Annotated in this window: 31 protein-coding genes (1 of these 31 only partly in view); 16 read left to right on the plus strand and 15 right to left on the minus strand. The window is 33.3% G+C overall.

What is annotated here, in order from left to right:
• The 3 genes from LUU93_RS18070 to LUU93_RS18080 all read left to right on the plus strand — a co-directional run.
• On the plus strand, nt 1-128 hold the final stretch of the coding sequence (locus LUU93_RS18070; protein WP_232682559.1) for a hypothetical protein. The gene continues 502 nt to the left of window position 1, outside the view; only the last 128 of its 630 coding nucleotides appear in the window; its start codon lies beyond the left edge, outside the window; the stop codon is at nt 126-128.
• A gap of 165 nt (nt 129-293) precedes the next feature.
• Nucleotides 294-815: a peroxiredoxin family protein gene (locus LUU93_RS18075; protein WP_232682560.1), complete on the plus strand. Its 522-nt coding sequence runs from the start codon at nt 294-296 to the stop codon at nt 813-815.
• On the plus strand, nt 815-3,001 hold the full coding sequence (locus LUU93_RS18080) for a peptidase domain-containing ABC transporter (RefSeq protein ID WP_232682561.1): 2,187 nt from the start codon (nt 815-817) through the stop codon (nt 2,999-3,001). Before LUU93_RS18075 ends, LUU93_RS18080 begins: the two co-directional genes overlap by 1 nt.
• A 355-nt stretch (nt 3,002-3,356) precedes the next feature.
• Here LUU93_RS18080 and LUU93_RS18085 read toward each other — a convergent pair whose 3' ends face one another.
• From LUU93_RS18085 to LUU93_RS18095, 3 genes are all read right to left on the minus strand, one after another.
• A complete protein-coding gene (locus tag LUU93_RS18085) occupies nt 3,357-5,756 on the minus strand; it encodes a TonB-dependent receptor domain-containing protein (RefSeq protein ID WP_232682562.1) in 2,400 nt (799 codons plus the stop codon).
• Nucleotides 5,757-5,871: 115 nt separating this feature from the next.
• Nucleotides 5,872-6,921, minus strand: a complete 1,050-nt coding sequence (locus LUU93_RS18090) for a helix-turn-helix domain-containing protein (protein WP_232682563.1) — start codon at nt 6,919-6,921, stop codon at nt 5,872-5,874.
• 2 nt (nt 6,922-6,923) lie between these two features.
• The gene (locus LUU93_RS18095) at nt 6,924-7,985 is read right to left on the minus strand and encodes a helix-turn-helix domain-containing protein (RefSeq protein ID WP_232682564.1); all 1,062 of its coding nucleotides are present in this window, start codon (nt 7,983-7,985) and stop codon (nt 6,924-6,926) included.
• Between the two features lie 196 nt (nt 7,986-8,181).
• Between LUU93_RS18095 and LUU93_RS18100 the strand changes: the two genes are divergently transcribed.
• The 3 genes from LUU93_RS18100 (at nt 8,182) to LUU93_RS18110 (ending at nt 13,676) form a co-directional block, all read left to right on the plus strand.
• Entirely contained in the window at nt 8,182-11,613 is a 3,432-nt protein-coding gene (locus LUU93_RS18100; RefSeq protein ID WP_232682565.1) for a DUF8818 domain-containing protein, read from the plus strand.
• Nucleotides 11,614-11,677: 64 nt separating this feature from the next.
• Complete coding sequence (locus tag LUU93_RS18105) at nt 11,678-12,304, plus strand: hypothetical protein (RefSeq protein WP_232682566.1); 627 nt, start codon at nt 11,678-11,680, stop codon at nt 12,302-12,304.
• A gap of 295 nt (nt 12,305-12,599) precedes the next feature.
• The gene (locus tag LUU93_RS18110; protein ID WP_232682567.1) at nt 12,600-13,676 is read left to right on the plus strand and encodes a glycosyltransferase; all 1,077 of its coding nucleotides are present in this window, start codon (nt 12,600-12,602) and stop codon (nt 13,674-13,676) included.
• A gap of 132 nt (nt 13,677-13,808) precedes the next feature.
• Here LUU93_RS18110 and LUU93_RS18115 read toward each other — a convergent pair whose 3' ends face one another.
• From LUU93_RS18115 to LUU93_RS18125, 3 genes are all read right to left on the minus strand, one after another.
• A complete protein-coding gene (locus LUU93_RS18115) occupies nt 13,809-15,104 on the minus strand; it encodes a porin (protein ID WP_232682568.1) in 1,296 nt (431 codons plus the stop codon).
• Nucleotides 15,105-15,266: 162 nt separating this feature from the next.
• A complete protein-coding gene (locus tag LUU93_RS18120; protein ID WP_232682569.1) occupies nt 15,267-16,352 on the minus strand; it encodes a sensor histidine kinase in 1,086 nt (361 codons plus the stop codon).
• Between the two features lie 189 nt (nt 16,353-16,541).
• Nucleotides 16,542-17,225, minus strand: coding sequence for a response regulator transcription factor (locus tag LUU93_RS18125; protein ID WP_012022635.1), 684 nt, complete (start codon nt 17,223-17,225; stop codon nt 16,542-16,544).
• Nucleotides 17,226-17,458: 233 nt separating this feature from the next.
• Here LUU93_RS18125 and LUU93_RS18130 point away from each other — a divergent pair, with 233 nt between their 5' ends.
• The 4 genes from LUU93_RS18130 (at nt 17,459) to LUU93_RS18145 (ending at nt 23,229) form a co-directional block, all read left to right on the plus strand.
• Nucleotides 17,459-20,260 carry a TonB-dependent receptor gene (locus LUU93_RS18130; RefSeq protein WP_232682570.1) on the plus strand — a complete coding sequence of 934 codons (2,802 nt, stop codon included), beginning with the start codon at nt 17,459-17,461 and terminating at the stop codon, nt 20,258-20,260.
• Nucleotides 20,261-20,455: 195 nt separating this feature from the next.
• Nucleotides 20,456-21,643: a beta-helix domain-containing protein gene (locus tag LUU93_RS18135; protein ID WP_232682571.1), complete on the plus strand. Its 1,188-nt coding sequence runs from the start codon at nt 20,456-20,458 to the stop codon at nt 21,641-21,643.
• Nucleotides 21,644-21,749: 106 nt separating this feature from the next.
• Nucleotides 21,750-22,088 carry a T9SS type A sorting domain-containing protein gene (locus LUU93_RS18140; RefSeq protein WP_232682572.1) on the plus strand — a complete coding sequence of 113 codons (339 nt, stop codon included), beginning with the start codon at nt 21,750-21,752 and terminating at the stop codon, nt 22,086-22,088.
• A 160-nt stretch (nt 22,089-22,248) separates the two neighbouring features.
• Entirely contained in the window at nt 22,249-23,229 is a 981-nt protein-coding gene (locus LUU93_RS18145) for a LuxE/PaaK family acyltransferase (RefSeq protein WP_232682573.1), read from the plus strand.
• A gap of 371 nt (nt 23,230-23,600) precedes the next feature.
• Here LUU93_RS18145 and tyrS read toward each other — a convergent pair whose 3' ends face one another.
• Nucleotides 23,601-24,896 carry a tyrosine--tRNA ligase gene (gene tyrS / locus LUU93_RS18150; RefSeq protein WP_232682574.1) on the minus strand — a complete coding sequence of 432 codons (1,296 nt, stop codon included), beginning with the start codon at nt 24,894-24,896 and terminating at the stop codon, nt 23,601-23,603.
• Between the two features lie 153 nt (nt 24,897-25,049).
• On the opposite strand from tyrS, the gene LUU93_RS18155 reads away from it, so the two are divergent.
• Entirely contained in the window at nt 25,050-26,051 is a 1,002-nt protein-coding gene (locus tag LUU93_RS18155) for an NAD-dependent epimerase/dehydratase family protein (protein WP_232682575.1), read from the plus strand.
• Nucleotides 26,052-26,062: 11 nt separating this feature from the next.
• On the opposite strand, the gene LUU93_RS18160 is transcribed toward LUU93_RS18155, so the two are convergent.
• From LUU93_RS18160 to LUU93_RS18170, 3 genes are read right to left on the minus strand one after another with little or no spacing between them, the layout of a single operon-like run.
• Nucleotides 26,063-26,539 carry a DUF4296 domain-containing protein gene (locus tag LUU93_RS18160; RefSeq protein WP_232682576.1) on the minus strand — a complete coding sequence of 159 codons (477 nt, stop codon included), beginning with the start codon at nt 26,537-26,539 and terminating at the stop codon, nt 26,063-26,065.
• Nucleotides 26,540-26,548: 9 nt separating this feature from the next.
• Nucleotides 26,549-27,889: a dihydroorotase gene (locus LUU93_RS18165; RefSeq protein ID WP_232682577.1), complete on the minus strand. Its 1,341-nt coding sequence runs from the start codon at nt 27,887-27,889 to the stop codon at nt 26,549-26,551.
• Between the two features lie 9 nt (nt 27,890-27,898).
• Entirely contained in the window at nt 27,899-28,624 is a 726-nt protein-coding gene (locus LUU93_RS18170) for a polyprenol monophosphomannose synthase (protein ID WP_232682578.1), read from the minus strand.
• 107 nt (nt 28,625-28,731) lie between these two features.
• Here LUU93_RS18170 and LUU93_RS18175 point away from each other — a divergent pair, with 107 nt between their 5' ends.
• The 3 genes from LUU93_RS18175 to LUU93_RS18185 all read left to right on the plus strand — a co-directional run bounded on the left by LUU93_RS18175 (nt 28,732) and on the right by LUU93_RS18185 (nt 30,919).
• Nucleotides 28,732-29,400, plus strand: a complete 669-nt coding sequence (locus LUU93_RS18175; protein WP_232682579.1) for a DUF4271 domain-containing protein — start codon at nt 28,732-28,734, stop codon at nt 29,398-29,400.
• 14 nt (nt 29,401-29,414) lie between these two features.
• Nucleotides 29,415-30,164: a uroporphyrinogen-III synthase gene (locus tag LUU93_RS18180; protein WP_071635369.1), complete on the plus strand. Its 750-nt coding sequence runs from the start codon at nt 29,415-29,417 to the stop codon at nt 30,162-30,164.
• Nucleotides 30,165-30,448: 284 nt separating this feature from the next.
• A complete protein-coding gene (locus tag LUU93_RS18185) occupies nt 30,449-30,919 on the plus strand; it encodes an Lrp/AsnC family transcriptional regulator (protein ID WP_035681816.1) in 471 nt (156 codons plus the stop codon).
• 213 nt (nt 30,920-31,132) lie between these two features.
• Here the strand turns inward: LUU93_RS18185 and LUU93_RS18190 are convergent, their stop codons facing one another.
• From LUU93_RS18190 to leuS, 5 genes are all read right to left on the minus strand, one after another.
• A complete protein-coding gene (locus LUU93_RS18190; RefSeq protein ID WP_232682580.1) occupies nt 31,133-31,819 on the minus strand; it encodes a zinc metallopeptidase in 687 nt (228 codons plus the stop codon).
• 146 nt (nt 31,820-31,965) lie between these two features.
• A complete protein-coding gene (locus LUU93_RS18195; protein ID WP_232682581.1) occupies nt 31,966-32,559 on the minus strand; it encodes a hypothetical protein in 594 nt (197 codons plus the stop codon).
• Nucleotides 32,546-33,019, minus strand: coding sequence for an RNA polymerase sigma factor (locus LUU93_RS18200; protein WP_232682582.1), 474 nt, complete (start codon nt 33,017-33,019; stop codon nt 32,546-32,548). Before LUU93_RS18200 ends, LUU93_RS18195 begins: the two co-directional genes overlap by 14 nt.
• 1 nt (nt 33,020) lies before the next feature.
• Nucleotides 33,021-33,869: an alpha/beta fold hydrolase gene (locus LUU93_RS18205; RefSeq protein ID WP_232682583.1), complete on the minus strand. Its 849-nt coding sequence runs from the start codon at nt 33,867-33,869 to the stop codon at nt 33,021-33,023.
• A gap of 489 nt (nt 33,870-34,358) precedes the next feature.
• Nucleotides 34,359-37,235 (minus strand): leucine--tRNA ligase, encoded by a 2,877-nt coding sequence (gene leuS, locus LUU93_RS18210; RefSeq protein ID WP_232682584.1) that lies wholly within the window; start codon nt 37,233-37,235, stop codon nt 34,359-34,361.
• 278 nt (nt 37,236-37,513) lie between these two features.
• Between leuS and LUU93_RS18215 the strand changes: the two genes are divergently transcribed.
• Nucleotides 37,514-37,861, plus strand: a complete 348-nt coding sequence (locus tag LUU93_RS18215; protein ID WP_232682585.1) for a winged helix-turn-helix domain-containing protein — start codon at nt 37,514-37,516, stop codon at nt 37,859-37,861.
• Between the two features lie 233 nt (nt 37,862-38,094).
• On the plus strand, nt 38,095-40,656 hold the full coding sequence (locus LUU93_RS18220; protein WP_232682586.1) for a TonB-dependent receptor: 2,562 nt from the start codon (nt 38,095-38,097) through the stop codon (nt 40,654-40,656).
• Nucleotides 40,657-41,183: the final 527 nt, after the last annotated feature.

A 41,183-nucleotide genomic window follows, 5' to 3' on the forward strand; every position in this document is an offset into this window, starting at 1 on the left:
GTTATGAGATAGGTAAACTAACCAATACAAATGCAGATTATGGATTAAAAATCGTTGCGCTAAGTTATATACCAAGTCTCTTATTGTGGGTAACCACAGTAATGTTTTTTACACTTAATTATCCCTAAAATGTCATTACTCAGAAAAATTTTCCTTTTAATATGCACCCTTTTTATTATTATAAATATCGTTAGGTATTTTTTTTATAGTGCAGAATTTATTCAAACTTTAATTTCAATTTTGTCAGGGACTTGTTTCATAATTTCCTTACTACTAAAGAGAGAACAAAAACAATGAGAAAGCCAATAAAAATAATTCTTGCGCTATTATTTATTAGTGTTTTGCTTTTTTTAGGTTACAGGATTGTCAATAAAATAACTTATAAAAATGAAATAAAAAAGCATATAAAAACGATTCCTAATTTTTTATATCAAAATATAAAAGGAGGAGTTTTCACCAATCAAAATTTAATGACAGAAACTCCAGCTATTTTTATTTATTTCAATACAGAGTGTGAATATTGCAGCGAGGAAGCACAAATGATACATGAAAACATAAAGAAGTTTGAAAATATTCAAATCATCTTTATTTCATTTGAGAACATCAAGCAAATTAAAAAATTTGCCCAAAATCATCAACTAATTAATTATGATAATATTTATTTTCTATATGATAGCAAAAATACTTTCGCTTCTACATTTGATATAAATTCACTACCCAGCCTAGTACTGTACAACAAAAATAAAAATCTAGTTGAAAAAATAAAAGGGCAGACAAAACCAGAAATCTTGATTAAAAAATTGAATGCTGAATAATGAATTTAAAACACATCCAAAAAACTCATACATTACAACTCGATCAATCAGATTGTGGTGCAGCCAGTTTATTATCAATTATAAAGTTTTATAAAGGCAGTGACTCTGTAGAAAAAATTAGAGAATTAAGTGGTACAACGAAGCAGGGAACTACAATGCTAGGTTTGTATCAGGCAGCAAACCAATTAGGTTTCACGGCTGATGGCTGCAAAGCCGATATGCAAGCCCTGATTGACCATAAGCAACCCTTAATTTTACATACTATAATCAACCAATTGCAACATTATATTGTTTGTTATAGTTACAATGAAAAAGAAGGATTCTTAATTGGAGATCCGGGAAAAGGAATTTACAATTTATCCGAGCAAGAATTAGAAAAAATATGGATTTCAAAGACCTGTTTGACGCTAATACCAAATACCAATTTTATAACTCAAAAAGTAAAGCAAAATGATCAGAAGAAATGGTTCTTAGATATATTAAAAGACGACTATAAATTAATTGCAATTTCTATTCTGCTTGGTATTTTAGTTACCGGATTAGGGCTGGCAATGGCATTGTTTTCTCAAAAACTAATTGATGATATTCTCCCGTCAAACAATATAAAAAAATTAATTTCTGGCATTATCTTATTAGCTATTTTGCTCTTTGCACGAGTTGGAATATCTGTTTTAAGGCAATATTTTACATTACAACAATCGAAAGATTTTAATAATCGCATCAATAATATTTTTTTCTCTTCATTATTACAGCTGCCAAAGCCTTTTTTTGATACACGTCAAACAGGTGAACTTGTATCCAGATTAAATGATACTCAGCGTATACAAAATGTGATAAAAACACTTTCTAATTCTTTAATAATAGATGTCTTGTCTATAATCATTTCATTAATTTTCCTGTTTACATATTCCTGGAAACTGGGTATAATTTTAATTATAAGCCTGCCCATATATTTTTATATTATTTATCGAAACAACGAGAAAATCATAAATTCGCAAAAGGATATAATGCAGAGCTATGCTTATAATGAAAGTAATTTCATTAATAGTATTCAAGGAGTTTCAACTATAAAAAATGACAATAAACAAAGCATCTTCAACAAGTTAAACCGAAATATTTTTGCCAATTATCAGGAAAAAATAGTTAATCTCGGAAAAATCAACATTACTCTTTCCTGGCAATCTGGTTTGGCTAATGTAGTATTCGTTATTGGTATTTTAATTTACACCTCTATACAAGTATTTAATAAAGAAATTAAAATTGGTGAATTGATGGCAATTTTAGGAATCACAGGTTCATTACTTCCTTCAATAGCAAATTTGGCTTTGATTTCAATTCCAATAAATGAGGCTAAAATTGCATTTAATAGAATGTATGAATTTGCATCAATTGAAAAAGAACATGAAAATGGTCTTCAAATTTTTGAAATTGAGAAAATCTCGATTCAAAACCTTTCTTTTAGGTTTGCAGGGAGAAGTGAACTTTTTCATGATGTAAATATTACAGTTGAAAAGGGAAAACTTACTGCCATTGTTGGAGAAAGTGGAAGTGGAAAAAGCACATTAGGGCAGATTTTGCAACGTTTTTATTCATTTGAAAATGGAAATATAATTGTAAATAATAAACACGAACTTCATAAAATTGGACTTAAAAACTATAGAGATTTATTAAGTGTAATTCCTCAGGAAATTACAATTTTTAATGGAAACGTAATTGACAATATTCTACTTGGAGAAAGTGAAACTGCTGAAAACATTTTAACCTTTACTACTGAATATGGTTTTGATATTTATTTCAATCAACTACCACAAGGATTAATGACCATTCTTGGAGAAGAGGGAGTCAATTTAAGCGGGGGACAAAAGCAGCTTATTGCTTTTGCTCGGGCATTATATAAAAAACCACAATTTTTAATTCTGGATGAAGCAACTTCTGCAATGGATCGAAATACTGAGAATTTTACAATGACGTTACTTCAAAAAATAAAACAGGATTGTGCTGTTTTATTTATTTCGCATCGCTTAAATAAACTCAAAAATATAGCCGATAGCATTTATATTTTAGAAAATAAAACGATAACGGAATCCGGGAATCATGAGAAATTAATGGAAACAAACAATTTTTACAGTAAGTACTGGAATGAACAAGACGATTCTATTGAAACAAATCTGCTGAGAAACTATTAAATTTAACATCAATGAAAAAACTAAATTTAAAATTAATTATTCCGTTTTAATATTTTTGCACATTGATACTAATCTCTAATAATGAAAAATTCATTCAGTTTGATGAAATTTGAATTCAATTGGTACTTGTTTTGATTTTTATATTGAATATTATACTAGTGTATTTGTTATTAAAAAACAAATCTTGATTTAAAATTTTTACCTCACCCTATTATTCTCTAACAATCAAAGTCACAAAAAGCATTAACTTTAGATTGTCGAGCTTCTTTCGTTCCTTCGACTTCGCTCAGGATGACAAATAGATATGTATAAAAATAAAATCTGTGTAAATCAGTTTAATCTGCGTGCAATTTATTTACCTCGCCCTATTATTCTCTGACTGCTCAATTTCAGATTTTTTATAAGTTGTTTTTTTTGAATTCCCGAAACTGTACGTCGCAATTAGCTTAAAATAATTTGAAGTATACGTTCGGTGATAATATATTTGAGTTTGCCCGACTTCATAATCGCCCGAAACCATGAACTTGTGAAAGATATCGTTTGCCGTAAAATTTAGTTTTAAGGCATCTTTAAAAAAATTTCTTTCGATTCCTAAAGTTACTGTTGAGCGGGAATTATCACTTCGCAAGCCATAACTTTTGTTTCCTAAATACCAGGCAAGTAATTGTACTTTAAAAAGATCCGGAATTGTAAATGTATTATTCGAATACAAATAGATCTGCGGCTTAACCGGTCCCATAGCGTATTCATAAAAATTGTCTATTGCTTTCGTTAAATTCATACTTACGGTATTGGTAGAATTCCACCATTTGACATTGAATGACCTTGAAAGCGAAGTAAAAAAGGTATGCTCTTTTTCTAAATTTAATGATCTCAAAATATAGCTGTTTGGAGTATCACCGCGCAAAGCTGCTGCCGAAATCGGGTCTATTTTATAAGTATAGCCCATTTTAAAATCAAACTTTTTATACATTGTTCCAATTTCAAAAGCGTGGACTTTTTCGGGAAGCAAATTAGGGTTTCCTTCAATTGTCGTAAACGGATCCTGATAAATAACATACGGATTCAATGCCTGATATCTTGGCCGTGTTATTCTGGAAACATATGAAAAATGTCCTTTCCAGTCTTCAGAAAAATCAAAATTTAAAAGCAGGTTTGGAAAAAAATTCCCGTAACTTTTTTCAAATTTCTGAATTCCGTTTGCATTTGTATACAAATCATAATTTGTTCTTTCTGTCCTTGCTCCTATCGAAAAATTGACTTTTTCGCCTAATGTACTTCCAAAAGTAAAATAAGCCGCGGCAATTTTTTCGTTGTATTTAAAATCGCTCGAAAGCTCGTCATCCAGTTCAAAATTCACATCATCAGCATTGGCAATTAAAAAATCTGTTCCTGATTTTATGGTTGCATAACTATATTTTGCACCCATTTCGAGTTTGGTGTTTTCCTTTATTTTCTTCGAATAATCGGCTTGTGCGGCTGCAATGTTTATGGTGCTTCCCACATTGTTTTTAAGATATTTTTGAATATTATTTTCATCAACCAGACTATTTTCTTCGATAAAATCTCTTACCGTTCCGTTGTAATTTGAATATTGCGTTCCTATAAACAACGACGAACCTTTTGGGTCTGTTATCAAATTATAATTCAGGTTTACAAACTGATTCAGCAGCACATCATTTTTAGCAATATCTGTGGCATAAAAATTACTTCCTGAATTATTATCGATTGAATTTCTGCTTTCTACAACTCCGCCTAAATCTTCAATATTGCCGCTGTAAGCTAATGAAACATAACTTTTTGGAGAAAAGGTATACTGCAGTCCAAATCCAAAATTAGAGTAATTATTATATTCCCTTCTCCAGTCTGTTGTTAAAACTGATCTCATATATTCATCAGGATTCGGGCGCGTTCTCGTGGTGTACAACAATTCACGGCCTTTGCCTAATTGCAGGCCATAATTGGTTATAAAGGAGAATCTCCCTTTTGAATAATTAAAATCAAAAAGTGTATTGGTACTTGTTCCGGCAAATTTAGAAACTGTTATGTGCTGACTTGCTGATCCCATTATGCCGCTTTCAATATTTTGTTTGGTAATAATATTGACAACTGCTTTTCCTTCGGCATCGTATTTTGAAGACGGATTTGAAATCACTTCAATTTTTGCAATCTGCGAAACCGGAATTGCGGCAAAACGTTCATAATTAATCAAGATTCCGTTTAGGTAAATTATTGCTTCACCTTTTCCCAGAACGCTGATTTGTCCTTCGGCAACTACCACATTTGGAACACGGCCTAATAATTCATTGACAGAACTGCTTGTTGCGAGAACCGTTCCCGTAACATTAACATCGATAGTTCCGTTTGCACCATATTTTAATAATGACGGCTGGCTTTTTACTACTATTTCGTTTAATTGATTGTTATTTTCTGAAACTATAATTGAACCCAAATCTATGTTTGCTGCACCAGAATAATTTAAGCGTATAAACTTATCTGCAAATTCTGCCGAAGTAAGTTTTAGAATAATTTCTTTTTGATTGATATCTGATAATTGAAAAACTCCGTCTAAAAAATCCTGCTGTTTGATAATTACAGAATCCCGAACAGACAGAACAGAGACGTTCCCCATCATCAATTCGTTATTTCGATTGGCAACTTTGCCTGAAATTTTTTGAATGGTCTGCGCATTTGACAAGACAGCATTAAAAAAGAAAAAATAGATATAAATGAAAACCAGAATTAGAAACCTCATAAAATTTAGGGATTAGGATTTGACTTTTTGCAGAGACAAAAGTCAGCTCTAAACCATGAAACGAGGTAACCGAAAGCGAAATCAGGAGTACGAATTTATAAATTGATACTCCGTTTTATGGCTGTAATGTCTGAATCTGGTAATTTAAGGGTGTGGTTCCGGTATGTTTTTTAAAGGCAGCAAAGAATGTAGATTTAGAATTAAAACCTACATCATAACCAACAGATTCTAAAGTTAGTTTATCATTTGATGTGATAATTTCGCAGGCATTATTGATTCTGAATTCGTTTACGAAACTGGTAAAATTCTTTCCTAAATTATTGTTTAAAAACTGCGACAATTGATAGCTTGGGATATTTATTTCCTGAGATAAATCTTTTAAACTCAAATTCGGATTTTTGTATAATGTTTTTTCGTTCATTACTTTTTCCAGTTTTTGAGACAAAATCACCACTTCTTCTTCGCTTAGTTTTTTGTCTTTTTGAATGTTGAGCAGGAATAAATCATCGGTTCTTGTTCGGTATAAAAGAACCAAAATGATCAGGTATAAAATAAAAGTAAAGGCGAACGCACCCGTAATACAGGAAACAAACGGAACTCTCACAAATCCTAAAAAGTAGGATATAAATACTAAAGCAATTCCCAGAAAAATTGTTCCAAACCATCTTTCTGACGGAAGTGTGTTTTGGTAATTCTGAATTATTTTCTCCAATAATAACCTGATTTCAAAACCTGAAAGAAAAATATAAGTAAACCATTGAAGAAAAATAAAAGCCACAAAATAATCATTCCATAAAACGGGATAATTTTGGTATGGAAATACAAAACCAATTATCAAAATAGTCAAAATCCAAATGGCTAAATGCGATTTCCATTTTAGTGGAATGGTATTTTGAATTCCTGATTTTAAAGTACAATATAAAAGCGGCCCGATTAATAAACCAGCCGAAAGACCAATTTGTAAATAGGTTTTGTGAAGATTGTTATTGAAATATACAAAAACGGTAACGGCAATTCTGGTACTTAATGCAAATAAAAGTGCACCAAGAAACAGATTTGAAAGGTATTTTTTCTTGGTAAAAAACAAAAAATACAGACTTAGAATAAATCCGTTGAAAGCGCCCAAAGCGCCAAAAAAGAATAATATTTCTTTACCTAAACTCATATCTAAGTTTGTAATGCCTGAAGCTGATAATTAAGCGGCGTTGTTCCGGTATGTTTTTTAAAAGCAGCAAAGAATGTAGATTTTGAATTAAATCCTACATCGTAACCAACAGATTCTAAAGTTAATTTATCGCTTGAAGTGATAATTCTGCAGGCTTCGTTTATTCTGAATTCGTTTACGAAACTGGTAAAATTCTTTCCGAGATTATTATTTAAAAACTGCGATAATTGATGACTCGAAATATTAATTTCTTTGGCTAAATCCTGCAGGTTTAAATTTGGGTTTTTATACAAACTTTTATCATTCATTATATTTTCGAGTTTTTCTGAAATAATTGCAGCCTCTGCCTGCTCTATTTTTTTACCCGAAATTTTCTGGGCGTTCAGTAAAAACAAATCGTCGGTTCTTTTTCTGTATAAAAGAATCGAAATTATCAGATATAAAATAAAAGAAAAGACAACTGCTCCGCCTATATATGTTGCCGCCGAAGCGCCCATAATGGCTAAAAAGTAAAAAAGAAACAATAAAAAATTACCCAGAAAAAGCATTCCAAACCACATTTCTGATGGACTTGTTTTTTCTTTTCTGTTCAAAATTTTCTTTAAAACACCACTAATCGTAAAGGCTGAAAAAATGATATAAACAAACCATTGAAAGTAAATGATTTTTATAAAATAGCCCCTCCAAATTTCCGGATAATATTCGTACGGATATAAAATTCCAACGGCCGCGATTATGGTTCCCCAAAACAGGAGCATGATTTTCCATGATTTTGACATTACATTGATTTCTTCAACTGCTGATTTTAGAAAATAATATAAACATGGCCCGATGAAAAAGCAGGCAGTAAGTCCAAACTGCAAATACATTTTTGGAAGTTCAGGATGAAAATATACAAAGACAGATTTGCCAATCCTGATGCTTAATGCGAACAAAAGTGCACCAAGGAAATAATTGGTCAGGTATTTTTTCTTAGTAAAGAAGAAAAAATAAATTCCCAAAATTACTCCGTTGAAAGCTCCCAAAGCACTAAAAAAGAATAAAAGTTCTTTGCTAGTATCCATAATTAAAGTTCATTATATCCTCAACAAAGCTAAAAAAAAGATTGATGTATGATATAAATTATACTTCAAATTATAATTAAATATGGTATTTAAAATAAAAAAAACAGCTTAAAATCAACTGGTTTCCCAATAAATAAAAGCCTCATAATTTCTTGATTATAAATACTACTTTTGAATTTTTAGAGTTAAAATGTTTATGTTGAAAAAATTACTGTTTTTTACGGTGCTGTTTTGGTATTCCGGGCTTATGGCACAGGATACAGAATCGCTGTATAAAACAAAAAAAGTAATTGCGGTAAAAGATACTATACATCTTGAAAATTTTAGCATAAACTCCAGTTTCTTTGAAATTTTAAACAGTAAAAATGAGCCAATTGATTCGATTTTTTATAAAATTGATTTTCAAAAAGGAACGCTTCTTTTAAACGAAAAATTCACTTCTGTTTCTGATACTTTAATTGTCAATTATCTCAATTATCCTGATTTTCTAACTAAGGAATATGGTCTTTATAAAGACAGTCAGGTTGTAAGCAATGATGTTGGAACTGAAAAGTTATACAAAATTGATAATGCCAATGCTAAAAAAGTTACGCCTTTTGATGGTTTAAACACTTCCGGAAGTATTACTCGCGGCGTTACGATTGGAAATAATCAAAGTACGGTTTTAAACTCCAATCTTGATTTACAGATTACAGGGAAAATCTCAGATAAAGTGAGTTTGCGGGCTTCACTTCAGGATAATAATATTCCGCTTCAGGATGGCGGTTATTCGCAAAAATTGGATCAGTTTGATAATATTTTTATGGAACTTTTTACGGATGACTGGAACATTCGCGCTGGAGATGTTTTTTTGGAGAATCGGAAAACACAATTCCTGAGTTTCAATAAAAAAGTTCAGGGACTTTCTGCCAGTTTTGATTTTGATACAGAAAAAAGTAAAACCAATGTTTTTGCTTCGGTTTCGTTTGTAAAAGGGCAATATGCCAAAAGTACGTTTACAGGTCAGGAAGGAAATCAGGGGCCTTATAAATTAAAAGGTCAAAATGGTGAATTGTATGTTTTGGTCATTTCCGGTTCTGAACGTGTTTATGTAAATGGTATTTTACTTAAACGGGGCGAAAACAATGATTATGTTATTGATTATAATGCTGGGGAAATTGTTTTTACTTCGCTTTTTCCTATTACTTCTGAAATGAGGATTAATGTTGAATATCAATATTCTGAACGAAATTATAACCGATTAGTTACCTACGCCGGAGCAACAACTGAAAACAAAAGCTGGAGTTTTGGCGGTTATTTGTATTCTGAAAATGATTTAAAAAATCAGCCTTTACAACAAAATTTATCAACAGAACAAGTTCAGATTTTGAGCCAGGCAGGAGATGATCCAAGTTTAATGACGGCTCCCTCTGCTTATGAAGATAAATATGCCGACAATAAAATATTGTATAAAAAAACGATTGTAAACGGGGTTGAAGTTTATGAATATTCCAATAATTCTGCCGATGTTTTGTACAATGTAAAGTTTAGTCTTGTTGGCAATAATCTTGGGAATTATATTATTCAGAATACGAATTCGGTTGAAAGAATTTACGAATATGTTTCGCCTGTTGGTGGTATTCCGCAGGGTAATTACGAACCTATTGTTCAGCTTGTTGCACCTATGAAAATTCAGGTTGCGACTTTTTTAGGAAAATACAATCCTGACGAAAAAACGCTGGTAGATTTTGAAATCGCGATGAGTAATAACGATAAAAATTTATTCTCGGGAATTGATGATTCTGACAACGAAGGAGTTGCTTTTAAGACGAATATTAAAAAACGTCTTTTTACCAGAGACTGGACTCTGGACGGTTTTGCGAATTATCAATTTGTGCAGAAAGATTTTAGATCAGTCGAACGTTTATATAATATTGAGTTTAACCGTGACTGGAATTTAAATTCAACACTTTTAGGCAATCAGAGCTTATTGGTTACGGGCGTTAATTTTGATTTATTTGCGAAAAAAGAAACTTCAAATATTGGTTTGTTTACGTATCAATTTGAGAAATTAGATTTTACCGAAAGCTATTCGGGAGCGCGCCATACTACAACGGCTTTGTTTAAATTGAAGAAATGGACTATTCAAAATCAGGGCAGTTTTTTAAATTCTGATGCAGCGGCTTCGACTTCAAAATTTATACGTAACCAAACGAGAACAAAATATCATTTTGGCAAAAACTGGATTGGCGGAAGTTTACAGATTGAAGACAATCAGGAAAAAGATAAAGCTGCAAATCAGTTTTCGGCTTTAAGCCAAAGGTTTTCTGAATATGGTGTTTTTGTCGGGCGCGGAGACAGCACAAAGGTTTTTATTGAACTGGGGTATTTACAGCGTAGAAATGATAGTTTGCAAAATGGGCTTTTACAGCACGTAAACAACTCACAGACTTACTTTTTAAAATCAAAATTAATTCAGAATAAAACGACTGATTTAGCTGTTTATGCCAGTTACCGAAATCTTGATTTTACGGATTCTAGCAGAAAAAATGAGCCTTCGTTAAATTCAAGAATTTTGTACAACGATCGGTTTTTTAATCAGTTCATGCAGATAGGAACGGCTTATGAAACAAGCTCGGGAACTATTGCGCAACAGGAATTTACTTATGTTGAAGTTCCTACGGGGCAGGGCGTTTATACCTGGAATGATTATAACGGAAATGGAATTCAGGAATTAGAAGAGTTTGAAGTTGCTGCTTTTCCGGATCAGGCAAAATATATTCGAATTTTTCTTCCAAACCAGATTTACATTAAAACCAATCAAAATAAGTTTTCGCAATCGATTATTTTAAATCCGCTGCAATGGCAGAACGAAAAAGGTTTCAAGAAACTGATTTCTTATTTTTATAATCAGACTTCATTTATTATGGATCGTAAAGTGCGAAGCAGCGGCGATCGTTTAGAGCTGAATCCATTTTATTCTTCAGATGAAAATATTCTGGGTTTAAATTCAAGTTTCAGGAATAGTTTGTTTTATAATCGCGGTAAGCAAAAACATTCTATTACGTATTCTTACCTTATTAATAATGGTAAAAATTTACTTTCTGTAGGTTCTCAAAATGTCAAAAACAGTTCGCATCAATTACAGTATACACATTTATACCAAAAAAGCTGGCTGTTTAATTTCTTTACCAAAACGATAAAAACTAATTTAATTTCGGAGGATTTTGTCGAAAAGAATTATGATCTAAAAGGATATCAGCTGTCACCAAAAATCAGTTATTTATTTTCGAAAAATACAAGTTTAGATTTCTTTTATGAATTTCAAAATAAAGAAAACAAAATTGGAAACTTGGAAACTTTAGTTCAAAACCGGCTTGGTACTTCATTTTCTTTTGCCGGCGAAAAAAAGGTAACGATAAATGGTGAGTTTTCTTTTTATGAAAATAAATTTACGGGAAATGAATTTTCTTCTGTTGGTTTTCAAATGCTGGAGGGACTGCAGGCGGGACAGAATTTAGTCTGGAAATTGCTTTTGCAGAAAAATATTACTTCATTTTTAGATGTTAATTTAAACTACCAGGGCCGTAAAAGTGAAACTGGAAATACAGTACACACAGGAAATGTTCAGCTTCGTGCTTATTTTTAGCACTTTAAGAAAAAACATAAGAATTAATTGTTTAATTTTAAATGAAATTTAAACTCTAAACCACATGAAAAAATTATTATTAATTTGTTTTATAGTAGTTTTATCTACTAATTTCTACGCACAGGAAACTACAGCAAAAGACGCGAAAGCCAAAACAGAAGCTACGGCAAAAAAAACAAAATCTGCCGCCGATAAAGCAAAAGCTGATGCGAAAAAAGAATCTGCAAAAGCTAAAAAAGAAGCATCAAAAACTGCTGATGCATCGACAAAAGCTAAAAAAGATGCAGCAAGCGAAACTAAAAAAACTGCAGATAAAGAAGCCGCAAAAGCTAAAAAAGATGCGACAAGCAAAACTAAAAAAGCCGCAGACAAAGAAACCGCTAAAACTAAAAAAGAAACTGCAAGCGTAAAAAGTGACGCAGCTAAAAAAACTGCCGATAAAGCAGAAAGCACAAAAGCTGACGCCAAAAAAATAAAAGCAGACGCTGACGCTGCAGGTAAAACTGCTAAAAAAGATGCCTCTTCTGTTAAAAAATCAGCCACAAAAACTGTAAAAGAAACCAATGAAAAAGCTCCAAGAACACCAGATAAAGTTACAGGAGAGTATAATGGTAAAAAAGTGTATACCGGGCCAAAAGGCGGAAAATATTATATTAACAAAAACGGAAACAAAACTTATATTCAGGATTAAGAAAAGATACTAAGATGCTGGGTTGCTAAGTTTCTAAGATACTGATACAAGACTTTGAAGCCGAACTTACGTTCGGCTTTTTTATTTGCTGAGAAAAAACTTAGAACCTTAGTATCTCAGTACCTTAGCAACTTAACATATAAGTAACTTTATTTTTTGAATTGGCTGTTTTCTTTTTCTTTTTAACGCAAAACAAAGCCTGAGAGCGTCTATAGAGTTAATAATTTAGTAATATGTGCGAAATAACATAAAAAACATATTTCTCTATCTTCGTTTTTTAAAAGCGTTAAAAACTATGAGCATTGATTATTCTGCTAACAAAACTATATTAGTTGCTCCGTTAAACTGGGGACTAGGGCATGCCACAAGATGTATCCCAATAATAAAGGCGCTTCAAGAAAATAATTTTATTCCGATTATTGCGTCTGACGGTGTTGCGCTGGCTTTATTACGAAAAGAATTTCCGTACATTCAAACACTCGAACTGCCTTCTTATCATATTGAATATGCTAAGAATGGTAAAAACTTTAAATGGAAGCTGATTAAAAATCTTCCGAAAATGATTACGGCCATTTTAGACGAAAAGAAAATGGTAAACAGCTGGATTAAAAAACATGGTATTGACGGAATTATTTCTGATAATCGATTGGGTGTTTTCAGCAAAAAGGTCCCTTCTGTTTTTATGACGCATCAATTGAATGTGATGACGGGAAACACGACTTGGTTTACCAGTAAATGCCATCAGTATTTTATAAAAAAATATACTGAATGCTGGGTTCCGGATTCTAATGAAAAGGTAAATCTTACCGGAGATTTGGGACATCTTAAAACAAATGAACTGAATCTGCGATATATTGGTCCTTTGAGCAGAATGAAGAAAAAGGAAACACCAAAGATTTATGACTTGATGATTATTTTATCAGGGCCTGAACCTCAGCGTACTTTTCTAGACGAGAAACTGCAAAAAGAGGCTGCGAAATTTAATGGAAAGGTTGTTTTTGTACAAGGAATTGTTGAGAAAACCCAGGAAAAATGGGAAGCAGGAAATGTTACCTATTACAATTTCATGAACTCAAAACAGTTAGAGCAGACTTTTAACGAAAGTGAGTTTGTGCTTTGCCGTTCTGGTTATACAACCGTTATGGATTTGGCTAAATTAGGGATGAAAGCTTTTTTTATTCCTACGCCGGGACAGTATGAACAGGAGTATCTGGCTATAAAACTTCAGGAAGAAAATCTTGTACCGTATGCAATGCAAGACGACTTTACTATTGAAGATTTATCAAAAGTAAAGTCGTTTAAAGGTTTGTCTCAATTTAAAAATGAAATAGACTGGGACTTATTATTTAGTGTTTTTGAAGATCATTTATAAAAAATAAAAAATCCGTGTCAATCTGCGTTTTCACGATAATGAATCTGTATAATCTGTGTCGAAAATTAGACACAGATTATACTGATTTGCTTTCGCAAAGTCGCTGATTGACACGGATTTTATCTTTATTTTTTAGAAGTTAAACTGTGCTTGCAGTCGCAATAAATTTCCTTGTTGTCTGTTTATTGGAAGCGCACTGTCTTCAAAAGTTCTGTCGGCGATTACGTATTCTGCCGTTAGTTCAAAAGCTTTAATTGGCTGCCACTCGACACCAAACTCGTAGTCTCTTACGACATAACTTCTGGCATCTTTTTCATATTTTTTTCCTCCGTCATAATATTGAAATTTGGCAAAAGGATAAATACGCTGTTTTTTGAGATCCCATTTATAATTCAGCAAAACGTAACCTCCATTTAAATCTGTTTCATCAACATGGTTGGTTAATGTATTATAACGCGGGCCTCTTCCTATATTATATTCTGTCTGGATTCCAAATGGTCTTGGGTATAAAACAAAAGTTGCTCCAAGTCTTTGGTCTTTTACATATTGAGGATCATCAACTTGTACTCCAGAAGAAATTTCTCCGGTAAAAGCCCATTTTCCTGTATAAGCCTGAATTCCCGGTTCGATAATCTGACTTCCTATTACAAATGGATATGTTACCCTGGCTACAATATTTAAGTCTCTGTTCCCATCTATTTTATTGGCAATCTGTCCATTATAAACTCCAAAAGCAAATACACCGTAATCTCCGGAACCTTTGAATCCGTCTTTAACCAGCATTTCAAAACGTTCTCTTATTTCGGCTGGTGCCCAGTAAAAGAACATACCTAAATCACGCTCATTTGCTATTGAACTGTTTATTGCATCGGCACGATCCAAAGTTAAACGCTGTGAACTTGACTGCATGTTTTCAAATCCGTACGGAATTTTACTTTGTCCAATACGTACACGATATTCTTTTTTCTTATCAAAAGAAAGATCAAAATACAAGTCTCGAATCTGCACGAAATTTTGAATTCCCGTAACTGGCGAGCTTGCAAAATCCGGCTGGAAATAAAAATATACATTTGGATGAACCTGCCCTGAAAACACTAAACGTGCACGGCGAATAAAAAGTCCATTGTTTGATTTTGCGTCTGGAGCGGTTGAAGTTGTTCCCCAGGATTTATCACATTGATCACAAGAAACTTTGTCGTTTGTAGAAAAAAGACCATTATACCTAATTTGAGCATAACCTCTTAAAGAGATTCTGTCGTACCAGTGTTCCTCAACTCCTCCTCCTGATTTAGTCTCTGGAAGTTTTGCCTTGTTGATAGAATCTAAAATACGAATTACTTCATTTTTTACTTCTTGTTTATTTATTTCTTGAGCATTTGAAGCCCAAGTAATCAGCATTAAAACGGCTAATATTTTTCTTTTTATCATTACTTCTCTAATTCCCTTAATTTCAGGATGCAAAGATGACCCACCTATGTTAAGAAATCATTAACAAGATGTTACTATAATAAAAATTTAATGTTATCGACTAAATCTGTATGTTGATTTATTGTTAAACACCTTATTTTAAAGCTTTCAGCAAAAACGAACTTACAATTTTTTAACGTCGGCTTTTTGTACTTTAAATGCTTTCTCGAGCGTAAAAGAAAATTCTGACCCAATTCCGAACTCACTTTCTACGTATACTTTCTCTTTATGCGCTTCAATAATATGCTTTACTATCGCCAAACCTAAACCAGAACCGCCTTCAGATCGGGTTCCGCTTTTGTCAACTCGGTAAAAACGTTCAAAAAGTCTAGGAATGTTTTGTTTTTCAACTCCTTCTCCATTATCACTTATACGAATTAAGACTTTTTTCTTGGTTAGGTTTACAACCCCAACTTCTGTCAAACCGCCTTCTTTCCCGTATTTAATAGAATTCACAATTAGGTTTTCTAAAACCTGCTGAATTCTGTCCTGATCTCCGCGAATAATAACAGACTGAACATTTTTGCTTTCAAAAGCCAGTTTAATTTTCTTTTTGTCGGCTTTCATTTCCAATAAATCAAAAACATTCTGAATCAGTTCAACGATATCAAAGTCAGTCATATTTAAATCTAAATCACCAGATTCTAATTTGGTAATCATATCTAAATCTTCGACGATATATATAAGACGTTCCACTCCTTTTTCGGCACGTTTTAAATATTTTTTTCGAATGTGTTTATCGTCCATTGCACCGTCAAGTAAAGTCGAAACATAACCCTGAACAGTAAACAAAGGTGTTTTTAATTCGTGCGAAACGTTACCAAGAAATTCCCTGCGGTATTGTTCACGAATTTCGAGCATTTCGATTTCCAGCTTTTTATCGGTCGCAAACTTTTTTACTTCCCGCGAAAGCGTTTCCATATCGGTCGTTATTGGCTGATTGATTAGAGTTGTGGATTCTAATAACGAAACCTCATCGTATATTTTCTTTACTCTTCGATAAATAAAACGTTCTACACGATATTGTAAAACCAAAAAGGAGAATATATAAATTGATATAATAAAAACGATTCCAAATGCAATTTGATGTCTTAATTGATTTTTATAAAATAACGACATCAGAATCAGTACAAATCCTGTCGAGAAAAGACTGATATACAATGCCGATTTTATAGCAAATTTGTATGTTTTTTTAAAATTAATTTTCATTGATATTTTTAACCATTAAGAGATTAAGAGAAATTAAGCGTAATTCAAAAACCATATAAAAAACTGAAGTCCAAGTAAACTTCGGTTCCTTATATGGTTTAAATGTATGAATATTTTTAAGACAATTTGAATGGATTTAAATCTTAACTAAAATTCCAAAGTGTCTTAGTTACTTAGTATCTTAAAAATTTAAACTTCAAATTTATAACCAACACCTTTTATGGTTTTAAAAAGGTCTTCTCCTATTTTTTCGCGCAGTTTTCTAATGTGAACATCAATAGTTCTTCCTCCTACTACTACTTCATTCCCCCAAACTTTATCAAGGATTTCATCTCTTTTGAAAACTTTTCCCGGTTTTGAAGCTAATAAATAAAATAATTCGAATTCTTTTCTTGGTAAAGCAATTTCGACATTGCCTTTTATGATTTTGTATTCTTCGCGGTTAATCTCGATTCCGCCAACATTTATAGTATCTGTAACGACTTCTTGTTCTTTTAACCTTCTTAACAAAGCCTTTACTTTAGACACTAATAATTTTGGTTTAATTGGCTTTGTAATATAGTCATCAGCACCTGCGTCAAAACCAGCTACTTGCGAATAGTCTTCGCTCCTTGCGGTAAGGAATGTTATGATAACATTATTTAACTCAGGAATTTTTCTGATGTGCTCACAAGCTTCCATCCCATCCATTTCTGCCATCATCACGTCCATGATAATTAATTCCGGCAATTCTTTCTGAGCCTTTGCTATAGCATCTTTTCCATTAGAAGCTGTAACAATCTGGTAGCCTTCCTGAGCAAGGTTATAGCCAACGATTTCTAAGATATCCGGTTCGTCGTCAACTAATAAAATCTTAGTTTGTGTTTTTTTCATAAATAGCAAAAATTGAGATTTTTACATCAAATATTCTTAATTATTTATCCGATGTTTTTTATTTCACAGGGTAAATATACTAACAAATGAACAGTTAAAAATTGGTGTTAACCGTAATTTAATCTGGTAACAATTTCATAATCTTAACAACACAAAAACATAACAAGACCGTAACATGAACTTTACAGGGCGGTTCTTTCTTTGCACAAAAATAAATTAAACACAACACACTAATGAAATTCAATTTAAGATTTCTATTTATTGCATTATTTATCTGTACGATTTCGATCGCGCAAAACAAAGGTACGATTTCTGGAGTTCTGACTGACAAAGAAACGAACAATGCAGCGTTACCTTTTGCTAATGTTTTAATTAAAGGTACAAATATTAGCGTAAACACCGACATTGACGGAAAATATTCGTTGAATGTAAATCCTGGAAACTATACTATTGTTTTTAGTTTTGTAGGATATGAAACTAAAGAAGCTCCAGTTACTGTAAAAGCAGACGAAACTGTAGTTATAAATCAAATACTTTCTTCTGGAAGTTATACTCTTAAAGATGTTGTTGTAAAATCTACAGCAAACAGAGAAAAAGAAACTGCTCTTTTATTAGACCAAAAAAATGCTGTTGTAATCAAACAAAGTATTGGTGCACAGGAAATGTCCAGAAAAGGTGTTAGCGATGTTGAGGAAGGTTTAACTAAAATTACTGGTATTACTAAAGTTGGATCAAGAGGTTTATTTGTTCGTGGTCTTGAAGACAGATATAATAACTTACTAATTAATGATCTTTCTGCTCCAACAAATAACCCATTCTCTAAAATTGTTCCGTTAGATTTATTTCCAACGAATATTGTTGGAGTAATTGATGTTTACAAAACTTTTAATCCAAATATCTACGGAGATTTCGCCGGAGGAACTTTCAACATTCAAACTTCAAAAGTTACTAAAAGTGTTACTAAAGTAAATATTGGTGTTGGCTACACAACTGGTAACAGCTTTAAAGATTTTCTTCTTTCTGGTGATGCTGATTCTGCTGCAGGTTTTTTTGGATTTAACGGAAAAGACAGAGAGCTTCCAAGCTTTTTAGGATCGACTGCTACAAGACAGACTTTTACAACTGAACAGTCATTAAATTCTGTAAGCGGCGATAAAGGTTTTAACGTAAGCAAAAGCAAAAGTCCTTTAAACTCAAGTTTCAACTTTCTTCATGCAGACAAATTTGATTTAAGCAACGACCGTTCAATTTCTTATATATTCTCTCTTAACTACGATAATAATTTTGCAGTAAGAGAAGGTGTTGACAGAACATTAGAAACTGCAGGTCATTTATACTACAATAACTTTGTAACAACTGAATACCGTTTTAAAACTACTTCTTCGGCATTAATTGGAGTAAATTATAATACACAAAGACTTAAACTTGCTTTCAATTCTCTATATATCAAAACGACTTTAAACTCTATTAAAGATCAGTTGGGAGAATTAAACCAAAATGGTGTTAACAATACCCTTATCCGTACAAATCAATTAGATAAAAGTAATTATCTAAACAACCAATTGTTAGGAGAATATAATTTGACTGAAGATAAAAACCAAACAATTAAAGCTGGTGTTTCGTATGCAATTACAAAATACGAACAGCCTGATAGAAAATTCTACAGCGGAACTAAAGAAGGAAATGATCAAATCAATACTTCTTACGGTGGAAACAACTTTTTGCGCCAGTATTTAACTGTAGATGGTGATTCTTATTTTTCAGCTTTGGCAGAGTACAACCTGAAGTTTGGAAGTGATAAACAAAACAAATTGACCCTTGGTTATAACGGAAACAATTCTAAAATGGAATCTTCTTACCGTTTTGTTTCAAGTATTGGTGGTACATTTACTTCAGACATGAATAATATTGATGCCAGAATTATCAGCGATATTAATAGCGGAAATGTAATTTTCAACGAAAGTTCAAACACAACTTACAAAGTTAAACTGAACGAAATTGCAAATGCTGGTTATGCAAACTTATTATGGAAATTTGGAGAAAGCCTTGAAGTAAACGCTGGTGTTAGACTTGAAAGCACTCTTAAAGAAACTTTCTACAGAACTTTAGGTTCATTTGATGATCCATACAAATTAAAGAAATACAACAACAACTATGTTTTACCATCGTTGAACGTGAAATATCTTTTAAACGATACTTCAAACATTCGTTTTGCAGCAAGTAAAACTTACACAAGACCTGTTGTGATGGAATCGTTCCCAATTTCATACATCAATGCAGATAATACTTCAACACAAGGTAATGCATTATTGAAAAACAGCGATAACTATAATGTTGATTTGAAATACGAATTGTTCCCAACTGCAAAAGAAATGCTGACTTTTGGTGTATTTGGAAAACATATTGATAATCCAATCGAAAGAACTTTTATTTCTAATGCAACTTCTGGAACAGTTACTACTTTCCTAAATTCTGACAGTGCTAATTTATATGGTGCCGAAGTTGAGTTCCTTTTAGGATTAAACAGAATCAGTGAAAGCTTAGAGCATTTCTCTTTCGGATTGAATGCTTCTTTAATGTCAACAAAAGTTACAGTTGCTCCAACTTATGAATCTCAGGATGAGGATGGAAACATCACTGTTAAAAACTCAATCGAAACACACCATACAAGATCATTGCAAGGTGCATCAGACTGGTTAGTAAATTCAGATTTAAAATATGAATTCAATTTAGGAAAAGACTGGACAAATACACTTTCATTAGTTTATGGTGTTTTTGGAAAAAGAATCTTTGCCGTTGGAACAAACGGACAAGACAATACTTATGAACTTCCGGTTAACCAATTAGACTTAGTTTGGGGAAGCAAAATCTCAGAACATTTTGATATAAAATTTACTGCAGATAACATCCTGAATCCAGAAAGAAGATTAGAATTTGGAAATGATGGAACAAACAAAATAACAGAAAGCTCTTTATTGGCAAACAGTTATAAAAAAGGTGTTGGTTTCTCTGTAAAATTAGGCTATACATTTTAATATCAAATACATATAAAAATAAAGGCTCCAGATATCTGGAGCTTTTTTTATACCATAAAACCAAAACCAGCTTAACATTCTCTTCACATTTTAATTGAGTTTTGGTAACTGTAATGTAATATTGAGATAACACCTTAAAAAGATTAACCGCCTAATTTTGGCACTATAAAAACGAAATAATACAACACACAAATTATGAAAACTAAATTTTTTGCTTTAGCCCTTGCTACAAGTTTATTTTTAAATTCTTGCTCAAGTAGTGACGATCCAACTCCTGTTACTCCTCCTGCAACTGGAGAAATTACAGGGCCTATATCTGCTAACAAAACTTTTGCTTACGGAAACTACACTTTAAAAGGAATTGTAAAAATTAATTCAGGTGTAACTGTAACTTTTGATGCAGGATCTACAATTACTATAGACAAAGCTACTGGAGATAATGCTTTAGTTGTTTTAAACGGTGGAAAATTAATCATCAACGGAACTGCTGACAAACCAGTTGTATTTACAGAAAAATCTAAACTTCCAGGTTCTTGGGGAGGAATCATCATGTATGGTGACGCTCCTGCAAAAGTTGCTGGCGGAGGAACTTCTTCAACTTCAGAAGACGGAAACAATATTTCTTATGGTGGAACTAATGCAACTCACAATGGTGGTTCATTAAACTATGTAAGAGTTGAGTACGCTGGTTCTAAATTAGCTGACGGAACAAAAGAAAATAATGCTTTCACATTCTACTCTGTAGGATCAGGAACAACTTTAGATCATTTAGTAGCTTACAAAGGTGCTGATGACGGATTTGAATTCTTCGGAGGAACTGTAAGTATGACAAACGCTATCTCTTACGGTAACTATGATGACTCATTTGACTGGCAAGATGGATGGCAAGGTACTGCAAATACAAACTGGTACGCTTACCAAACAGTAAAAGGAAACTACGGAATGGAAATCGAAGCATCTGCAAATGATAATGCTTTTGGACCAAAAATTTCTAACATTACTTTAAAAAGAGCAGCTGGTAACGTTCCTGAAGTAGGAGATAACCAAGTTGATGCTTTCCAATTCAAAAGAGAAGGTAACGGAGAATACAGCAACATCGTTATTGATGGTTACGGTAACTTCACAACTGGAACTACAACTTACAATGGTAGCGCAGTTAGTATCTTAGATGCTGCAACAAATACACACCAAGTTAATACTAGTAAAATTAAACTTTTAAATGTTAAAATTACTAATACTACAAACGTAATTCCTGTTGCTGGAGCTAACACATTTACTGTTACTTTCCCAGCTGGAACTTTCGTAACTAGTACTACAGCTACTGGTGCTTCATTAACAACAGGAACTTGGGCTACAGTTGATGGTACAAACTTAATCAAATAAGACATACTACATAAAATTGTTAAAAACATCCTAAATTATTAGGATGTTTTTTTTTGGCGTAGTTTTTGTAATTTTTTTTGTATATTTACTTACACAAACAAATGCTATGGCAAAAAACTACTTTTATATTACATTCTTATTGGCTTTTTTCTTTACTGTAAGTGTCTCGGCACAAGACAGTAAGCAATTACCAAAAACTCAAGACGCTACAGGTATTGAGGGACTAAGCTTGTACCCTAACCCAGTTACCAGCGGAAGAGTATATATCTCTTCTAAAAATGATCTGGAAAAAGAAATAATCGTTTTTGATATATTAGGAAAAAAAGTACTGCAAACGCATTTAGCTTCAAAGGAACTTAGCGTTGCAGATTTAGTTCCGGGCGTTTATATCATAAAAATAAGCGAACAAAACGTCTCCTCAACCCGAAAACTTATTATTCGATAAATATTAAAAAAGCTCCTTCTTGGGAGCTTTTTTATAGTTTGCAGTATTCAGTTTTTTAGTATTCAGTTTCTGTAAAAGCTTATAAACGTGAAATTAGGCTGAACACCAAAAAACTGAACACTGAACACTAAAAAATAAATATCTTTGCACAAAAAAAGTTTTGATTACAGCCAGCGATATATTTACGATTTCAAGCCATAAACAATTTGAAAAAACAGCATTAAAAGTGTTCCGATTTCAATATGCGAATAATACCGTATATCGCGATTTCTGTGATTTTTTAAAGACAGATGTTCAGCAGGTAAAATCATTACAGCAAATTCCTTTTTTACCCATTCAGTTTTTCAAAAGCCACGATGTTGTGTCTAATGAAAATCCTGCTCAGGTAACTTTTACAAGCAGTGGTACAACCGGAATGATAACCAGCCGGCATTTAGTAACCGATGTCTCCCTATATGAGGAAAGTTACCGCAGCGGTTTTTCTCAGTTTTACGGCAATATAGAAGATTATGTTGTTTTAGCTCTTTTGCCGTCATATTTAGAGCGAGATGGATCTTCGCTTATTTATATGGTCGAAGATTTAATAAAACTGTCTAATCAGCCTGAAAGCGGCTTTTATTTACACAATCACGACGACTTAATTAAAAAACTGACAGAATTAGACGAAGCGGGTCAAAATGTGATTTTAATTGGTGTTACTTATGCCTTATTAGATTTGATTGAAAAACACCAATTCAGCCTTCAAAACACCATCATTATGGAAACCGGAGGAATGAAAGGAAAACGTAAAGAAATGATTCGTGAAGAGCTTCACGAAATACTTTGCAAAGGTTTTGGCGTTTCTTCCATTCATTCAGAATACGGAATGACAGAACTTTTAGCACAAGCTTATTCTTTGGGCGAAGGTGTTTTTGAATGTCCGTCATGGATGCATATTTTAGTTCGTGATCCCGAAGATGCTCTCACTTACGTAAACGATGGAAAAACGGGCGGAATAAACGTAATTGACTTAGCCAATATCAATTCATGTTCTTTTATCGCCACGCAGGATTTAGGCAAAAAAAATCCCAACAACTCTTTTGAGGTATTGGGACGTTTTGATAATTCTGATATTCGCGGCTGCAACTTAATGGTTCTTTAATGTTTAATCGTTTATTTGTTAGAATCGTTTAATCGGTTTATATTCGATTAAATAATTGGTCTGTTAAACAAATTTCTTTACTAACATCATATCCCTAGGAATATTTCATTGGTAGAAAAAAAAATATTATTATTCGCATTGTGTCCTGTAGGCACACCTCTTTTTACACAACAATTCTTTTATATTATCCAAACGTTCCATTAGAACGTATAACCACAATTCAAATTTAATTCTACCAACGAAACATTCCTACGGAATGATTTTTTGAAATGAAAAATCCCAATAACTCTTTCGAACTATTGGGATCTATAAAATTATACTTTAACCTAAGAAATCGATTAAACAATTAACCGATTAAACAGCTAAACCTTTTAAACTACTCTAATTACAAAATAGTTTTTCTTTCCGCTTTGTAACAATACAAACTGATTGTTGATCAAATCTTTTGCTGTCAATACAAAATCTTCTTTAATTTTTTCTCTGTTTACAGAAATAGAATTAGCTGTTAAAGCTCTTCTTGCTTCTCCGTTTGATTTAAAGAAACCTGTTTTTTCATTTAAAACCGTGACAATATCCAATCCGTTTTCTAAATCAGCTTTTGTAATTTCAGCTTGCGGAACTCCATCAAAAACTTCTAAGAAAGTCGCTTCATCTAATTGTTTTAAATCTTCGGCAGTAGAATTTCCAAATAAAATATTCGAAGCCTGAATTGCTTTTTCTAACTCTTCTTTACTGTGAACGAAAATCGTGATTTCTTCTGCCAGTTTCTTTTGCAAAATTCTTAAATGCGGCGCTGCCTGATGTTCTGCAATTAAAGCATCAATAGTTTCTTTATCTAAGAAAGTAAAGATTTTGATATATTTCTCAGCATCAGCATCCGTTGCATTTACCCAAAACTGGTAAAATTTGTAAACAGAAGTTTTATCCGCATCCAGCCAAACATTTCCTCCTTCGGATTTACCAAATTTAGATCCGTCAGCTTTTGTGATTAATGGCGTTGTCAATGCAAAAGCTTTTGCACTTTCTCCACCCATTCTGCGTACTAATTCTGTACCTGTAGTAATATTTCCCCATTGGTCAGAACCTCCCATTTGCAAAAGGCAGTTATTGTTTTTATATAAATGATAAAAATCGTATCCCTGAATTAATTGATATGTGAATTCTGTGAAAGACATTCCTTCACCTTCGCCATTAATTCTCTTTTTAACAGAATCCTTCGCCATCATATAGTTTACCGTAATACGTTTTCCAACTTCACGGGCAAAATCAATAAACGAGAATTCTTTCATCCAGTCATAGTTGTTTACCATAATTGGAGCGTTTGCTTCTTTTGAATTAAAGTCTAAGAAACGAGACAGGACACTTTTGATTCCGGCAACGTTTTTAGCCAAAGTTTCTTCGTTCAACAAATTTCTTTCGTCAGATTTTCCGGAAGGATCACCAATCATTCCGGTCGCGCCGCCCACAAGAGCAATTGGCTGATGACCAAAATTCTTTAAATGAACCAATAAAATAATCTGAACCATACTGCCTATATGCAGCGAATCTGCCGTTGGATCAAAACCAATATATGCCGCCGTTACCTCTTTTAGCAATTGTTCTTCCGTTCCTGGCATGCTATCATGGTATAAACCGCGCCACTTTAATTCTTCAACTAGATTCTTCATTTTTAAAATATTTTGCGCAAATATAATCAATGGTAATGGCAATATCAAAAACTTATGCCACTAAGGCACAAAGGCGCAAATATTATTAAAAAACAAAAAAACTTTGCGCCTTTGTGCCTTTGTGGCAAAAACCAAAAAACTTATCTTTACAAAATGGTATTAGTAACTGGCGGAACAGGTTTAGTGGGTTCACATTTATTGCTTCATTTAATTGAAAATGGAGAAAATGTTCGGGCTATTTACCGAAACGAAAGCAATATTCAAAAAACTAAATCGGTTTTTGAACTTTATAAAAAAACTGATTTATTTAAAAAAATAGAATGGCTTGAAGCCGATATTTTAGATGTGCCTTCTTTAGAAACTGCCTTTAATACTATTGACTATGTTTACCATTGTGCCGCACTAATTTCTTTTGATCCAAAAGATGAAGAAGGCCTTCGAAAAACTAATATAGAAGGAACTGCCAATATGGTCAATTTTTCTCTTGCCAGAGAAATTAAAAAATTCTGCTTTGTAAGTTCCATCGCTGCACTTGGAGATTTAGCTCCTCACGAAACTTGCATTACCGAAGAAACCGACTGGAATCCCGAAAAACCGCACAGCGATTACGCCATTTCTAAATATGGTGCCGAAATGGAAGTCTGGCGCGCACATCAGGAAGGTTTAGATGTAATTATTGTAAATCCGGGTGTAATTTTAGGTCCGATTCCAAAAACAAAAAGCAAACAGCAGGGAAGTGCAGAATTGTATATAAAAGTCGCAAACGGGCTTCCTTTTTACACACTCGGAAACACCGGTTTTATTTCTGTTGATGATGTTGTAAAAACAATGTATCAGTTAATGAAAAGCGATATTAAAAACGAACGGTTCACTTTAATTACTGACAATATTGTTTTTAAAGACATTCTGGATACAATTGCTGACGTTTTAAAAGTCAAAAAACCGCATCTTCATGCAAAACCTTTTTTAATGAATTTTCTTTGGATTGCCGACGGGATATTTTCGACTTTATTTTTTCAAAAAAGGCGTCTTACAAAAGCAACTGCAAAAGCTTCTTATTCTAAGAATCTCTATTCTAATGAAAAAATAAAAACCGCTCTTGGAACGGTTTTTTTAGATGTACATCAATACATAAAAGACATTTCGAAGTTATAAACCTATCTATTCTATCTTATTGGTTTTCTCATCTGCTGTCTTATTGAATCGATATTTATTTGTTTTGAAGTTTTTTTGATCGAATCCTTTGGAGTTTCTTTTAGTTTTTTATTTTTTGCTGCTTTCGCTGCTTTTTTATTTTCAATAGTAACAATTGAATCCGCTGCTCTTTCAGCTTTTTTCAATCGCTTGCCTACTTCATCAAACATATCTTTGTAATTCTCATAATCTGAGGCATAATAAATGTTATTTTGAGCAAACTGAAGACTGTCAACTTTATATTTTTTAAAAATAAATTTCGTTGGACTCGTTTCTGTAGAATCTAACAACTCCTGATGCTGGTATTTCATTGCTTCCAAAAGAGACAAATCATACATAATATCGATCATTTTATCCTTCTCAATAAGTTTTGCAGGCTGTTTTACAACCTCTTTTTTACAACTTACAGAAAGAAACAAAACCAATAGTATTACTAAACAATTCTTCATTTCAGCTTTTTATCTATCAAACAATAATCGTTTTCCGGCACGGACATCTTTTATTTTGAAATTATTATAAACCAGTTCTCCGTTTACAAAAGTATGTGTAATTCTAGATTTAAAAGCCATATTTTCAAATGGAGACCAGCCGCATTTGTATAAAATATTATCTGAATTTACACTCCACGGCAGACTTGGGTTTACAATTACTAAATCGGCAAAATAACCTTCTTTAATAAAACCTCGTTTTTCTATTTTGAAAATCTTAGCAGGATTGTGGCACATTTTCTCCACGATTTTCTCTACACTGATTTTCCCTTGGTGATGCGCTTCGAACATTGCCACAACGGCGTGCTGCACAAGCGGACCTCCAGAAGGTGCTTTTAAGTACGATTGTAATTTTTCTTCTTTGGTATGCGGCGCGTGATCTGTTGCAATAACATCAATTCGGCCGTCATTCAAAGCTTTCCAAAGTTCGGCCCTGTCGTGTTCTGTTTTTACAGCAGGATTCCATTTAATGAAATTTCCTTTTGTTTTGTAATCTTCATCGGTAAACCAAAGGTGGTGCACGCAAACCTCAGCGGTGATTTTTTTATCTTCTAACGGAATTTTATTAGTAAACAATTCCATTTCTTTTGCTGTAGAAAGATGAAAAATATGCAGACGCGCTCCTGTTTTCTTTGCCAAAGCCACCGCTTTTGAAGACGAAAGATAACAAGCCTCAGCACTTCTAATTAAATTGTGCGCCGTTACCGGAACATCTTCACCATATTTTTCTTTAAATTCTGCTAAATTGTTCTGAATTGTAGTTTCATCTTCACAATGTACTGCAATTAACATTGGGGTACTTGAGAAAATTTTTTCCAGAGTCTCTTCCTTGTCAACCAGCATATTTCCTGTTGAAGAACCTAAGAAAATTTTGATTCCCGCAACATTTTTTGGATTTGTTTTTAAAACCTCTTCCAGATTATCATTCGTTGCTCCCATCATAAACGAATAATTCGCAAATGATTTCTCAGCAGCAATTTGGTATTTATCTTCTAAAATTTCCTGAGTAACCGCATTTGGAACTGTGTTGGGCTGTTCGATAAAAGAAGTAATTCCTCCGGCAACTGCAGCTCTCGATTCTGATTCGATATCTCCTTTATGCGTTAATCCCGGCTCTCTAAAATGCACCTGATCATCGATTGCACCCGGTATTAAATAATTTCCTTCGGCATCAATAACAATACAGTCAGATGTTTTTAGGCTGATACTGTCTGCAACCTCAACGATTAAATCATTTTCAATCAAAACATCTCCGTCAAAAATAGATCCTTCGTTTACAATTTTGGCATTTTTTATTAAAATCCTGTTCATGTTCTATCTTTATAATGTATTGACTAATTTTTTTAATCGAAGAGAAATTACACCTAGAATTGCTTCTTTAATAATCGCATTACTCATTTTTGAAACCCCTTTTGTTCTGTCTGTAAAAATAATTGGCACTTCTTTTATTTCAAATTTAGCACAATAAGTTCTGTACTTCATTTCGATTTGAAACGCATATCCAACAAACTTTATTTTATTAAGATTGATTTTCTCTAAAACTTCTCTTTTATAACAAACAAAACCGGCAGTTGCATCGTGAATTTTCATTCCGGTAATAAATTTTACATAAACAGATGCAAAATACGACATTAAAACACGGCTTAAAGGCCAGTTTACTACATTTACACCCGTAACATAACGTGAACCGATGGCTAAATCGGCGCCTCCAAAGTGGCAGGCATCATACAACTTTTCAAGATCATTTGGGTTGTGCGAAAAGTCGGCATCCATTTCAAAAATAAAATCATATTTATGTTCTAATGACCATTTAAAACCATGAACATAAGCGGTTCCTAAACCGGATTTTTTAGTTCTTTTTTCAAGAAATAATCTTCCCGGATATTCTTCCTGTAATGCAATAACTTTATCGGCGGTATGGTCCGGCGAATTATCATCGATTATTAGCAGATGAAAAGATTTATGCTGTGAAAGTACAGCTCTCACTATACTTTCTATATTTTCAATTTCGTTATAAGTAGGAATTATGACAATACTATCATTCATTTTTTTCTCGGTAATTTCACCGCAAAAGTAAACTTTTTATAGCATTTGGTTCATAATAAATACATAATAAAACTATTGATACAAAAAATTACTAATTTTGTGGCGCTATGATTGAACACCTTCATCCACGAATTATTGAAAACAAAGATTGGGCAACCGCTTTATTTGTCCTGACCTTTGCTGTTGTTGCCATGACAAAATCTGCTTATGAAACTCGTTTTTCAGAATTCAGCAAGCTTATTTTTTCAGATAAATACGCAAAAATTTATCGTGATAACAGCCACATGAAAAGCAGCTTTACGGTTGGTTTATTTTTTGTACAGGTTATTTCGTTTGCCTTTTTTATTCTTCTTACATTAAACATGTATGATAAAGCATCAAAAACTGATTATGTTTTATTCATTCAAATCGCAACTTTTCTGCTTTATTTTATCCTGGCAAAATATTTAGTTGAAAAAATTGTTGCTGCGGCATTCAACATTGACGACTTTGTAGAACTTTTTAATTTGCAAAAAGTTACTTACAGAACTTATATTGGTGTTTTAATCCTTCCAATCAATGCTATTTTGTTTTATTATGATAATATTTCAACGATTGTACCGCTGACAACAATAGGCATTTCGCTGTGTATCAGCTTATATTCTTATTTTATTTCAATTAAAACATATCAAAACGTAATAATCGGTAAGTTATTTTATTTTATTTTATATCTTTGCGCTCTTGAAATAGCGCCTTATTATTTTCTTTATTATTGGATAACAAAAGGGAGTGCTTAGAAAATGTTTATAATATGAAAGTGAAAACAATTTTGGTGTCACAGCCTGAACCTAAAGTGGAGAATTCTCCTTACTTTGAGCTCCAACAAAAACACAAAATAAAAATTGATTTCAGACCATTTATTCATGTGGAAGGGGTTAGCGCAAAAGAGATTCGATTACAAAAAATCGATCTTAATCATTACACTGCGATCATTTTAACAAGTCGAAATGCTGTAGATCATTTTTTTAGAGTGGCTGATGAAATGCGTTACAAAGTTCCTGAAGGATTGAAATATTTTTGTCAATCTGAAGCAGTAGCGTTTTATCTTCAAAAGTATGTTGTTTACAGAAAACGTAAAATTTACGTTGGAGCAAAAGATTTTGCAGATTTATCTCCTCTTATCAAAAAGTACAAAGACGAGAAGTTTTTGCTTCCTGCATCTGACCAGTTAAATGCAGATGCCCCTATAACATTAAACAGCCTGAAAGTAGATTGGGCTCAAGCTATTTTTTACAGAACAGTAATGAGTGACTTGTCTGATCTTGCTGATGTTTATTATGATGTTTTAGCATTTTTTAGTCCAACAGGAATTAAATCTTTATTTAAAAACTTCCCGGACTTTCAACAAAACAACACCAGAATCGCTGTATTTGGAAGCACAACTCAAAAAGAAGCTTTAGATCATGGTTTAAGAATTGATATTCTTGCTCCAACTCCTGAAACGCCTTCTATGACAATGGCTTTAGAAAAATATATTGCAGAAGCAAACAAAGGAAAATAAACCTTTTAGAAATATTAAAAGTTTTAAAATTCCAAATTCCAATTTTATGTTGGGATTTGGAATTTTTGTTTTATTCCGTATTCAACTTCTTTTTCTCTTTGGCAAAGTTTGAAACATTGGCAAAGATTACAACAATGCATCCACCCGTTTCCCGTGGTTGAAACCACGGGCTATATTTGAAATTTGGAATTTCAAAATTGAAATTTCATTATTTAAAGCCTTTTGACTACATTTGATTTCTATTCTAAACCCAAATTACAATAAATAGTTTCAAATTATAAGTTATGAAAATCAACTCCCTTTTAATCGAAATTGACGGTATCGACAAAGAAATCCTTCGATACCTTATGGACGATGCCCGAAAACCTATTTTACAAATCGCTAATAAAATAGGCATTTCGGGAGCTGCAATTCATCAGCGGTTAAAAAAACTAGAGCAGTCTGGTGTTATTTCTGGTTCGAAGTTTACGGTAAACCCAAAAGTTTTGGGATATAACACTATGGCGTTTGTGGGAGTTTATCTTGATAAAGCTTCCCGAAATTCTGAAGCCGTAAAAGATTTAAAAAAAATACCCGAAGTTTTGGAGTGTCATTATACAACTGGAAACTGGTCGGTTTTAATTAAAATTATCTGTCGTGACAACGAGCATTTAATGCAGCTTTTAAACACTAAAATTCAGGCTATTGAAGGTGTTTCAAGAACAGAAACGTTTATTTCACTAGATCAGCAGATTGACAGGCAGATTCAATTGTAAATTAGATAATGTGGCAATTTGATTTAAACTGGACTAAAGTCCAGGATCGAGCCAAGGTTCTTTAGTCGTTCCGAAGGAACATATTATAGTGTAGGGCTGGACTTCAGTCCAGTTTAATTTATACAGACATGCAAAAACAAAACCCGACAGGTTTTTTAAAACCTGCCGGGTTTGCTATAAATTATCTAATTGACCAATTTTCTAATTATCACATTAATTCCTTCTGCTTCCAGAATAAATTGAGATATAGTACAACAACGTTGCAATCGATCCAAGAGCGGCAACCACATATGTTCTTGCGGCCCACTTTAAGGCATCTTTTGCACCGGCCTGCTCTTCTTGTGTTAACATATGTTTGTTTTCAAGCCATGCTAAAGCCCTGTTACTCGCATCGTATTCTACCGGTAATGTAATAATCGAAAATAATGTTGTTACAGCAAAAATTATAATTCCAACTAATAACAACTGCGGAAAAGTTCTGATCATTAAAATTCCGGCCAATAAAATCCACTGCATATAGCTTGAAGCTATATTAACAATTGGCACTAATTTAGAACGCATCGTTAACCATTCGTAACCTATGGCATGCTGAACAGCATGTCCGCATTCGTGAGCCGCAACTGCTGCAGCTGCCGCATTTCGATGATTATAAACTGCTTCACTTAAGTTTACTGTTTTATCTGACGGATTATAATGATCTGTTAACTGACCCGGAGTCGAAATAACACGAACATCTCTAATTCCGTTATCAGCGAGCATTTTTTCAGCGATTTCTGCGCCGCTCATTCCGTTTCGTAACTGCAGTTTAGAATATAATTCGAATTTGCTTTTAAGTTTTGAACTTACCATCCAGCTAAACAGCATTATCGCTCCGGCAAGTATTAAATATCCACCTCCCATATTTTTATCTTTTTTGATTGAATTTAAATTTACAAAACAAACTGCAAATTACGAACCATTTTAACAAAATGTCATTTTGGCATTTTTTCAGACAAAAACACCATATTAAAACATAAAAGACTAAAGTGCGTCTCTACAATCCATCTCTATAACAATTGCTTATTTATTTCTTCAAACTTTTCAATCAGAGCATTTATTTTTGCCTGCTGTTTTTTGATTTGTTTTGGAAGAATAAGAAACCAGTTAAACGCCATCCATAATAATGTTAGGCCATAAGTCAGACTTGCTCCTAAAAAAGTCATTCTGCTGGCGTATTCGTACATATACAAACAGATCCCGAATGTAAGCGCAGCAAAATAAAATCGCATCATTGTTGTCTGTAGAAACTGTTGTTTCTTTTTAATCAAAATTAAATTTTGCAGGTATTCCTGATTGGTTTGTGTTGTTTCGATGTTTTTATAGGTACTCAATAATTTATTATAAACAAATAAATAAATCATCATTGCCAGAATCGTAACAATGATTCCTATTTTAGTCGAAATAAATTGCGGCTGATAATACACCCAGACAAAAACAATAAAGGCCGATGTTGCTAAAAGCAAAATATTGGTAATCCACAAACTTCTTAAACCCGCTCTTTTAAATTTATTTAAGCGCGCCAGCAAATCCTGCATATCGGGCTGACTTACGGATTGTTTTTTCCATAAATCTTTAAAATCTATATTATTATCGTTGTCCATTTTCTTTAAATTTTTGAGTCAGTTTTTCTTTAATCCTGTGAATTTTTACTCGCACATTGGCTTCAGAAAGTCCAATAATTTTAGCGATTTCCGCCTGCCTTACATCTTCTAATTCTAATGAGATAATGATACGTTCCGTTTCGGGCAGTTCAGCAATGCATTTATATAAAAACTGAATTTGAGGTTCTAATGAAGACTGTTTTTCTTCTGAAAGATGAATCGGAAGTTCTGATTTTGGAAAACGTTTTTGTTTTTCAATCTGTCGAAGGCAATTATTCGACGCAATTCTAAAAATCCAGGTTCCGATAGCAGATTCATTTCTAAAGGTTTCAAGTTTCTGCCAGACAATTATAAATGTTTCCTGAGCTAAATCCTGAGCGGCATCATAATCGTTTACAAATCCCATGCAAAGCCTGAAAATTCTATCCCAATATGTTTTGTAGATTTCTTCGAATTCCATTTTAAGATTTTAAAAAATTGTTTAATTGTGCCAAATACCATTCTGTATCATCGTACATTATGAAATGCAAACCTTTGTTCGCATATTGAAAATTAGCCGTTTTTAGGTTTTTATACTGCCCTTCGATTGCCGGTTTTAAATTTATAAAATAAGATTCTAATAAAATTAGCGACGGACATCTTATCGTGGAGATTTTATTTCTCAAATCGGTATTAAAAAAATCACAATACATTTGAGCAAAAGTTTCTCTATCTGATTTTACACTCCAACCGATAACCATTTCCAGTTTTGAAGTATCCTGCAAAAGTCTTGGCATGGCTTGTTTCTGCATATCATAAAACTGAGTTTCGGTCATTACTGTCATTTGATTTACTGTTGATGAACAATCATTATTTTCTTTTGATTTAAAAGAAGGATCGGTTAAAGCTGCTAAACAAGGCAAAGCATCAACAACGACAATCTTACCAATTAATTCCGGATAATCTGCAGCTATCGCAAGCGTTAATCCTCCGCCCATACTGTGACCAATTATGATTGGCTTTTCAATTTTATTGTCTTTGATGTAATTAGCGATTCCTGTTTTCCAATTTCCGAATGAAGGATTTAGCTGTGGTTTTGCTCCGGCAAACCCAGCCATTGTAAGTGTATAACAGGTAAAATCTTTTTCGAAAGCGGTTTTGGTTTCATTCCAAACTTCGCCGGAAGAAGCAAATCCGGGAATGAAAATTATAGATTGTTTTCCTTTTCCGGTTTTAAGAACTTCAAAAGGATATGATTTTGTTTGTGCAAAAACATTTAGACATAATGCAGAGAATAAGAATGCGATAATTAAGATGATATACTTTTTCATTTTTAATAGTTTTAAGTTGTTAAATAATCGGATCCGTGCTTTGGATACGAGAACTATTAAAATGTTACAACGGTTTCAAAAAATTTAATTATTAAATTATAGATACTAGGGTTTGTAGGGTTTGTAACGCAAAGTTTGGAAGTTTTTTTGTTTGTAATTCCGATTTTATCGGTAAAGAGCGCAAAGTTTTTCCACAATCTTGTCATCCTGAGGAACGAAGGATCACATAAGTAACTCTACAAAGATTGACGATTTTGATTGCGGAATTTCTAGTGCGATCCTTCGTTCCTCAGGATGACAAATTGTACGCATTGTCAGTCTGAGCGAAGTCGAAGACCACGCAAGAAGCTCCGCAATCAAAATCGTCAATCTTTGTAGAGTTACTTATGTGATCCTTCGTTCCTCAGACTGACAAAACAAGACGCAAAAAAATCCCAAACTCCAATCGTAAAATTGGAATTTGGGATTTTAAATATTGAAATTTTAAAATTAACCTACAAGGTTGATGATCTTTCCAGGAACAATAATCACTTTATTCGGAGTTTTTCCGTCTAATTGTCTTTGCGTTCTTTCGTCTTTCATTACAATTTCTTCGATTTGCTCTTTGGTTAAATCCAAAGGCAATTCGATTGTGAAACGCATTTTTCCGTTGAAAGAAACTGGATATTCTTTATTCGTTTCAACTAAATGTTTCTCATCAAAAGCTGGGAAAGCAACTTCAGAAATTGAAGTTGTATGTCCTAATTGTGACCATAATTCTTCTGCGATATGCGGAGCATAAGGCGAAACCAAAATAGCTAACGGTTCTAAAATCGCTCTTGAATGACAGTTTTGAGAAGACAATTCATTTACACAAATCATAAATTGAGAAACTGAAGTATTAAAAGAGAAATTCTCAATATCATCAGCTACTTTTTTGATTGTTTTGTGCAATGATTTTAAGTTGTCTTTTGTTGGTTCGTCGTTGTTTACGATCAAGCCATTATCATCAAAATACAATCTCCATAATTTTTTCAAGAAACCAAAAACTCCGGTAATTCCTCCAGTGCTCCAAGGCTTTGTTTGCTCTAATGGCCCTAAGAACATTTCATATAAACGCAAAGTATCTGCTCCATATTCATTACAAATATCATCTGGATTAACTACATTGTACCAACGCTTAGACATTTTCTCCACTTCGCGACCAACAATGAATTTTCCGTTTTCTATTATAAACTCACCATTTTCAAATTGAGGTTGCCATCTTTTTAATCTTTCAACATCGATTTCATCTGCTGCATTTACCATATTAACATCAATATGTAAAGCCTCAGTTTCGTAATCATTCTTAAGATTTTTAGACACATATTTATTTGTGCCTGAAACTCTATAAACTAAAGCACTAGTCCCCAAAATCATTCCCTGATTAATCAGTTTTTTAAATGGCTCTTCAGTTGGAGCAAAACCTTTGTCTTTTAAAAATTTATTCCAGAAACGAGAATACAATAAATGTCCGGTTGCATGCTCGCTTCCTCCAATATATAAATCTACATTTTCCCAGTAAGCTAAAGCCTCTTTGCTTGCAAATTCATTTTCGTTGTGCGCATCCATATAACGCATCCAATACCATGAACTTCCTGCCCAACCTGGCATTGTATTTAACTCTAAAGGAAAAATAGTTACATTGTCAACTAAATCTGTATTGACAACTTTGTTTTGTTTTGTATCCCAAGCCCAAACTGCTGCATTTCCTAATGGAGGCAAACCGTCTTCGGTTGGCAAGTATTTTTCTACTTCAGGCAAAATAATTGGCAAATGCTGTTTGTCAATCATTTTTGGCAATCCATTTACATAATAAACCGGGAATGGTTCACCCCAATAACGCTGACGAGAAAAAACAGCATCACGCAAACGGTAATTTGTTTTTCCTTTTCCTTGTCCAATTTCTTCTAATTTTTCAATTGCTTTTTGAGTTCCTTTTTTATAATCTAATCCGTTTAAGAAATCAGAAGCTGTGATTTCAACGTTGTCTTTAGATCCGTAAGCTGCTTCAGAAATATCAACATTTGCGAAGATATTTTTGATTTCCTGCATTCCGTTTTGACCTTTAAAGAAATTTGCAAAAGCGTAATCTCTTTCGTCTCCGCAAGGAACCGCCATTACAGCGCCTGTTCCGTAACCTGCCAAAACATAATCACCAATCCAAACCGGAATAGCTTCTTTTGTAAATGGGTGCTCTGCATAAGCACCTGTAAATACACCAGAAATAGTTTTTACATCGGCCATACGCTCACGCTCAGAACGTTTTGCTGTTTTTTCGATATAGGCTTCAACTGCAGCTTTTTGTTCTGGAGTTGTAATTTTAGCAACCAAATCGTGTTCTGGTGCCAAAGTCATAAAAGTAACTCCAAAAATAGTATCAGGACGAGTGGTGAATACCGAAATAGTTTCTGGTTGTTGGTTGTTGGTTGTTGGAACTACATCGAAAGTCACCATCGCTCCCACAGATTTCCCGATCCAGTTTCTTTGAGATTCTTTTATAGACTCACTCCAGTCAATATCGTTTAAACCTTGAAGCAAACGTTCTGCATAAGCTGAAATTCGCATACTCCATTGTGTCATTTTTTTTCTTATAACAGGAAAACCTCCACGCTCCGAAACTCCGTTTACAATTTCGTCATTTGCCAAAACAGTTCCTAAGCCTGGACACCAGTTTACTTCTGTTTCTGCCAAATAGGTTAATCTATATTGCAAAAGGATTTTTTCTTGCTCATCTTTAGAAAATGCATTCCATTCGCTTGACGAAAAAACTGCAATATTATCATCAGAAACTGCATTTACATTTGCATTTCCTTCTTTTTCAAAAACAGCAACTAAAGTAGAAACATCTTCTGCTTTGTCTGTCGTTTTATTATACCACGAATTAAACAACTGGATAAAAATCCATTGCGTATGTTTATAGTAATCAGGATTTGAAGTACGCACTTCACGTGCCCAATCAAACGAGAATCCGATTTTGTCCAATTGTTTTCTGTAACCCGCAATTTGTTTTCCTTCTTTGTCAACTCCACCGTCAATATTTACGCGTGTTGTATCTTCCGGACGTTGTCCTGTCTGAATTGCATATTGTTCTGCCGGCAATCCGAAACTATCGTAACCCATTGGATGCAAAACATTGAAACCTTGATGTCTTTTGAAACGAGAATACACATCTGAAGCTATATAACCCAGCGGGTGCCCAACGTGCAGTCCTGCTCCAGACGGATAAGGAAACATGTCGAGAACATAATGTTTCGGCTTTTCAGAGTTATTTTTTGCTGCAAAAGTTTGATTTTCTGCCCAATATTTTTGCCATTTGGCGTCAATTTCGTTTGGATTGTACTTCATTTCTAAGTGACTAAGATTCTAAGTTACTAAGGTTCTAAGGCTTTTCACTAAATTAATTATTAGGCGCAAATTTACATTTATTGCGCATTGTACCAAAGCTATTTCATTGACAAACAAATAAAATAACAAAATACTTATTTAAGATTAAGTAAAAATACTTATGTTTGTATTTTGATTACGTAGACAAAGCATTTCCTTCATTCAATAATTAGTGTTTTGGAAGAATATTTTTACATGAAAAACAATTATTTTTACAAAGTCAATAATTAAAGTTCAGAATGAGTAACGTTAAAAAATATTCTATTGAAGTTCGGGTTTGGATTGAAGAAACTGAGGGCGCCTTTCTTGGTATTGGTAAAATCTGGCTTTTAGAAAATATTCGAAAAACAGGCTCAATTACAAATGCTGCGAAAGAAATGAAAATGGCGTATCGACAAGCCTGGCAATTAGTTGAAGAAATGAACCAGCGTGCAGAAAGTCCGCTTGTTGAAAAATTACTGGGCGGAAAAGGCGGCGGCGGAGCAAGATTGACAGAGGCCGGAGAAAGAGCGATAACTACTTTTTATGAACTCGAAAAACGTATTAAAGATTTTGCTGAAAAGGAAACTCAGAATTTGAAATTTTAAAAACTAATATTTAAACACATAGAAACATAGCTTTAGCAATCGTAAAAAGACGTTTCACTTAATTTAAATACACATAGCAAATCTATGTTTTAAAAACTTGTTTCTTTTTACAAACTTATATGAGGATAAAAAAACTATGTTTCTATGTGTTTAAAAAAATAACCAATCAAACCGACTTTTTTTTTAACTATCAGTATTCATTTTAAAACATACTGAATTTAACAGCCAAAAACATGAACCCAAAACTGTATTTATTCTTTGTTTTTATAAGCCTAAAAAGTTTTTCACAAACTGAAAATTCTATAGTAAAACAAGACAGTATTAAAAAAGAAGAATTGAACGAAGTTGTTATAACAGCATCCCGACGTTCAGAAAATTTACTGCGTTCACCCATAAGTATCGAGCAGTTAAAATCGGCGGAAGCCAAAAATATGGGATCGGCAAGTATTTATGAAGCGTTGGAAAATGTAAAAGGCGCTCAGATTATTACGCCAAGTTTAGGTTTTAAAGTTATAAATACAAGAGGTTTTGCCAATTCAACCAATGTTAGATTTGCACAATTAGTCGACGGAATTGACAATCAGGCTCCGCATTTAGGCGCGCCAATTGCAAATGCTTTGGGTGCAAATGATCTCGATATCGATAAAATTGAAATTATTCCCGGAACTGCCGCTGCTTTGTACGGAATGAACGCCATTAATGGTTTGGCGAATATTCAAACTAAAAATCCTTTTGAATATCAGGGAATTGCCATACAGCAATTAACCGGCGTAAATCATGTTGGAAATATTGACCGGTTTTCTCCAAAAATTTATTCACAGTTTAATTTGAGATTGGCGAAAGCTTTCAATGAAAAATTTGCTGTAAAAGTAAATGCATCAACTACGGGCGGAACGGATTGGGTCGCAGATGACAGAACCGATCTGGCTCCAAATGCCAATGCTTCAACCAATTTATTTGGTGCAGATAATCCGGCTTATGATGAAGTAAATGGTTATGGAAATGAATCGGCAAATAGAAAAACATTAAACCTCAACGGCAAAAATTATGTTGTTGCCAGAACGGGTTATCGCGAAACAGACATTACAGACTATGACATTAAAAATTACAAAGCCGATGTTGGATTTTATTTTCGCCCAAAACAAGGAAATGAACTTTCTGTAACATATAAAACTGCTTTAATCAATACGATTTATCAGCGTTCCAACCGTTTTAGGCTTGACGATTATACTTTAAATCAGTTTGCAGTAGATTATCACACTCCAATTTTTCAGGTAAAAGCGTACGCCACAACTGAAAATACCGGAAACTCATACAATTTGCGTTCACTTGCCGAAAACATGGACCGCGCTTATAAATCTGATGATAAATGGTTTGCAGATTACAGCACCGCTTATAAAAATGCGGTTACAAACGGTGTTTCAATTGCCGATGCACACAGAATTGCCAGAACACAATCTGATCAGGGTCGATTTGAACCCGGAACAGAGACTTACGAAAACAAGAAAAACGAATTAATCGATATTAATAACTGGGATATTGGCGCGGCTTTGCGCGTAAAATCGACTTTGGTTCATGGCGAAGGTTTGTTTAATTGGGACAAAGCTTTTACTTCATTCTTCGAAAAAATCGATGCAAAACTGTTAAGCGGTTTAGATTACAGAAATTACATTATAGTTCCAGACGGAAATTACTTTATCAATCCTGTTCATGCTGATGAAAATTTGACGTACCAAAAAACAGGAGGTTTTACACAATTGACAAAAGATTTATTTAATTCAAAACTACGTTTAGGCGCAACAATTAGAATTGACAAAGCTGATTATTTTGATGCTAAATTCACACCACAGTTTACAGCTGTTTATTCTCCAAAAGAAGCCCTTAATTTTAGAGCTTCATATCAAAACGGATATCGATTTCCGAGTATTTTTGAAGGATTTTCCAATGTCAATTCCGGCGGGGTAAAACGAGTTGGCGGATTGCGAATTATGTCTGATGGAGTTTTTGAGAATTCGTATACTAAAGCTTCTATCGATAAATTTCAGGCGCAGGTTAATACAGATGTAAATACAAATGGTTTGACTCAGGCACAGGCCATTGAAAAGAATAAAAATACCATTCAAAAAAATCCTTATACATATTTACAGCCTGAATTTGTAAAGTCGTTTGAGTTTGGTTTTAGGGGAATTACATTAAACAAAAACCTTTATATCGATGCTGATTTTTATTATAACTCTTATAAAAATTTCATCGCTCAGGTTGAGGCGAGTATTCCAAATACTACAGATCCAAATCAAATTCCAACTGCATTATATTCCAGAAACACTCAAAATCGTTACCGTTTGTGGACTAATTCTAAAAGTAAAATTTACAATTACGGCGGAAGTTTAGGTTTAAAATATCGAATTGATGACACTTTTACGGCTTTAACCAATCTTACTTACACCAAACTTGACCGAACTGATGATAAAGATGGTTTAGAAGATGGCTTCAACACACCGGAATTTAATGTAAACGGAACTTTAATGGCTCGAAACATCTGGAAAAATCTTAGCGCAAGTGCTACGGCCCGTTATCAAAATAATTTTGATTATGTTTCTTTTTTAGTCAGCGGAACTGTTCCGGCTTATTGGTCAATGGATGCACAGATCAATTATAATTTCAAAAAAACGGGCCTTACTACAAAATTAGGCGGAACAAATATTTTAAATAAACCTTATACCTCTATTCTTGGCGGACCATCAATTGGCGGGTTGTATTATTTATCTCTAGTTTGGGAAACCAGCAAAATTTAATATTTTACCGTGAACTTTGCGTTTTTTTGCCACAGATTAAAAGGATTAAAATGATTAAAATGATTTTTTCTAATCTGTGTGAACCTTTTAATCTGTGACTATTCTTTTTTTACTTTGCAAACTTTGTGTAAAACCTTGCGTGCTTTGCAGTTAAATTTACACATAGTTTTTTGCCACAGATTAAAAGGATTTTTCTAATCTGTGAGAATCCTTTAATCTGTGGCTATTCTTTTTTTACTTTGCAAACTTTGTGTAAAACCTTGCGTACTTTGCAGTTAAATTTACACATAGTTTTTTGCCACAGATTAAAAGGATTAAAATGATTTTTCTAATCTGTGAGAATCCTTTAATCTGTGGCTATTCTTTTTTTACTTTGCAAACTTTGTGTAAAACCTTGCGTACTCCTATGTTTGTCAAGTTAATTTACGATGAGTGATCGTTATGTTTAAATTTGCAATAATTAAGTGAAAAGGAATGAGAGTCCATTGGCGCCTAAATAGTTCAAGAAACATATTCTCGCAAAGAAA

Source organism: Flavobacterium soyae (genome assembly GCF_021245985.1).
Lineage (GTDB): Bacteria > Bacteroidota > Bacteroidia > Flavobacteriales > Flavobacteriaceae > Flavobacterium > Flavobacterium soyae.

Bases quoted from the DNA above. Each gene is read 5' to 3' on its own strand.
- LUU93_RS18105 (WP_232682566.1), top strand. From the start codon at position 11,678: ATGAAAAAATTATTATTAATTTGTTTTATAGTAGTTTTATCTACTAAT.
- LUU93_RS18100 (WP_232682565.1), top strand. From the start codon at position 8,182: ATGTTGAAAAAATTACTGTTTTTTACGGTGCTGTTTTGGTATTCCGGG.
- LUU93_RS18155 (WP_232682575.1), top strand. From the start codon at position 25,050: ATGGTATTAGTAACTGGCGGAACAGGTTTAGTGGGTTCACATTTATTG.
- LUU93_RS18090 (WP_232682563.1), bottom strand. From the start codon at position 6,921: ATGAGTTTAGGTAAAGAAATATTATTCTTTTTTGGCGCTTTGGGCGCT.
- LUU93_RS18195 (WP_232682581.1), bottom strand. From the start codon at position 32,559: ATGGACAACGATAATAATATAGATTTTAAAGATTTATGGAAAAAACAA.
- LUU93_RS18130 (WP_232682570.1), top strand. From the start codon at position 17,459: ATGAAATTCAATTTAAGATTTCTATTTATTGCATTATTTATCTGTACG.
- LUU93_RS18180 (WP_071635369.1), top strand. From the start codon at position 29,415: ATGAAAGTGAAAACAATTTTGGTGTCACAGCCTGAACCTAAAGTGGAG.
- LUU93_RS18140 (WP_232682572.1), top strand. From the start codon at position 21,750: ATGGCAAAAAACTACTTTTATATTACATTCTTATTGGCTTTTTTCTTT.
- tyrS (WP_232682574.1), bottom strand. From the start codon at position 24,896: ATGAAGAATCTAGTTGAAGAATTAAAGTGGCGCGGTTTATACCATGAT.
- LUU93_RS18135 (WP_232682571.1), top strand. From the start codon at position 20,456: ATGAAAACTAAATTTTTTGCTTTAGCCCTTGCTACAAGTTTATTTTTA.
- LUU93_RS18200 (WP_232682582.1), bottom strand. From the start codon at position 33,019: ATGGAATTCGAAGAAATCTACAAAACATATTGGGATAGAATTTTCAGG.
- LUU93_RS18215 (WP_232682585.1), top strand. From the start codon at position 37,514: ATGAGTAACGTTAAAAAATATTCTATTGAAGTTCGGGTTTGGATTGAA.
- LUU93_RS18205 (WP_232682583.1), bottom strand. From the start codon at position 33,869: ATGAAAAAGTATATCATCTTAATTATCGCATTCTTATTCTCTGCATTA.
- leuS (WP_232682584.1), bottom strand. From the start codon at position 37,235: ATGAAGTACAATCCAAACGAAATTGACGCCAAATGGCAAAAATATTGG.
- LUU93_RS18075 (WP_232682560.1), top strand. From the start codon at position 294: ATGAGAAAGCCAATAAAAATAATTCTTGCGCTATTATTTATTAGTGTT.
- LUU93_RS18190 (WP_232682580.1), bottom strand. From the start codon at position 31,819: ATGGGAGGTGGATATTTAATACTTGCCGGAGCGATAATGCTGTTTAGC.
- LUU93_RS18085 (WP_232682562.1), bottom strand. From the start codon at position 5,756: ATGAGGTTTCTAATTCTGGTTTTCATTTATATCTATTTTTTCTTTTTT.
- LUU93_RS18170 (WP_232682578.1), bottom strand. From the start codon at position 28,624: ATGAATGATAGTATTGTCATAATTCCTACTTATAACGAAATTGAAAAT.
- LUU93_RS18110 (WP_232682567.1), top strand. From the start codon at position 12,600: ATGAGCATTGATTATTCTGCTAACAAAACTATATTAGTTGCTCCGTTA.
- LUU93_RS18220 (WP_232682586.1), top strand. From the start codon at position 38,095: ATGAACCCAAAACTGTATTTATTCTTTGTTTTTATAAGCCTAAAAAGT.
- LUU93_RS18120 (WP_232682569.1), bottom strand. From the start codon at position 16,352: ATGAAAATTAATTTTAAAAAAACATACAAATTTGCTATAAAATCGGCA.
- LUU93_RS18115 (WP_232682568.1), bottom strand. From the start codon at position 15,104: ATGATAAAAAGAAAAATATTAGCCGTTTTAATGCTGATTACTTGGGCT.
- LUU93_RS18175 (WP_232682579.1), top strand. From the start codon at position 28,732: ATGATTGAACACCTTCATCCACGAATTATTGAAAACAAAGATTGGGCA.
- LUU93_RS18165 (WP_232682577.1), bottom strand. From the start codon at position 27,889: ATGAACAGGATTTTAATAAAAAATGCCAAAATTGTAAACGAAGGATCT.
- LUU93_RS18160 (WP_232682576.1), bottom strand. From the start codon at position 26,539: ATGAAGAATTGTTTAGTAATACTATTGGTTTTGTTTCTTTCTGTAAGT.
- LUU93_RS18095 (WP_232682564.1), bottom strand. From the start codon at position 7,985: ATGGATACTAGCAAAGAACTTTTATTCTTTTTTAGTGCTTTGGGAGCT.
- LUU93_RS18185 (WP_035681816.1), top strand. From the start codon at position 30,449: ATGAAAATCAACTCCCTTTTAATCGAAATTGACGGTATCGACAAAGAA.
- LUU93_RS18125 (WP_012022635.1), bottom strand. From the start codon at position 17,225: ATGAAAAAAACACAAACTAAGATTTTATTAGTTGACGACGAACCGGAT.
- LUU93_RS18080 (WP_232682561.1), top strand. From the start codon at position 815: ATGAATTTAAAACACATCCAAAAAACTCATACATTACAACTCGATCAA.